Genomic DNA, 57,671 nt, shown 5'->3' with positions numbered 1-57,671 from the left:
GGTACGCTCGGAAAGCGGAAGCTTTCGCCGTGGACATTCGCCTCACTCGTGGCGGTGCTCTGGACCGGAATCGAGTTCTACCGATGCGAATGGTTCACGCTGCGATTCCCGTGGATCACGACCGGCACAGCGCTTCCGCCCGGTTACCTCACACCGATCCTCGGCGTCTACGGTGTTACTTTCGCCGCCACTCTGGGTGCCGGACTTGTGGTTTTCGAAAGGAGCACCCGTATCGCCGGAGTGGCCGTCCTGACTGCTCTCGCCGCCACCTGCTATCTCCCCCGTAAAGCGCCGACGACCACCGACCTACGCATCGCCGCCGTGCAGGGAGAAACGCTGCCCTTCCGAGCGTATCTCCAGCTCTCGGACGAAGTCGAAGGTGGCGCCGATGCCTTCGTCTGGCCGGAATACGCGCTTCCGTATGACCTCCGGAAACATCCCGCCCAACTGGAACAGGTCCGCGAGCTGCTCGTCAGGCACGGTGCAACATTCCTCGTCGTCGGCAGCCGAACCGATCACGACGACGGCAGTTGGTCGAACACCTCACTCATCGCCGGTCGAGACGGCATTCTCGGAACCCACGACAAGAACCGTCCCGTCCACTTCTTCGATGAGGGCGTTCCCGGGACAGAAACTCCCGCATGGGCCACACCCTTGGGGCGAATCGCCACACCGATCTGCTTCGACAACGACTACTCCCGGATCCCGCTCGAAGCCGTGCGCAACGGAGCCGAGCTGTTTCTGGTTCCCAGTATGGACGCCGAACACTGGACCGCCCGTCAGCATCTGCAGCATGCCGAACTGGTCCGGCACCGAGCTGCCGAGACCGGCCGATGGTATGTCGTGGCCTCGTCCTCGGGTCTTACTCAGGTTGTCGATCCGACCGGAGCTCGAATCGATTCACTGCCGTTATTCGACCCCGGCGTGATGATGACCGAGGTCGCCACCACCGAGCGACTCACAATCTTCAGCCGCGGTGGTCACCTGTTCGGCCCCGCCACCGCCATCGCGGCTGCGGTCATTCTGGTCGGCACCCTGTTTCTCGGCCGAGCCGACCGAAAGAAGAGCCCCGGCAGCGACTCGACCGAAGCTACCAAGGCATCGGAAACGCACGCATGAACTCATGCACCCGCTCGCGAATGGCGTGGAGCTGTTCGTCGTTCCCGACACTCTGAAGTGCCTCGTCGATGAAGTCGGCGACCTTCTCGACGTCGGCTTCCTTCACACCCCGGGTCGTCACGGCAGGCGTTCCGATCCGGATGCCGCTCGGCTTCATCGGAGTGCCGGTGTCGAAGGGAATCGAGTTCTTGTTCACCGTGATGCCCGCCTCATCCAATGCGTGGGACGCGTCGGCGCCATTGAGATTCTTCGGCCGCAGGTCGACCATCATCACATGGTTGTCGGAGCCCTCGGAAACGATGCGGTAACCATGCGACGTCAGACGCGCGGCCATCGCCTGCGAGTTCTTCACGACCTGCTCCTGATACGTTTTGAACTCCGGCTTCAGGGCCTCACCAAAGCACACTGCCTTGGCCGCGATCACGTGCATCAGCGGACCACCCTGGATGCCGGGGAACACCTGCGAGTCGATCTTCTTGGCGAACTCCTCCTTGCACAGGATGATGCCCCCGCGGGGACCGCGGAGCGACTTGTGGGTCGTCGATGTGACGAAGTCCGCATAGGGAACGGGATTCGGATGAACCCCTGCGGCAACCAAACCGGCGATGTGCGCCATATCCACGAACAGATAGGCACCCACTTCGCGGGCGATCTCCCCCATCCTCTCGAAGTCGATGACCCTTGAGTAGGCGCTGGCACCGCAGGTGATCAGTGCCGGCTTCGTCTCACGCGCGAGCTCGGCGAGGTGATCGTAGTCGATCCGCTCGTCGTCCTTGCTCACGCCGTAGTGGGTGACCTCGTAAAACTTGCCGGAGAAGTTCGCCTTGTGGCCGTGCGTCAGGTGACCGCCATGGGCCAGATCCATCGTCAGAATCCGGTCGCCCGGCTTGAGCACGGAGAAATACACCGCGGTATTCGCCTGGGACCCGGAGTGAGGTTGCACGTTCGCGTGCTCGGCACCGAAGAGTTCCTTGGCCCGCTCGATGGCCAGCGACTCGACCACGTCGACGTGCTCGCAGCCACCGTACCAACGGCGACCGGGATACCCTTCCGCATACTTGTTGGTCAGGACCGAGCCCTGCGCTTCCATCACGGCCGGTGAAGCAAAGTTTTCCGAGGCGATCAGCTCGATGTTGAAACGCTGGCGCTTCTCTTCGGCAACGATCGCCGCGTAGATTTCGGGATCGGTTTCGGAAATTCGGGAACCCGACGCTTTGCACACCCGTCGTTCATGGCGCCCACCTTCGAAATCCGTCGAGAGGAAGACATCGACCATCTCCAAGGCCGTCGCCTGCTCGACCGTCTTGCCTCCCAGGCACAGCACGTTGGCATCGTTGTGCTGGCGGGTGATGACCGTTTCTTCAACCGTCCGGACGTTCGAGGCGCGGACGTGGTCGTGACGGTTCGCCGCCATGCAGACGCCGACGCCCGAGGTGCAGCAAAGGATCCCGAAATCGTGGGTCGAATCCGCGACGTTGCGGGCGACAAGATTTGCGTAATCCGAGTAATCGACCGACTCCGTTCCATTCGTTCCGAAATCCGTGACCTCGTAGCCGGCGGCGTTCAGATGCGCCGCGATGGCGTCCTTGAGTTCCACTCCGCCGTGGTCGGCGCCGATCGCAATGCGCAGGGTCTTTTCGCTCATGAAGGAATAGGGGCTGGTCGCCGCAGGGAAATGGCCTCTGAGCCGGGGAAATGCAACCCCCGATCAGGTCGTGCCGGACGGATTCGGCCGATTCTCAGCCATTCCACGTCTGATCGATAAACTCGATCAGTTTTGGAATCGCGACATCCAGCGTGGCAGCCACATCCGCGTAGGCAGCCGGCCCCTGTCCGATCGGATCCGGGACGTCGCAGCCGATCCCTTTGCCGGGAATCTCGGCGAACTCGCAGGCGAGGAAGAACTTGTCCTCGTGGTCCGGGAACATCCCGAGCAACGCCTGCAGGTGGCTGTCGGTCATCGCGAACACATGGGTCGAACGCTCGATCATTCCCTCGCTCACAGGCTGACTCCGGAAGCCTTCGAGCGAGATCCCGCGGCTTCGGAGCACATCCTCGGTCTCGCGGCTGACCCGGCCGCCGGGGTAGGCAGCGACTCCGGCAGATGCGACCTCGAAATCTCCCCGCTCCTCGACAGCCTTGCGGAAAAGCCCCTCGGCCATCGGGCTCCGGCACGTGTTCCCGGTGCAGACGAAAAGGACGGATTTCTTGCCAGCCATGGCGTCCACCATGTTCACGCGGTCGCGAACGGTCAAGAGGTCCGAGTATCAGGGCGGGCTGAGAGTGACGCGAACCCGGCCGAACCGCTTGGATTCAGGTCCGGCGGTAGCGGCGTCCCAGACGGTGACTCTTTCCCACTCAGGGTCGACGACATCCACCGATGCCGTGCCTCCGGGACCGGACATGGCATCCGGATTACTGCCGAACTCGGCTTTGTAGACCAACTCCGGCGCGTTGCGTCGACGCAGGAACCGAATCCCGAGCCTACCCGCTGCAGCATCCCAAACACCCACCGGCATGCCGGACGGCGGAACCGCCAACGGCTCATCCGGGTGATGGTCAGCCAGCGTCGGATCGAGACCGAAAGCGAACTCGAGCAGCTTCGCGATCCCGTCCTGGTCCTCGTCAGCGAGTTGGGTCGCGGCGCTCCCATCAACGCCGTATCCGGCGCTCCAATCCGCGTAGTAAGTGGGACCGGAAATCACCAAGACCTCGGACGCATGGCTACCGAAACCGTCGGGATCCACAGCATTCCCCACCACCGAGATTTCAGCGACGGACGCCGTGGACTCAATCGTCGCAACGTAGTAGTAGCCACTCCCTCTCAACCCGATGACCGTTCCCCCCGATATCGACAGGTCCGCCGCATCGAAGTCCATCACGTCTTTGTCGAAAACCACCGTCACCTCGAAGGGTTGTCCGTCGAGGAACGCGGGGCCGGCGATGGAACACCTTGTCGGTCGCGCGCTGCCGCCATCCGCCAAAAACTCCGCACTCTCCAACCCGAGGATAAAACTTTCCAAGGCCGCCACCGCGGCATCGTCGGTCAGATTCTTCGCCAGCGGCGGCATCGCCTCACCGTTTCCCACGGCCGCAGAGCGCACATGGATTGCCGAAAGTGAGGGGTCGCCCGGAACCACGTAACGCCCGTCCGGCCCCAGCCAATAGAAACCCTCGATCTCCGCGTTGATAAGATTCTGTTCCGCGAGCGGCGTGCCCAAACGGGCGTCGAAGCCCTCGACCAGTCCCCCGGGTCGATGGCAATGCGCGCAGTTGGTATCCAGATAGGACCGAACGCGATGCTCAAGTGGAGCCGTCGGGTCTCCAAGTGGCCTTGCTTCGATGAAATCGGCGAGCTGATCCGACGTGAGTGTCACGTCGAATGCACCCAACCCGTTCAAGGTTTCCAACTGGTTCTCCGTCCGACCAGTCACCGGATAGAAGCAATGCCGGTTCAACGGCGCGGTTCGAAATCCCAGCGCTTGGCCGGATGCCTCGTTGTGGCAGAGAAGACAATCCGCACGTCCCGGATAGTCCCACGTGCGAGACTCGCTACCTCCTCCTGCCAACTCCACCGTGTAGGCCTCACTCACACCGGCGGACATCAGAACCGCATCCGTGCCTGCCTCGTTCCACTTGTAGGTCACGCCGTACTTTCCCCCGCCCTCGGTGCATACCAGAAAACGGGTCTCCAATCGCTTCATCACTGACGGGTCCGTCTCGTCCACCGGCACCTCGAAATGCTTTACGAACACGGTCCCCGCCGGAAACAGCCAAGGCCCATCCTCGGAGAATACAATCCTCTCACCGGCAGTATCCAGCGCACCGTCGTTCGGCAGGATCACCCAGCGCGACTTCACCGCGCCGTCGGACCACAAGGGACTGGCCACCTCGTAGGGAATCATCCCCGCCGACGGCTGGAGTGTCGTCAAATTGGAGAATACCCCGGTCTGCGACAGCAACCCGGGCGGCTCCGCCGTCACCCCGGCTGTCGCAAGTTTCAGGATCGTTCCCCCTCCCTGATTGGTCCCGGCGAGAATGGTCATGTAAACCTCGCCCGCGCTGTCAGTCGAAAAGCCGGAGATACCCACCTTGTTGCCGGTCGGAAGTCCGTTGAGCAACACTTCCTCACCGGCCAATTCGCCGCCCTCGTCGAGCTCGAGTGCTCGCACCCATCCAAAGGAATGCCCGGCAACCAGAACCTTGCCTCCAAGGTCCTCCGCCCACTTGGCTCCACGGTAACGCAGCCCGCCGATGATGCAATTTCCTGTCTCCCGTCCAAATGTGTAGAAGGGTTCCTGCTCGGTACCCAAAGGCGTGGACGGCACGGCTTTCGGACCGTTGAGCGTGCCCTCCTTGAAAGCCCATTGCGCGTTCGCCCCTTTGGAGATCCGGGTCAGCTCCTCCATGTCCTGCTGACCCACGTCCCCGATCCAGATGTCACCGGTCGGTTCATCGAAGTACATCGACTGAGGGCTGCGCAGTCCGATCGCATAAAACTCCTCGAGTATTCCGCCACCTGGATCTTGCCAAGGATTGTCATTCGGAATCCCGTAGCCTTGCGACGCGTTCGCCGGGTAATGCGAGAGGTAAAAGGAGAAGTCCGCGTTCCGCGGCTGGCGCCGGATCGGATGGGACTTCAGCGGGTCGTTGTCGACATCGATCCGCAGCACTCCGCCGAATAAACCCCGATCGATTCGCTGCGACGTGTTGTGGTAGTCCCAGCCCGAACCACCGTCACCATTGACGAGGTAGAGAAAGCCGTCGGTCCCGAAGAACATCCCTCCCCCGTTGTGCCAGCCGTGCGGATCATACTGATTGATCAGGTTGAACTCGCTCGTCGGCTCGACCGTTCCAGTCGAGAAGTTCCACTCGAAACGCGATACCCTCCAGTAGGTCGAGTTGTCTGAGTTCCGAAGGAGGTTCCGTTTGTTGTAGCACACGAACACCCAATTCTCAGCGGTCGCACCCGGGACACCGAAGTCCGGGTGGAAGACCATGCTGTAAAAGCCCATATCCCCTGCCCGCCGCGTCTCGTTCCGCCAGTCGAGCACCTCGACCACCTCCGCAGGCGTCACATCCGGATCATTCGGAAATCGCCACATCTGCCCGTTCTTGCACACCAACAATAGCTGCCCCGGCAGTCCCGGAATCTCGGACAGACGCATCGGATCAACGAAAGCAAGGTTGGGAAAGGCGTTAACCGCAGCCCATCCTGTCGCACTTCCCGGACTCGCTGACGGAAAGACACCGTTGACGAAGGGACCCACCGGCACGGGGTTGTCGAGGCCGCCTCCGCAGGCGGCTCCGCAACTTAGGATCAGTGCCGCAATGATGATTCGCACGATGCCGTGCTAGCCGAGAACCGGACGCCCCTCAAGAAAACGACGGTTACGGTGACAGCGTGACCCGCACTCGCCCAAAACGGCGCGCGGCTGTTCCTACGGTCTCGGTATCCGAAACCGTGACCCGTTCCCAGTCCGCATCGACGATGTCCACGCTCGGCGGCCCCGTGGCGACCTCGAAGCCCGAAAGTCCATTGCCGAACTCCGGCACGTAGGTGAGGCCCGATTGCCCCCGGCGCCTAAGGAAAACCATCTGCAGCCGGCCACCCGGGCCCGATTCGGTCAACTCCACTCGCGGAAATCCGGACGGAGGGATTAAACCGTCGTCGATCCGGTAGTCGGCCACAGCGGGATCAAGGCCGAAGGCGAACTCCAGCAACTTCACGACTCCGTCGCCATCCTCGTCGGCCAGGAGGGTGGCCTCCGACGGATCGACACCCGCCGCGATCGCCCACTGCTGGTAGGCGGAAAGAACCACAACGCTGTAGGGATTGGAGGCATGATTCCCCTGCCCCTCGGAATCCGTGACAACATTCTCGGGCAACAGAATGGTCACCGCACCCGGCACCGGAGCCACCTCCACCGACCACAGCGAACCTCCACCCGCCAGCGAGGTGACCGCGCCTCCGCTGATTTGGAAATCGGCGGGAGTCAGGCCGGTCACCGGCTCCGAAAACTCCAACAGGGCCGTGAAAGGGCCATCAAGCGGCCCGGCCGGACCGGCGAGCATGGAAAGCGGGCGCACGCTTTCGAGCCAGATCGTATCGATTCTCGTCCCATCGTCCCGGGCATACAACTCCATCACATGGGCACCCGCCGATAGCGTGAACACGCTCGGATTGCTCAGCGGCTGCCGCGTGCTGTTGGCGATATCGAGATGGAAGAGCCCGGTTCCCACGTTGCCATCCTGATTGGTGTGCCAAGGGTCCGGGGCGGCCTCACCATCGAACCCGAGGTAGAACGAATCGCTGCTGGCATCGTCCGAGCGGGTCATACCCCGCACACGATAGTCACCGGCACGGGGAACCACCGGATTGAATGTCACCTTGAGGCCGGGATCATAGGCAAACCCGGTTCGCAACCCCTGCGGCGTCCACAGGTAGGCGCCAGCACTGGCTGACGGGTCGGAAACCACCTCAAAACCCGCAACGATATCCGCCGACTCCGCCTCGAACCACAGCCGTTGGCTGAGGTAGAGGGTCGAGACCGAAGCTCCGGCACCCATCACGTTTCCAACCAAATCGATCACCGAGCCGGGAAGGATCTCGACCGTCACCCCACCCTCGCTGACGGGAGTGACGGTCAACCGGTAATCGAAGCCGACCGGCACGATCGAATCGAGTGTGCCGTTGGTCACCGCCAAGTCGGACATCTCCAAACCGGTCACCTCTTCCCCGAATCCAAGCAGGACTTCGAATGCTCCGGACACCTGACTTGGCACGCCGCTGAAGCTCGGCACGGGAGGCAGCGTGTCGACGAAGCCGACGGTTAGAATATTCGACGCGAAGCTGCCCTCTCCTTCCGGATCCACCGCGTCCCCGACAACTTGCACCGAAACCTCCGGCGAGGAAGGGAGGACAGTGGCCACGTAGTAGTAACCCGCCCCGCGGATATCCATGACCGATCCGCCCGTCACCGAAACATCGCCGGCGTCGAAGTCGTCGACATCCATATCGAAAACCACGGTAACTTCGAAAGTTCCGCCAACCGTCCCCGACGGCCCCGCGAGTGAAGATCTTGCGGGGCGCCTCCCCACGAGATCGTCGAAGCGCCGCGTCGCCCCGTCATTCGCCCATGTCCCCGAGTCCATCAGCGTCCATGTGGATCCGTCAGAGCTATGATGAACCTCGTAGTTCGCGATCCTACCATTTGCCGCAGCCTGACGCGGAACATACTCATAGCCTCCGACTTCCTGAAGCGAACCCAGATCGAGCGTCAAATGGTGCGGCATCGGGTCCTCGTCCGCCCCCCATTGGGTATGCCAGATCGTCGCCGGATCACCGTCCACCGCGAAGTCCGCGGGCGTGTATTCGTCCGCCAATTCTTCCGAGTCAAAGTCGTGAACCGACACCGGAACCGCCACACCCGACGCGTCGAGCACCCGCAACTCCGCGACCGAGGTCCATGGGTTCCCATTCACTTCGGACAGCGCCGTCAGCCGGACGTAGCGGGCGATTGGCGCCGGCACCGGTTCGAAATCGGGGGGATTCAACCCGCTGATGTATTCCGCCACCGTTGCAACCGCTTGGTCGTCCGCCACATTTTTTGCCAGAGGCGGCATCGCATCCCCGTCGCCAACGGCTGCGAGCCGCACATGCACGGCCGAGAGCGAAGGGTCCCCCGCGCGGATGTAGCGGCCGTCGGGCCCGAGATAGAAAAACCCCTCGATCAACCCGTCCACGAGGTTCTGCTGGTGAAGCGGTGTGGCAAGTCGGGCGTCGAATCCCGACACCTGACCGCCCGGCCGGTGGCAATGGGAGCAGTTGGCATCAAGATAGGACCTCACTCGGTGCTCAAGTGGAGCGCTTCCGTCATCCAACGGACGGGCCTCGATGAAATCCCGCAACTCCTGCTCACCGAGGGTCCGGTCGAACATTCCCAGCGCGTTCAAGGTCACCAACTGGTTGGCCGTCCGCCCCGTCGAATCGTAGTCGAAGTTCCGGTTCAATTGGTGGGTTCGGAAACCGAGTGCCTGCCCCGCCGCATCGTTGTGGCAGATCATGCAGTCCGCCCGCGAGGGGTAGTCCCAAGAGCGCGTCTCGGTTCCACCACCCTCCAATACCACGTCGTATGCCTCCGAAAGCCCTCCAGTCAAAAGCTCCGCATCGGTTCCAGCCGTGTTCCACTTGTAGGTCACACCGTACTTCCCGCCGCCCTCGGTGCAGACGAGCAAGCGGGTCTCGAGGCGTTTCATCACTCCGGGCGCCGTTTCCACCTCGAAGTGCTTCACAAAGACGGTTCCCGCCGGAAACACCCAGTTGTCCGAACCACTGAACGCGATGTCTTCCGCAGCCGTGTCATGGGATCCGTCATTGGGCAGGATGATCCAACGTCGTTTCGCCGCAGCGTCCGACCAAAGCGGACTCGCGACATCATAGGGAATCACGCCGGGTTCCACCTCGAGTGTCGACAGATCGGAGAACACCCCCGTTTGCGACAGCCACTGAGGAGGCTCGGTCGACAAGCCCTGCGCCTCCAGCTTCATGATCGTCCCTCCCGGCACATCGGTTCCCGCCAGATTCATCAGGTAAATTTCACCCGCGGCGTCCGTGCAGAAATTTCCTAGCCCCGCCTTCGCCCCGGTATCGAATCCCTCAATGATCAGATCGACGCTCGGCGAGCCGACATCCGGATCCATGGTCCAGACACGCCCGCGCACATGATCGCCGAAGATCACCTTGCCGCCGAGCTGCTCGTTCCATCGCGCCCCGCGATAGCGCATTCCACCGATGATGCAGGTTCCGGTGCCACGATCGTAGTCGTGATCCGGAGGCTGTGGCGTTCCGATGAGGCTGGCAGGCTGTGCCTTCGGGCCTGCTGAAAGACCTTCACGATACGCCCACTGGGCGTTCGAGCCTGACGTCACCCGGGTCATCTCCTCCTTGGTGCCTTGGCCGACATCGCCGATCCAGATGTCACCGGTCACGGAGTCGAAATGCATCGAGTGCGGGCTCCTCAAACCGATCGCGTAGAACTCTTCGAGAACCCCACCCGCAGGGTCGAGCCAGGGGTTGTCGTTGGGGATGCCGTAACCCTGGGTCGAACTCGCCGGCCAATTCGCACCGGTCGGCTTGGCCCACGCCGGATCTTCGGTCGGCTGGCGACGAATCGGGTGTGACTTGGCCGGATCGTTGTCGACGTCGATGCGGAACACCCCGCTGAAGAATCCTTGGTCGATCCGTTGGGAGTTGCCGTAGGCATCACCCGATCCCCCTCCGTCCCCGCACGAGATGTAGAGAAATCCGTCGTCGCCGAAAAACATCGCCCCGCCGTTGTGCCAGCTCTGGGGATCGTACTGGTTGATTAGTACTTCCTCGCTCGCCGGATTGAGGGTTCCCGATCCCGACAACCACGTGAACCGGGAGACACGCCAATAGGTCCGGTTGTTGTCGTCCACCCCCGGGACCGGGCGGTAGTTGTAGCATACGAAGACCGAGAACTCGCCAGCTTCACCGGCTTGACCGAAGTTCGGATGGCAGACCGCACTGTAAAATCCCTGGTCCCCCGACGTCTCGGTCGAGGCCCGCCAATCCAGCACCTCAACCACCTCACTCTGAATTACCGTCGGGTCGTTGGCGAAACGCCAGAGCTGGCCATTCTTTCCAACAAGCAGCCACTCGCCTGTTCCGGGAATCTCGGTCATGGAGAGCGGATCGACAAAAGTCAGATTGGTGAACGCGTTCACCACTTCCCAACCGGTCGCGGTCCCCGGTGCCGTGGTCGGCAGCAAGCCGTTGATGTAAGCCCCGATCGCCACCGGCGAATCCAACCCTCCTTGCTGGGCAAAAGAACATCCGATGCCAAAAATCGACACAATGCTCATTTTAATAGCCCGAAACATTCTTATCATCTACCCGCTCTCTTTGCGGGAAGCAAGGTGCAAACCTGACACCACCCGCTTCCGGCGCTCCTAATTTGCAGCCTTCCAGTCCTTCAACACTGCAAGGAAGCCGCGCAGGTAACGCTGGGCCTTGACCTCTCCGATCCCCGGCACCGAGAGCGCCTCATCGAGACTCCGCGGCTGGTAGCGAGCGAGCGCCTCCAGCGTGCGATTGTTGAAAACGACATATGGCGGCACCCCTTCGGCCTTCGCCACCTTGGTTCGGACATCACGAAGGGCGCTGTAGAGCGCGGGATCGAATCCACGGTCCTCCAGATCGGCGGAAGCCACCGCCCCGACGCCCCGTTCGGGCCACGACATCCGGTAGTTCCGGCCACCCTGCATCACCCGCTCGCCCCGGTCGCTCAGGGTCAGCAAGGGATACTCGCCGGCCTCGGTCCGAACCAGACCCGCGTCACCCATCGCCCGGAACAGCGCATTCAGATACCCGCTGCCCTGATCCTTGAGCAGTCCGTAAGTGCTGAGTTGGTCGAGCCCTGCAGCCACCACCTCCTGGGAACGGCTGCCCATGAGCATCATGACAATCTTGCCGCGGCCGAACTTCCCTTCCCAGCCGGACGATGTTTTCCGCGACATCCTCGCGACTCCGCTCAGCGCCTTGCGGACGATGAGGTGCTCTTCATCCGTGGGTTCCCGGTCGTCACCACCATCATCCCGGCAGACATCACACGTGCCGCAGGTTTCCGCATCCTCCTCGCCGAAGTACTCGAGAATCCACTGCTGTCGACAGCTGCGCGCGTAGCACATCTCGACCATGGCCTTCAGTTTCTCGCGGTCGCGCCGTTCCTTCTCTTCCAGCGCCTCTTCGTTGAGGTCGAGGGACTCGGGGAAAACGTCGGGCTTGCGCAGCCGGGTTCCCCGCATCCTCTTGCCGGGGACATCGAATCGCTCGATGTACCCGGACCGTGCCAACGACGCGAGAGCGCTGCTGACCGCCATCGAATTCTTCAGACCGGATCCATCGGTGATGTCCTCAATGCTTCGATGAAGCTCATGGTCCCCGTCGGCGGCGTCGAGAAGGAAGCGGTAGACATCCCTTATCGCCTGCGCCCCGGGATTCGCGCCTTCGATGAAAAACTCCTGAGTACGGGTGTCGGCGTAGTTGAAAAGCAGCTCGCAAACCGCGGCTTCACCATCCCGTCCGGCACGACCCGCTTCCTGATAATACGCCTCGATGCTGCCGGGCACCTCGTAGTGGATCACGAACCGGACATCCGCCCGGTCGATCCCCATCCCGAACGCGTTCGTAGCCACCGCCACATCGGCTTCGCGACGGAGGAAGACATTCTGCGCCTCTTCCCGTTCGGAGTCGCTCATTCCTCCGTGGTAGGCGATCACCCGCATGCCCCACGACGCCAGCGTCTCGCTCACCTCCTCAACCTTCTTACGGGTGGCACAGTAGATGATTCCCGTCTTGTGAACGCCGACCACCTCGCGCAGCCGCGCCAGCTTCTGTGCCTTCTTGTCGACTGCGGTAATCGCAAGCGAAAGGTTCGGCCGCGAGAATCCGCTGACCACTTCGAAGGGGTTCTCCAGCCCCAGAACCTCAAGAATGTCCGCGCGAACCGCGGGCGTCGCCGTCGCCGTCAACGCCACACATTGCGGCTTCCCGATCTTCCGCAGCGCCTTGCCGAGACGCAGGTAGTCGGGGCGGAAATCGTGGCCCCACTGGCTCAGGCAGTGAGCTTCATCGACCGCGAACAAGGAGACCTCCACCCCCTCGAGGGCCCGTAGAAACGACTCCGCCCGGAAACGTTCGGGCGCGACATAGACGAGCTTGTAGCGGCCGTCACGCATCCCGTTGAGCCGATCCTTCTGCTCCTCCCAAGCAACGGTGGAGTTGATCAGGGTTGCCGGAATCTCCTTGGCGACCAAGGCGTCCACTTGGTCCTTCATCAGCGCGATCAGCGGAGAAACGACCAAGGTGACTCCTTCGAAGCAGAGCGCCGGGAGCTGGTAGCAGAGCGACTTGCCACCGCCGGTCGGCATCACCACGAGCCCGTCGCGACCACTGGTGATTTGCTCGATCACCCGGTCCTGGCCGTCAAGGAAGCCGGAGTGCCCGAAGTGGCTTTCGAGAGCCTCGACCGGTTGCCGGATCAGTTTTTTCGTCAGCGCCGCAGACACGAATACTGTTCAAATGAATAAAAGCAACGCGCCCGCGTCAAGGCTCACCTCGACGCACTCGACTAACGGTCGCTCCCGCACCGGTCAGTTCTCCGGCAATGCCAGCCGGACGCGGTAGAAATGCGCGACCTGTGCCGGCGGCACCGGCGGCAGGGTGATCAGGTACAGTCCGCCACCCAACGGAGTGATCACCGCACCGGGGATCTCGACGAAGCTACCGGGACTCAAGTCGGGCGATCCCTCGACGATGAAGTCCATCTGCTCGAAGTATTCCTCCGGCCAAGCGAACTCGATCTCGAACACTCCACCCCCGGCAGCCTCGATGCTGAGAGCTGGTGGCGAGAGGTCGGCCGGCGAACTCGGCGGATCGTCGCCTCCCCTCGGGTCGGTTCCGGCAAGGTAGTGTTCCAGCAGCGTGAAGTTCGAGGCCGCGGGGACCGAGTAGGGATCATTGCCAGTCGACCCGAAGAAGAAGCGCTCCCATTCGTCGTCGAGCAGGTTCGCGTCCTGATCGCGTGCGCTTTCCTTCGGCAGAGAGTTGTAAACGAGCGCCGTGACTTCCATCGCCGGATAACCGGTCGGCGAAGTCACATCGACGAAGCCCTGCACGGTCAGGGTCGTGCCCTCGACCACTCCGATCCCCTGCTCGAAAAGGAACGGCTCACCCGTCGGGCGGAGTAGGGCGACGGGTGTCGCGCCCGGTTGCCGGATGGCGACACCAGGCGGCTCGACGCCTTGCGCAGCCACCTCGACCGCCCACGATTCGACAGGGCGGTAGGGCTGGCCGGAAAGCCCTCGGATCTCGGCGATCGCGGTCTCCGCATCGGTCAGGATCGGGTCGGTAACCACCCCGGAGTAGCTGGCAGGAAAACCAAGACCCTCGATCCAGTCGCGCAGCACCCGGAACGGACTCTCAAGCCCCGGCGAGCTGTCGGAATTCGCGATGTGGAAGGCATAGATCGCGTCCGCCGCCGAGCGGAGAGCGTCACGCGTCGTAGAGACGGTTTCGACTTCGGCCTCCACCAGATCGCGGAGCGCCGAGAAATCGTAACCGAGCGAGGCAAGGCCGGAAATCATCGGACGGTCGAGCGGAAGACGCCCCGCATCCTGACTCCGCCACGGGAAAATACCGAACTCAGGCAGCGTCGGGACCGGAGCTCCGAGAAGGCCTTCGGCGACAAGCCGGTCGTAGATCATCGCTTCGCAGAGAATCGCCATCGCTGAATGCTCCGGAAAAATCTCCGTCAGTTCGCTGACGGGTGACCACGTGCTGTAGGCCGCTTGAGCCGCAGCGATCCAACCCGCCGCATCGGCGGACGAATTCGCGCCGCTCGGCGTGAAGCCGATCACCGGTCCGGAGGGCGACGGAATGCCCACCAGACGGATCATCTCGCGACCGGTTCGCGGAGGATTCACGCCGGTGCCGACATCGAAGAAGATCGGACTCGCCAGTGCCGCCCATTCCGTCTGGGCCGGGCTGCTGTTCGACACGGGCTCCGCGGCACGGATGCTACCGAGGGTCGGATGGGTCAGCGACTCGACTTCGTCGCGAGCCAGCAAAGCACCTGCCATATCATGCGCCTCAATGGCTTCTCCGTTGGAAATCCGTGCGGTCGGTGTGTGGTTGCCCGCGGTTGCCAGCCAACGCACCCCTTCACCCTGCGGGATCGGATTCCGTGGCGAGGGAATGCTCGAGTCATCGGTCGGATCGGTTCCGGCCAGGATCTCCTCAAGATCGGACGCTCCGTCGCCGTCGCTGTCGGCACCACCGAACGGATCCAGACCTCGCTCGGCCTCCACGTAGTCCGGCACCCCGTCGGAGTCGGAATCCGTTCCGTTGAGCCCACCGACCGGAATCGTCCAGGTCCGCGAGGTGATCGGACCGCTGTCTCCCGTGATCTGGTCTTCCAGATAGAAATACCAAGTCGAGGAATACGGAACCGAAAGCCCCCCGCTCCAGTCCTGCCACGGACTGCCCGGATCGCTCTTGCGATACTTGAGCACGTAGCGTTCGGCATCGAACAAAGCGCTCACCTCGACCGTCGTGGGCGAGGATCCGCCCGGAGGATTGATGATTAGCGACGGGGTGGAGATCAGATCGTTGGAACGCAGGGCCGAGATACTGAGATACGGCTCGTGCTGGTTGCTGAGCAGATAGCCAGAGCCCCCCGGTGCCGTGAAGCCTCTCGCTCCGGGCGAACCCAGGCCAAGCGTGGTGGATCCGTAGGTTTCCCCAGTGATGCTTGGTGGGAACGGAGATGAGGTGGAACCGGTCGTCCAGTCCGGCTGGATCTCCAGGCCGAGCAGAGACGCGGTCTCGGTCAGGAATGGTTCGCTGTCGAAGTAGAAGATCGTGGCGAAGTCCGTCTGGTTGCTCAGCGGCTTGGGCAAACTGCCTGCATCGGCCACCCCCCATCGGGTTCCGGTCCAGACGTGGCTTTCGAACGCCGATGACGGACCGCCACCTGCCTTTCCGTCGAGTTGCACCAATCCCACGCCGTCGACCGGAACCAAGGCATTGATCTGCAAACCTGCGGCGGTCGGCTGGAATCCCGCCTCGACACTCAGCGTCTTGCCCGTGAACACGCGCACCCAGACCGCCTCCGAACCGTCACGGGAAACGGCCAGGAAGCCGTCGGGCGCACCCGGGACCTCGACTCGCTGGATCGAGCCGATGCCGCCCGACAAAATCAGCTTTGGTTCCCCGGTGAGGGTGAGCGCACTGCCGGCACCAATGCCTCCATTCAGGGTATAGAGAAGGACCGTTGTCCCACCCGTTTGCCATGCGACGACCATGGTCCGTCCGTCTTCTCCGATCACGCTGCTCGCGATCTGCCAGTCACCTGCAATCGTATCCTGAATGGCGAAACTTACCGCTCCACCGCCACGATAGCTGAGAAAGAGCTTGGTGCTCGTGCTGACGATCCGGCCGACCGCCATGCGGTCGCCACCGAGGGTCTCGAACAGCGGCTCCAGCTGATCGATCGGGGCGAAGCCGCTCGACTGGGCAAGCGGCACTCCACCTGCCGGAATGTCTTCAACCGCATCCAGCCAGGCACCCGCGCCACCGCCCGCCAGGTTCGATCCGATCAGCAGTTCCGGCCCGGAGGTATCGATCTCACAAATCGCGGCCGGGCCGACGTGAGGAGGCGTCATCGAGCCGAGCGTCAACGCGGGGTCGTCGATTTCCACCGTCACGATCCGGTTCGCCCACGGGTTGGTCAGCGCGAGCAACTCGCCGGAATTGCCATCGAGCGAACCCGCCACATCACTGACATCCGATAGGTAGGTTCGAACAACCGGCGACCATGTCAGACGCCCGCCCGGGTCACTCTGCGCGAATCGGAGTTGGCCGGTTGCCTCGTCGATGACGACCAGTCCCTGTGCCTCGGTCGGCAGGCACCATTCGCCGGAAATCAGCTTGGTCGCCGGCATCGACAGCGCGACGGAACCCAAACCGAAAGCGAAGGCCGTGATGATTTTGATTGGAGATTTCATCCGCTGTATCGGGTCAGGGGTTCACGACATTGGTGGGGATCACCCGCGAGATCTCACCGGTATCCTTGTCAAAGCACACGATCAGATACCGGTAACTGGCGTCCTTGATGTAAGGCATCGGATCGATCCAGAAAATCAGCCCGTCCTTGCCCTCGAGATAAGGGGGCAGATCTGTCCCGGTCCCGGCGGAAACCGTGATCGGCTGGCTGTTGGGTCCGTAGAGCCCTCCGACCGCGATCGGGACTCCACCACTACGGATCCGCGGGAATCGGAAGAACGGATCCTGCACTCGCGCCCTGTTCCCGGATCCGTCGGGCTTGGGCTCGATCTTATAGACCATCCGATCGATCAAAGGTGAAACCTGCACGAGGTTCGGCACCGCTTCGGGAAACTCGCTGTTGGGAACCTGGTAGCGATACACCGTGAACGGAGCGAGCGGCAGCAACTGGGATGTCCACTTGCCGCCCTGCGACCGATACTTGAACAGGTGCTCGATCGGAGTCGGAGATTCGGGGAAGAATCCGGTCTCTCCCTTCCCCTCGAATGCCTCACTCTGATTCAAGAATGCACCGAAGATGATTCCACCGGCACCTCCGAGATCCGGATCCGTGACCTCTGTTGCGAGATAGGGGCCCTCGCCCTTGCCATAGTCCGAGACCAGCACCCCGGTGTTCTGCAGACTCGGAAGCGGCCGGGCCGGCCACGGGATCACCGGCTGCGGAGCCGGGTCGGGAGTGATCCAGATTGCCTCGACCTGGTTGCTCAGATCTCCCGAGCTCCGCTCACCGAACGGGCCGTCGCCGACCGCGCGCACCGCGAAGACGAGCTTCTGTCCGGTCGGAATCTCCACCAGCGTCGAGAACTCCGGACCTGCGCTGAAGGCAGGCGACGCAACCCGGCGGCTCTGATGGATTGCCACCTGCTTGCCCTCGAACTCGCCATCGAGCACCAGTGACTCCTCCGGATCTCCCAGCGGTGCGGAAATGGCCGTCCCGGAAATACCCGGATCGTCACTGGTCTCGGAGGCGACAAAGATCTCAAACCGCTCCACACCCACCGAGTCACAGAACCACGTCAGCAATGCGAAGGTCTCGTCGGAGGGGCCATTCTGCAGTTCGACTTCGGAAAGCATCGGCTGGGGAAGGTCGTCGCGCTTGATCCTCACGCACTTGATCCGCACCAGCGCGCTCGGATTGCCGTGCTGGTCGAAAACCTGGAAGTAGTAGCAGACGAGCGTGCCGGGTGCCGCAGGCAATGCGTCGTCATTCCACGGAGCCGGACTCGGCAAGCCCAGTCCTTCCTGCTTCGCGACCAGAGTCAGAGGCCCGTCATTCACCCGTCGGTAAACCCGCCACTCGCGCGCATCGGTCGGCAGCGCGATGAAGCCGGTGATCGCCTCGATCGTTCCGTCGAGGTTCAGGGGTTCGTGGATCGCGACGTCTTCCGGCAGCCCCGGCGCGCGGCCGCAGGGCCGGGTCGTGCTCGCGAGGTATTCATACATGTAGAACTCTCCTTTCGGATCCTCGACCCGGGTCGGAAGGCACAGTTGCGGTGTCCAGGCCCCTGCCGTGGTGCAGGCACGAATGCAAAGCACGATCCCGGTTCCGTCCTCACGACGGAAAATCGATTCGCTGACGTCGTCGTCGCCGAAGAGAACCATCCTCGACTCCAGCAAGACCGCTCCGGGAGTCCCCGCGGCATCAGGTCCCTTCACCTCGATCTCCGCACACTGGATCGCCTTGGAAGAGCGCGCGATGCGCACCCCGAACATCGGGTCGTCATCGGTGACTCCGAAGTCCGAACGGTTCTCCTCACTGAACCCGGCGCTATCGAGCGAAGGGGCATGACGACAGATCTCGACGTAGCCGCCCGGTTTGTTCGGGCCCGCGCGGTCGCGAAGGACACCATACACCGGAGATGAGTGCGCGCTGAAATTCTTAGCCGCACAAGAGGAGGTGTCTTCGGCGCGAACCGTGTACCAGAACGTCTTCGAAGCGTCGGCCGGCATCGCCGGAGCCCCGCCGCCGTCGTCGTGGAAATCCACGAACTCCGCACCCGGCACGTGATCGACGGTATCGATCCGGTTCTGGGCCGGATCGCCACCCGCCAGCAAGGCCTCGCGCGGATGCTTCCATCGGTAGACATGGTAGCGGCTCGCAGCTTCGTCGGGATCGTTCTCGTCCAGCTGCCGGATCCTCACGCGGAGGTGTTGCTCGCCATCAAGATTCTTCCAGTCGGCAGGAGCGACCACCCCTTCGAAGACATTCTCGACGCTGATGATTCCCGGAGGCAGGGGCGGCAAGCGGTCGCACATCACCACCCGCGTACCCGGCGAGACCTCACCGGGCCGACCGCAGACATCCCTCGCCGCAACATAGTAGTAGAACGTATCGCCATCCTCGAACGGGATCCCCCCCTTCGAGAGCCAGTTGTCGTCGGCGAAGTAGAAGTCCTCCTGGTTCGAAACGTCGGCGGCCTCGACCAACGTGAGCGGAGGATCGATCATGATCGGCAGTTCGTTCACCCTCGCGATGTCACCGGGACCGCAACCGGGAGGCAAAGCCGCGACACCGGTCAACAGATCCGTCAACTCCTTGCGGGGCGGCGGCGTCGCGATCCAACCGAGCGCGTTGGCGCACTCCTCACTCACACGGAAAAGGTCGAAGCCGAAGGTCGATGCCATCGCTCTCCGCAGGGTCGGATCCTGCCCCCACCGAAGCCTCGCATTCAGGTTGTCCTTGGGGCTGTGGACATACTTCGTCTGCTTCAATTCGTGTAGGACCTGAACCGGAGGTCCCGGCGGCGGCGGGAAAACAGGAGCGCCCGAGTCTACCTCCACCCGTCCGATCACCCGGATCACCTGGTCGGCGGCACCCAGCTCACGCACCTCAAAGGTCTGCACCGTTGCGGCCGGCATCGGAATCACGAAGCCATGCCCCAAGGCCAGCATCACGCCCGGATGTGCTCTCCCGAGAAGCAGCAACTGGTTGAGAAGTTGCGGATCCTCGGTCGCGGCGGCGATCAGGTATGACAGCTTCCCGGCTGCGCCCAAGCTCTCGTCCGGGCCGTTGCCGCCCCCGCTGCCGGTGACCGTGTCCATGTAGATGCCGGCGATGCGGTCGAACACGACCCCTCCATTGAAATCGACCTTCTCGCCCAGATGCAGCAATGCCCGGATGGTCTCCGGGTTCGCCTGCAGCGTCTGGATCCCGACGCGTTGGTAGGGCAAGCCCGATGCGATTCCTCCTTCCTTCCGGAACACGCCGAAGCGCATGCCGAGCGTGGTGGAAATGTCTCCCGGCTGCCAGAGGACGTAGGCGTGGGGTTTGCCATCCTTGGTGTAGGACGTGCCACTGGTCACCACCAACCGGTCGGTGTTCTGAGCAAGCCCGCCCGTCGGCAGCAACGCCGCGGCAACCACACACGCCATGCAATTTCTGAAAAGCTTCATCTGAAATTCGCTCCGAAGTTTCTAAAGGTCCACGTCCCACGATCCGCTCTGATAGGTCACGGTCGCGGATTTCTTGAATTTGAGACAGAACGGACACCAGCCCGCCTTACCTGTGAGCGTCCCCTTGCCCCGCATTCGCAGCGAGCCTCCCTGCATCACGCCGACCAAGCGGACCTCGCCCTTGATCGAAACCACGCACAGCGCCTCGCCACTCACGCCCAACAACATTTTCCCGCCGAAGGTCGGGCCTTCGACAAAATAGAACGCACCTGCGCCCACACCCGCCGAGATGTTGAAGAAGCACGACGCCGGAATCCCGAGGACCACTTCCGAGATCGGGATCCAGACCTCGCCGTAAACATAGCCCCCTGTGAAGGGCGGATCCCCGATGATCTCCGCGACATCCGCATCGATCAGCAACAAGGGCTCGATGGAACAGGTTCGTCCGATGAAGAACGCACCGGCCGCCTCATACGAGTTGATCGACATCCGGACCGCCGCCCCGAGGTAGGCCTCCTTGTCCGCCGGCGAACTGCCGATGCTGAAGCCGAGCGTCGCATCCAACTGGCTCAGCGTGAAACTCTGGAACTCCAACGCTCCGGTCATCAGGAAGTAACCGCTGAAGCCCTTCGGAAACACATCCGGCGCGGTTTCCATCGAAAACTTCAGACCGATACTTGCCCTCAGGTCGGGACTGATCCAGTCGAGCGCAACGTCCTCCACGCCGATCCTTACCTCAAGCGCCTCAACGCCGGGCTCCAGACACGCGCTTGCGGCGAAGTCATCTCCGGAATCGTAGCTGAGGATCTCGACGTACGCATGAAACTCGAGGTCGTCCGGCACCTTCATCTGCCAATAGGCGTCGATTCGGAGCCGCTTCAGGGAGTCGCCTTCGATATGCGCGTAGCCGTCGACCCCTCCCGCGCCGGTAAACTCGTTGAGCTCTCCGATCAGGCCGTTGATGGCGTCGTCGATCGGACCCAGCGACTCCTTGATCAGGTCCTTGACGATGCGGTTGACCTCCTCGAACACCGAATCGACTCCCGACCTCAGCGCCAGATCGACGTCATAGAGAGCATGTCGGAGAGAGAACTGGATCTGGCGGATGAACTCGCTGGCAAGCAACTCGTCGCGCAGTTGATCTCTCAGGAAGCCCGCAAACTCCGATGCGTCGAACTCGAGGAAGAAGCTTTGGTGCTGACTGAAAGGCAGCCCCGGGTCGATGCCTGCCGAAATCGCTTGATCGGTGATCCAATCGCAGGCGGCGGTTTCCAGGCGACCCAGGATTCCGTCGATCTCGTTGGTGCTGGACAGCGCTTCTTCGATGATCTCGTTGAACTGGTCGAAGATCGCGGTGTTCTCCTGCAACTCGGAGCGAATCAGGAACAAGGACGAGCGAACCTGGTTGAGCGCGATGACGATCTGGTCGAGCGACGGCTCGATCCCTTCGATCAGGCCGTTCAACTCGGCATTCGTGTCGGCGAGAATGCTGTTGATGAGCGGCTGCAGGGCGGGCCCGAGATCCGGCCCCAACAGATCCGCCATCAGGTAGGCGGTGAGGTTCTGGAGAATCTCGAAGTCGTCACCGTTTTTCCACAGAACCCCCGGAACGGTGGAGAACGGACCGACAGGATCGAGTTGGGGAATCCCGTCTTTGATCTTCAGCTCACCGGTCACGGAATCGATCGCGAAGATCGCCTTGACCAGAGCGCGGTCCACGCGGTCGAGCAGGCTCTGAGCATCTCCCGCGGCGTTCCCGAGCGCCACGAGGCGCTCGCGGACGGTATCGGTCGCACCGCCTCCGACCGAGAAGGCCTCGCTCAGATAGGCCTTCAGCCCGTCGCCCGGCTGGTTCACCCAGTCATCGAAGGTCAGCGCCGGATTCGGAGCATTCAGTTCGAAGCTAACTTGAATGGGCACGAACAGCGGCGCGAGCACCTCCTGTTCGATCTGGTCGAGCGCGTCCTCAAGTGCCCTGTCGAGATTGTCGCCGACCATCGAACCGATTTCGTCGATCCCTTCGTCGAGAGCTCCGGTCACCGCACTAGTCGCCGCTTGCGTGAGGGCGTGGGCGGCACCGACCTGTTCGTCGACCACATCGAAGGCAATGCTCGCCAAATTGATTTGGGGCAGTCCCTCATACTGCGCCCCGAAGCTGATCTCCGCGTCGTCCGGACCCAGGAAATCGACCTGGTTATAAACGTCTCGGAGAATGACGAGATCCTCCAACTCGCTGTTCATCGAGCGGAAATATCGCCCGCTGTTGCTCCAGCGAAGCGGGTAGCTCAGCGGGATCAATCCGAACAACGACTGCTCGGCCTTCACCAGGTACTGCTCGTTCGTCCCTTCGTCAGGCGAGAGATACTCGGCTTTGGTCAGTCCGGCCGGGAAGCCCCGGTGCACATTGTCGAATCCGTCCGTGTTGAAGAAGTTGGCCGGCCCCGGATCTTCCCAACCGCCGCAGAGATAGATCGCGGCATTCGGGTTCGGATTCGCACTGGTGACGATGTGCGCTTTCAGATCCTCGAAAAACGGCACATCCACCGTCGCCGCGAACGCCACCTGGCCGATACCGTCGGGCGAAAGATAGGGGTTGGTGAAATACAGCTTCGTTACCGGATTGATCCTGTAGCTTTTGCCGTTGGGCCCATCGATTGTCATCGTTGCCGGAATCCCCAGTCGGGAATCATAGTCGGGATGCCCGGTGGCGGCCGTTCCGAGATTGCCGTCCTCAAGAATCTCCAGTTGTCCGGCAAGCACGCCAGGCACGTGGGCAACCTGGGTGGTCCCACCGACAATAAGCGTCCTCGGCGGGTAGCACTCCGGAGCGGGTGGCGAAGGCTCCGGAACGAACTCGTAGACCTTCGGCTGGAACTCCGAATTCCAGTCGCGCATCGACTTCGGCCCCAAATCGCCGGGGTCGATCGAAAGCGCCCCGTCGATGTCCCCGGTGCAACTCAGCAGCAACCCCTTGAACCGCTGCGAAAAATCCAACGGCGGCGGAATCACTAGTTCTCCGTCGAACCACGAGTCCTCGTTCTCACTGGAAAGAAAGGTCAACTGGAACTGGCTGACTCCGAATCCGTAGCCGTAGAGCAACATGAACGGGTCGAAGGTCGCGTCTATCGCGACATGACGTCCGCTGATCCCGCTCTTACGGGCATAGTACTTGGACGCCTGATCCAGCAACTTGTATCCGTAATCGGAAGCATTGCCGGCGATCTTGCTCGCACCTCCGAACATCGGCGCCTCCACCACATAGGTGATCCCCGCGTAGGCACCGTAACCGGCCCGATACGCCTCGGTCTCCGGATACACGATGCTTTCGGCGATCCACTCGTAGTCGTAGCCTTCCAGCAGGAGAACGCCCGCGGAAAGCAGATCACCGGTCGTCGAGTAGGCCGGAAGGTCAAGCAGCGGGTTCTCCTCGGCAAGCAACCGATACCCGGGCATGTAGAAACGGCCGTTCGCAAATGCGTCAGTACGGTGGGTATAGTCGGTGAGCCCGCCCATGCCGTTACCCTTCCAACCCCAGCTCAACTCGGTTGCCCCGGCATCTCCGGCCATGGTCAAGCCACCAGACCAGGAACCTTGGATTTCACCGATCACGGGCGTCAGGGTGAGCGTCGTTTCCGCCGCCGCGCCGTCCGAACACTTGTCGTTCGGACAAGCCAGCCCGTAGTTCATCTGGATCGGATCCGGATTCATCAACCGGTTGTAGTCGACGATCCCGTAGTTGATCTGGAAGAAGTCCGAATCCGACCATCGGATCTCCGCCCCGTAAGGAAAGTGGCTCTTGAACGCTCCCGGATCGGTTTCGAAAGAGGCCGAGCATCGGGCCGAGCCGTCACTGAATGAGGCATTCACCAATACGGGCGTCCCGCTGTCCAAACTGATGAAGCGGAGATACCCGTCGTTCGACAGACGCTCCCGCATCGCCACCGGGTCCTCCATTTCGGCAGCCGGAATCGTGGCAAGCCGATTGTAGGCGTTGGCAGAGACATGCTCGCTGCCCGATGCGACGAACGAAATCTCGCCGTTCAGTGCGACGGAGAACTCCGAAACGTCATAGATTAGCGGATGACTTTCATCGAACATCCGGGCGTTCGCCGATAGCACCGCGTTCAGCGGAGAAGCCAGTTCTATGTCGTCGTTGAGACTGATTCCCGCGGAAAACAACCACTGGTTTTCGGCGAAGTAGGCATCGGCGGAGGCATCTTTGACCACCCCGAGCCCTTGGGGAAAATGGACGGTCGCGGATGCTGCCTGCGGCCCGGCCGACGAAAGGGTCGGCGTCCCGAACTCGACGTCAAGGAATCCGAGCGTATCAAGAACGGGGCCGGCACCGTCAACCCGGACAATTTCCTCCCCGCCCCCGTAGACAGTCGCGACACCGGCATCGTCGAGATCCACCTTCAGCACGATGCCTGACCCGAATCCGAGATCCGGCCGGTTCGGAATGACTCCGCCCAGCGGGTCCAACTGGATCAGCGATCGCACCGTGGTGGGCTGCAGTGACGAGACGGGCGGATCATTGGCCACGCTAAACATTTCGGTGTCGAGACTTCCGAAACGGAGTGTGCCGTTGAAATGGAGCAGGCGCTCGGCGGCCAGGCTGTCCGTATCATCATCGACGAAGGTGATCTTCGGGATCTCCAGGTGCCTGACGGTCACCCGCAATTCGTAGGTCTGGGCACGCGACGCCAGTTGCACGGTCGGCACGAGATTGGCGGTGATGTCATGCTCGGGAATCAGGTCGGGAATCGGCCTGACGCCGTTGTCGCCATGGTTTGCCTGCGCGATTCGGGCCGACACCTGTCCGTTGTTCTGGAGCGGGATCTCCGCGCCGCCTGCCTCGAACAGGTCGAAATCCGCGACCACGGTCGTCGAGGACGCCGTAGAAGGGTCGTCGTAGTCGTCGTAGCGCCCCAGCAAGACCTTCACCTCGGCGGTGAAGGTGTCTTTCGACGGATCGGTGCCGATCAGATAGGTCCGGGTCCATGCGGTCGACTTGATCGCAACCCGCGTGTTCAACTCGGGATCGCCACTTGTGAGATTGGTAAAATGAAAGGCCGGGAGCAGTGATGAGTTGCGCGCGTCCTGTGGAAAGGCACCCCAACCACTGCCGGCATCCACCTCGAGTTCGCACTCGACCCGGTAGCGCTCTTGCGGGAGGAGCGTGGCGATCGGGTCCGCGAGGATCGCGAAGTCACGGGTCTGATCGATCGTCAGCGGACCCATGTTGAGCGTGATGACCGGCGACAGCAATTCGGTGACTTTCTTGCCGGTCAACGGATCCTTGAGGCTGATGATCGTGCCACTGGCATCCACCAACCGATACCTCACCCGGTAGTCGTAGGAGTCGTTGGTAACTCCGGAGTGGCTGAATAGCACCCGGGCCACTGCCGGGAGCTGATGGCGGAAATAGTCGGCTCCGGGATTCGCCTCGTCCGAGTCGATAACAGTGAACGCCGGGTCCGGGGCCGTGTATTTGACTCCCGGAACGATGCCCACGAACTGCCCGGTAATGGTCGCCGACAGCGCGCTGGCGAGTCCGAGATAAACGAAGACGAATGCAGCGCGGTGGAGTGAGATCAGACCCTTCATGATTCCGGACGTTCGATCCTAATTGGGGGTTCTCTCCCATTTCGAAGGCAAGCAGAAAGCAAGATCTGCGCGAAACGTTCCGGTAACATCTAACGAGCCATGCGACACGAAGCCCTCAGCACGAGAAGCCAGGGAAGCGGCAACACTGTTAGACGAACAGAATGCGATCAGGCAAGTCAGCCAACCAGATCACCGATCGACCCGAAATCCGGGGTAAAGAGGCGTTTGTACATCCGGGCCGCGTAGCCGTCGGTCATTCCTGCCAGAAAGTCGCAGACCAGCCGGGCCCGATCCCACTCGCTCCCTGCATTTTGCAATTCGTCGGCCGCATCTTCGGGTAGGAGTTGGAATTTCTGGCCGTCGATCGGCTCTCCGCGAACGTAGCGCTTCTCAAGCACCTCCCAGAGACCCCGAAGTAAGTGGCTGCCTTTGTGCTCGAGTTGCTTCAGTTGGGGAGAAAGGAAAACGACCTCGAACGCAAGTGCCTTGAACAGCTTGGACTCGGCCCGCACCGCCTCGTCGACTTCGAGCTTGAACCGGTAGCGGTTGGTGGAGCCGCTAAGGAAGTTGGAATCGCCGGCGAGTGATGCCGCCCGGATGTAACGACCGATGCGTTTGCCGACAAACGGATCCACCCCACGGCGGCGGATCGCTGACATCAGCTCGCCCAAAGGACTGCCATCGGCACACGAGTGCCCCCGCTTTTCCGCCCATCGCTCGATTCGCTCGATCGTCAAAAATCCGGCCCGGACGCTGTCGGAAAGGTCATTCAGCGAGTAGGCGGTATCGTCGGCCCAGTCCATGATCTGGCACTCGATCGACTTGAAGGAATCCCGCTCGTCCCCCGGGGGCAACTCGGCCGGGAAATCGTGACCGCCGAGGGCCCAGTCGAGCTCGCCCTGCTGGAAATCATAGAGGAAGTGATTCTCCGGAACCTCCTTCTCGACATACTTCCGCTCGCTCCACAGTGACTTGTATTTGAGCACCGCGTCGGCAAAGGCACGAGTGGGATCCATCCCAGTCCGCTTGGCCGAGAAGATCCGCCTCGTCAGCAATCGCAGGGTCTGCGCATTGCCCTCGAAGCCTCCCCACCCCGCCATCAGGTGGTTGAGCGTCCGCTCCCCGGCGTGTCCGAAAGGTGGGTGACCCAAGTCATGGGAAAGGCAGGCCGCTTCGACCAGATCCGGATCGATGAAAAAACCGTCGTCGAGCGGATCCCCTTGGGCACGCAGCCAGTGGCAGATCGAACGTCCGATCTGCGCGACCTCCAGCGAGTGGGTCAGCCGCGTGCGATAGAAATCATACTCCCCGCTCCAGAAAACCTGGGTCTTGCTCTGGAGACGCCGGAAAGAAGGCGTGTGAAGCACCCGGTCGCGATCGATCTGGAACGGCGTCCGGAAGTCGCCCTCGTCGGCCCGGCCCGAGGGCCGCTCGGTATCGAAGGCTCCGTAAAAACGGTTCGGCATGGACCGTCCTTAGCCCGCCGGTGTCCCGGCGGGCAAAGGAAATCCAGCTCAGAAATCAATCATTGGGTCGGTTGGGCACCCTCGTCAGCGATGCCGGTGACCTTGCGGGTGATCGTGCCGAGATTCTCGAGTTTGCCGCGACGTGCTTGGAAGCCTTCAGCCTCTTCTCCCATCAGTTGGGTGAGTTCGGCGGTCATTCCGAGATCCTCGTCGGCACCCACACTGTTGGGGTCGACGCCAAGGGCCTCGGTCGCGGCGTTGATATGATCGCCATGCACTGCCACGTTCTCAAGCGCCTCGTCGAAGGTGCCCTTCGTATTCGCGATTGTATTGAAGTCGTTCTTGCTCTCCTTGAGGTGGAACACGACTTTCTCGAACTTCGCGCGGAGGCTCGGAGTCACGGCAACCACTGTGACGGGGGTGACGACCAGCAGCAACAGAGCCACATTGGCAACGACCGAGGCACGCTTCTTGCGACGGTTCAGATTCGTCTCACGCTCCTCAAGCATCGACGAGAGTTCCTTGTCGGTCTCCGTATGGGCTGGCTGAGCGATCTTCGGAACTTCTTGAGCCGGCTTTTCAGGCGTCGGATCGGCAGCCGCGGCTTCCACCGCCTGCTGCATTGCGGCCACCTTCAGACGGGAAGTTTCCTTACTGAGCGGAAGCTCGGACCGGGTCGCGAGGGTTTTCTCGGTGACCGTGATTTCCGGCTTGCGCATGGCTTCATCGCACAGGGCTTTGATGCGATCGGACTGGGTGACGAATGGTTGTGAGGAAGACATGACACTTTAGATATCCTTATTATGAGGTTTGATGAACTCCGTCATCGCGTATCCCCGCAATCACGGGGGTTTCGGGGCCGGCACGACCTCCAAATATGCGGGATTTTTGCAGTCGCCGCCCGGCATGGGATCCGCTGACATAGCGCCGGATGCCCGAAATTCTCGCCGCCGCCTCGTCCGGCATGTCGCCCCTGCTCTACCTGACGCTCATTCTTGCAGTCGGGGTCGCCGCCCAATGGCTGGCATGGAGGTTCAAGCTGCCGTCCATTCTTCTGCTGCTCGCCTTCGGTTTCGCCCTCGGCCAGTGGACCGGGGTCAAAATCGACGATTTCCTCGCTCCCGGCGATGCCCACTCCAATCCATTGCTTTCAGCGGTCGGACTTTTCGTGGCCATCATTCTTTTCGAAGGCGGCCTGACCCTGAAGTTCCGCGAATTGCGGGAATCAGGATTACCGGTGCTTCGTCTGTGCACCGTGGCTGTGGTGATTTCCTTCGCCCTGACCGCGGTCTTCATGTGGAAGGCTCTCGGCTACGACTTCCGGCTCGCGGCGCTGAGCGGCGCCATTCTCACGGTGACCGGACCGACGGTCATCGCGCCGCTGCTGCGGCACGTCAATCCGACCCGCAAGATGGCGTCGATCTTCAAGTGGGAAGGCATCGTGGTCGACCCGATCGGTGCGGTCCTCGCGGTGCTGGTTTTCAAGGGCGCCCTCGCATCGGATGCCGACACAGCGTGGCTGCAAACGGGCATCGCGATCGGCAAGATGCTCCTGGTCGGGGTGGTCGGCGGCTTCGTCCTCGGCAAGGTTGTCGAGATCCTGCTGCGCAAGCACCTGATCCCCGACTACCTCCAGCCGGTCTTCCTGCTGGCGGTCGTAGCGGTCGCGTTCACCGGATCGAACATGTTCGAGAAGGAAGCCGGCCTCGTCACCGTCACCGTTCTCGGCATCGCCCTGGCCAACCAGCGGAGCGTGTCGGTGAAGCACATTCTGGAGTTCAAGGAGAACCTGCGGACCCTGATCATCTCGTCGCTGTTCATCGTGCTGTCCGGCCGGATCTCGGTCGATGACCTGACCGGGACCTTGGGCAAGGGACTCGCGCTGCTCGGCTTCCTGATCCTGATCGGTCGGCCGCTCTCGGTCTTCGGGTCATTGTTCAGATCGGTGCAGACGACGATGAAAGAACGCGTCTTCCTCGCCTTTCTCGCGCCCCGCGGAATCGTGGCTGCCGCCGTCGCATCGATCTTCGCCCTCGAGTTCGAAGTCGCGGCAAACAGCGGAGAGCACTTCGGCGACCAAGCCGCGACCATCGCCAGCCAGTCCGCCGAGATCTCGGCGTTGATCTTCCTGGTCATCATCGGAACCGTGGCGGTCTATGGCCTCGGCGCGGCCCCGCTGGCCCGTGCACTCGGCCTCGCATCGACCAACCCGACCGGAGTGCTCTTTGCCGGCGCGGATGCATGGGCCCGGCTCGCGGCCAAGGCCCTGAAGGACGACGGCCACCAGGTGATGTTGCTCGACACCAATTTCGCCAATGTTTCCGCGGCCAAGATGCTCGGACTCGAGGCCCACCGGGCGAACATCCTGTCCGAATTCGCCGAAGAGGACCTCGACTTCAACGGACTGGGCTCACTGATTGCGGGAACTCCGAACGACGAGGTCAACTCGATCGCCACCCAGCGCTTCATCCACCAGTTCGGACGGGCCGGGGTCTGGCAGATTGCTCCGCTCGACCGGGACCAGAGCCACAAGACCGCCGCGGCTTCCGACGTGCGCTCCCAGATCTGTTTCACCGGAGGACCGGACCATCGGACGTTGCAGCAGCTCGCCGCCCGCGGGGCGGTGGTGAAAAAGTCCCATATCACCGACGTTTTCACGCTCGAGGACTTCCGGCTGACCTACGGCGAGCGGCCGTATCACGTGCTCTTCATGGCCGACGAAAGCCGCGGGCTCCGGCCCGCACCGATTGAGATCGAACGGGTGACCCCGGGAACCACCCTCTACGTACTCCTGACGGAGGCCGAAAAAACCGCTGAAACAGCTTAAATTCCCCGACAGTATCCGCTGGTGCCATGCTCCGCTCGATCAAAAGAACCTTCTTCTGGCTCTCCGGGGCCGGGACCGAAACGCTTGAGCTCTGCCCCAACTGGGAACAACGGAAATACGTGGCCTTCGGAGCCACCGTGCTGGTGCCCTGCGCCTTCGCATTCATCGCCTGCGCCTACGCCCTCTCGACCCTGACTGACAAGGCCTCGGTGATCTACCCGGTGGCATTGGTTTGGGCCTTCATCATCCTCACCATCGACCGGGCGCTTCTCGCCGGATACCGCCCGTTCCTCTCCTGGACGCGCAAGCTCTCGCAATTCGCCCTGCGGCTCTGCGTGGCCATCCTGATGGGCCTGACCATCGCCCACCCGCTCGTCCTGCTGCTCTTCCGCGACACCATCACCTCGGTCATCGAGGAAGACCGTGCACAGGAAATCGAGGAAGTCCGGAGCGTCTTCGCCACCAACAAAGAGACGGTCCGTGGTGAGATCAACCGACTCGACGCCAGCGTGGCCGACCAGCGGGAAAAGTGGACCGAAACCTTCCAGGCTCGGTTCATCATCCAAGATCGGGAGGATGCGAGCGACGCCCTTCCCGGCCTGACGGCCGAACAGCAGCAGGAACTCGACGCATCCATCGCCGAGGCGACCCAGCCGTTCACCGAGCGTCTAGATGTCGTTCAACAGCAGGCCGACGAGCTGTCGCCGACCTACGCCAAACTGCAGACCGAACTCGGCTACTGGCAGACCGAATACGAGCGCGAGCTCAATGGACAACGTTCGGGGCTCGTCGGCGAAGGCCCGCGTGCACGCTCGATCAAGGCCGACCAGCTCGAGCCACGTCGGACCGAAGCCCAGCGCATCGGCGCCTTGCTTGAGCACCTCAGTGCCGAGAAGGCAACGCTACAGACCCAGATCCGTGAGGCGGAGAAGAACGCCATCGCCACTTTCGAAACCCGGCTGGCCGAAATCGACGCCGCCAACCGAGCAGAGGAGGAACGCGTCGCTGCGCTCAAGCGTCAGGTCGAAGAGGACCAGGCGACCGCTTTCGTCACCCAGCAGAACGCGCTACGCGACACCATCAAACAGCAGATCGATTCGCTGCTCGCCGAACAGGAACTCGCCAAGCAGGAACTCGCCGCGGTCGCGGCCGAGGAACGAACCCGCATCGAGGCGCTTCAGAACGAGCCTCGGCGCGACGTGCTCACCCAGACGCTGGCGCTGCATGAACTGTTCGAGCAGGGTGCCGAGGGCGGCAAGTTCGCCTTCTACACCTACTGCATCCTCACCGCCCTCTTCATGCTGGTGGACACGATCCCGCTGATCGTGAAGTTCTTCACCAAGCCCGGCCCCTACGACCGCTTGCTCGACCGCGATGAGATCTCCTTCGATGCGGAACACCAGGCCTTCAAGGAAAGCCACGCCCGCTACATGGAGAAGCTGGCGGACGGAAACCTGATCGCCGTCACCCGCAACAAGCGCCTTGAGCACGCGCTCGTCGATGGCGTCGAGCACTCGCGGGCCGCCCGTGAGTTTCTCGATTCCCTGATCGCCATGGAGCGCTCCTTCGCCGAGCAGATGAAGCTGGAGCAGGAAGCCAATACCAACTCTGGCCCGGAGAAGATCGAGGTTCTCGACGCGATGAAGAAGCGCTTCTACGAAGACCTCCACCGCCGGATGGAGGTGTTCTTCACCACCCAGCACGCGTAACCCTGCTGCGTGAACCTCTACGCCTCCCTAGAAGCGGAACTGCACGATGCCTTTTGGGAGGCCGAGGAGAGCCCGGAGTTCGGATGGCTGGACGCCCTTCTGCGGGAACACCCGGGGCGTTCCCTTGAAGTCGGATCCGGCTCAGGCCGCTTACTTCTGCCACTGCTGAAGAACGGGCACGAGATCGAAGGGCTCGAGCCGTCGCCTGACATGAATTCCCTGTGCAGGGCGAAGGCGGCAATCCTCGGACTGAACCCGACCCTGCATGAGTGCGCGATGGGCGATTTCACGACCGGCCACACCTTCCGCTCAATCCTGATTCCAGCCTTCACGCTCCAGCTCTCACAGGACCCGGAGGCAGACCTGCGGCGCCTTCACCGACAGCTCGAGCCAAACGGGATTCTCTACCTCACGGTTTTCATTCCCTTTGCCGAACTCGACGGCGAACTGCCGGAAAACGAGTGGTATGAGGATCACACGCTGCAGTTGGCCGACGGATCGGTCGCGACCGTCGAGACCCGTCATCGCCTTGATCGCGGTAACCAGATCCTCCATCGCGAACACCGCTACCGGGTCGTATCCGAATCGGAAACCCGTGAGCACCGGTCCGAGCAAACGCTTCGCTGGTTCGACGCCCGGCGGCTTCGCGAGCAACTCAGGCTCGCAGGATTCGAGGCGGACCGCGCGGTCGGAGACTTCGACGAATCCTGCCCCGTGACCGAGGACAGCCAGATCCTCACCGTCGTCGCGCGGCGCATATGAGTTCTCAGCTCTCCTCGGAAGAGTCTTCCTGAACCGACTCCTCGGCGACCGGCTCCAGCTTGCGGAAATGGACCTGACCGACCCGGCGGCCGTCGGTGCTCGTGACTTTCGCCTCCCACCCGAGAATCTCCATCGACTCACCGACTTCGGGAAAGCGTCCGAGCTGCTGGGTGATATAACCGCCGACAGTCGTCACCTCGCCGCTCTCCAACTCTAGTTCCTCCTCGATGTCCGAGAGATCGTTCAGGGTGATCGTTCCATCGACCACAAACTCCTCGTCGTTCACCCGCACGAACTCGGGCCGCTCGTTGTCGAACTCGTCCTGGATATCGCCGACAATCTCCTCAATCACGTTGTCGAGGAACACGATCCCGACCGGTGTGCCGAACTCATCGACCACCAGCGCCAGGTGAGCACGCTCCTTGAGGAAAAACTTCAGCAGCGAGTCGAGTGGCATGGTGTCGGGCACCATCTTCAACTCGCGGCGGATACGCATCAGGTCCGGGTCCGACTCCCCGACCAGCTTCAGCACGTCCTTGATGTGGATCAGGCCGATGTGATTGTCGAGGTGCCCGCCCTTCACCAGCGGGAAGCGGGTGTGCTTGGTCCGCCGAGCCATTTCGAGCGACTTGTCGAAGGGATCATCAGCGTCGAGCACGACCACATCCTGGCGTGGCGTCATCACATCGCGCACCCAGAGTTCGTTCAGCTCAAGCGCGTTGATCGCGATCTCGCGTTCGGTCTCGGTCACCTCCATTGCCTCGCCGCTCTGGGTGACGAGCAGCGCCAACTCCTCCGCCGAGTGGATGTGCTCACCCTCGGAGATCGGATCGATCCGGAAAATCGCCTTCAGCAGCAAGTTCGCGGTTCCGTTCAGGAGGCGGATGGCACCATGGAAAGCCTTGTAGAAGAGGTGGAGCGGCTTTGCCAGAATCAGCGTCGTCGCCACTGCCTTGCGGATGGCGATCGACTTCGGCAGCAGCTCTCCGACGACCACGTGGAGGAATGTGAACGAACCGATCGCGATCCCGAACGAGATCCACTTCACCGGCTCCATGTGCATGCCCCACACCGAGACATGCTCCTGCATTCCCAGCTTGAACAGGGTCGGCGCGACCAGCGCTTCGACGAACGGCTCGCCGAGGAAGCCGAGCGCCAGCGAGGCGATCGTGATGCCCAGCTGGTTGGCCGACAGATAGCCGTCGAGTTTCTCGACGATCCGCTGTGCGGTAGCGGTCGTGCCGGGCTTTTCCTTCTCGACCGTCTCAAGCTGGCTCGGCCGGACCTTAACGATCGCGAACTCCGACGCGACGAAGAAGGCGTTGAGCAGCAGGAAGAAAACGATGCCTGCGAGATAGAGCAGGATCGCGACCGGCTCGGGATAGTCTTTCGGCAACTCCCCCGCGGACGCGAGCAACGCCAGACTGGAAAACCACTCGATCACGGCGTCAGAGCTTTTCGTAAACCCCCTTGTCCCTCTTTTCGAGGATGGTGAAGCCCGCCGACTTGGCGTCGCTCACCGACAGCGGCTTGGCCACTTTGGGAGTGTTGACCTTGGAAATCACCTTGCGCACCGGGTTGCGGCACGCGAGGCACTTTTCAAGCGGAGCCCGATCGATCGGCCGGCGCAATTCGAAACCCTGACGGCAAATCCGACAAGATCGCTCAGGATCGTCGGGCTGCTCGGAAAGATATTCGTAGATCGGCATGGCGGGACGGGAGAACGAGGGGTTTCCGTCTCCCGTCGAAGGTAAGCAGCGAACGGGCCGCTTACCAGCTCGACTTCGTCACCCCGGGAATCATCCCGTGCGAAGCGAGCTCACGGAAGCTGATCCGCGAAAGACGGAACCGCCGGATGAAGGCGCGGCGGCGGCCGGAATACTCGCAGCGATTGACCACCCGGGTCGGGCTGGCATCGCGCGGAAGCATGGTCAGACCCACGTAATCCTTCTCCTTCTTCAACTTGTGACGAAGGTCGGCATATTTTGCGACAGTGCGCTTCTTGCGCTCGTTGCGTGCGATCCAGCTTGCTTTGGCCATAATTCGGGGCGCGGGAGTTACCGTATTCCGGCACCAATGCAAGCCAAATTCGGTAATTTCTCGATTTCTTCCAATCGCCCGCAACCGCCCTAACCCGCGGGATTCCGCCTTGAGAACCGTCGGGGTCCGGGGTTTTATCCCCGCCCATGCTCCGGCGATTCCGCGTCCTCATCTTTGCCTCCCTGGCCGCTGCCCTGACCTCCTGCGGTGGAGAACCCGAAAATCGCTATCCGACCAGCAGCGGCGGGACCGCTCCGGCGCCGCACACGGGCGGCATCCCGGGCATCGCCCCGCCGACGATCTACGGCCAGAGCGCGATCGTCATCGATGCCAACAGCGGCAAGGTGCTCTACGCCAAAAATGCCGACTCGGTTCGCCCCGTCGCCTCAACCCAGAAAATCATCACGGCACTGACCGTCCTCGACGCCGGCAGCCTCTCGAAGACCGTGACGATCGCCCAGAGCGACACCCAATGCGAGCCGACCAAGCTCTACGTCCGTCCCGGTGAGACCTACACCCGCGGCGAGCTGACCAAGGCACTGATGGTGAAAAGCGGCAACGACATCGCCCGGGCCCTCGCTCGCGACGTCGGCGGTTCGCAGGAAGGATTCGCAGCCTTGATGAACCGCAAGGCAGCATCTCTCGGCATGCGGAACTCGCGCTTCGTCAATCCGAACGGTCTGCCTGCCGAAGGCCAGTACTCGACCGCCCGCGACATCGCCATCGCGGCCCGCACCGCCTACCGCAGTGGCACGATCCGGTCTTGGACCAACACCGAACGCTACACGTTCCAGTACTCCAGCGGCCGCACCAAGGTGCTGGAGAACACCAACAAGCTCCTGAAACGGGTCCCCTACTGCGACGGGATGAAGACCGGCACGACGAACGCCGCGGGGCGCTGCCTCGTCTCCACCGGCACCTACAACGGCCGCTCGGCCATTTCGGTGGTGCTGAAAAGCAACTCGACCCACATCTGGAACGATTCCGAAAGACTCCTGCGTTGGGCGCTGGAATCGCCGAGACGCTGACGCACGCCACGGGACCGCCCGCTTCCCGATGGATCCCCGCGACCAACTGACCGAGCTGGAAAAGTCGGGCCTGCTGCGCTCTCTCCGCACTCTGGAGTCGTCGACGGGCCCGAAGATCACTCGGGATGGCTCGGAGCTGTGGAACTTCGCCTCCAACGACTACCTCGGACTGGCCTGTCATCCCACAATCCGCGAAGCCTTCCATGAGGGGCTCGATCTCTGGGGTCACGGCGCTGCCGCCTCGCGCCTGATCACCGGCAGCCAGCCGCCCCATCGGATTTTTGAAGAGCAACTGGCCGTAGCCAAGGGCACCGACGCTGCCCTGCTCTTCTCCTCGGGCTTCGCACTGGCAGTGGGAGTCGTTCCCGCCTTGGTCGGCAAGGGTGACTTTGTCCTCATGGACAAACTCAGCCATGCCTGCCTGATCGACGGGGCCCGGCTGTCGGGAGCTACGATCCGTGTGTTCCCCCACAACGATACCCGCCGGCTGGCCGAACTTCTGAAATCGATCCGCGAAAAGGAATCCGATGCGAGGATCCTGATCCTCACGGAATCCGTTTTCTCAATGGATGGCGACCTTTGCCCCCTGCAGGAGATCATCGATCTCAAGGATCACCACAACGCCCTCCTACTACTCGATGAGGCTCACGGATTCGGCGTCCTCGGACCCTCAGGGATGGGTCTGGCGGAGGAACTCGGCGTCCAGAACCGCGTCGATTTCCATATGGGCACCCTGAGTAAGGCGGCGGGACTGGCAGGTGCCTACCTCGCCTGTGGAAGCGCTTGGCAGGAATGGCTGGTGAACCGGGCCCGATCCTTTGTCTTTTCGACCGCTCCGCCCCCCGCACTGGCCCATGCGGCCACAAGGGTGCTGGAGCTGATCCGGTCGGCCGAAGGCGATGCGCTACGCCGCCGACTCCGGGAGAACATCGCGATTTTCCGGCCAGACGGCCCGGACACCCCCATCTTTCCGCGCATCCTCGGGGAAAACGACATGGCACTCCGCGCATCCGCAGCTCTCGAGTCCGGAGGCTTTCTTGTTCCGGCCATCCGCTACCCCACTGTGCCCCGCGGAACCGCCCGGCTCCGGGTCTCGCTCTCCGCGACCCATCAGGGCGGCGTCGTGGCCGATCTAAAGACACGGCTCGACCGGCTCGTCTGAAAGCAATCCGGGCTTGCAACGCGTATGGCCTGCCCTCAGAAATCTGTCAGACAACTTTTATGAAAACACTGTTCGCAGCGCTCCTCATCGCCCTCCCGACGCTCCAGGCGGAAGAGGATGGATTCGTCAATCTCTTCAACGGCAAGGACCTCACCGGCTGGAAGAAAGTCAACGGCAACGGCGAGTACAAGATCGATGGCGATTCCATCGTCGGCTTCGGCAAGAACATCAAGGGCAACACCTTCCTGATCACCGAGAAGACCTACGGCGACTTCGACTTCCGCTTCGACATGAAGTTCGACGACCTCAGCGGCAACTCGGGAGTGATGTTCCGTGCGAAGCAGAAGGAAGGCGAGAACGGTCGCGTCTTCGGCTACCAGTGCGAGCACGACAACGGCAAGGCACGCGCTTGGACGGCGGGTTTGTATGACGAAGCCCGCCGCGGCTGGCTGTTCCCCGACAAGAAGGACAAGGAGGCCTGCGCGAAGTTCACCGAGCAGGGCAAGAAGATCATCAAGTGGGACGACTGGAACGAGATCCGCATCGTCTGCGAAGGCAAGCGGATCCAGATCTGGCTGAACGGAGAACCGCGGGTCGACTACACCGACGAAGGCAAGGACTTCACTCCGAAGGGATTCTTCGGTCTGCAGGTCCACGGCGGCAAGTCGTGCAACGTCCGCTGGCGCAACCTCCGCATCAAGGAGCTCTGATTCCGCGACGCGATGCGCTTCGCGATCTGCAACGAGACCTACGGCGACGTCACTCTGGCCGAATCCGCGAGACTGGCAGCCGGGCACGGCTACACCGGCCTCGAGATCGCTCCGTTCACCCTCGGTTCCGAACTGCCGTCTTCCGCCGAAGCGAAGGTGCTCGGTGACCGGGTGCGGGACGCCGGAGTGGAGGTTGTGGGACTTCACTGGCTGCTCGCCAAGACGGAAGGATTCCACCTGACGACTCCCGACGCTCCGACCCGGGCGGCGACGGCCGACTACGCCAAGCGGCTCGCCGACCTTTGTCACGCGCTCGGCGGCAACATCATGGTGTGGGGCAGTCCGCAGCAGCGTTCGCTCGAAGCGGACTGGGAATACGAGGCCGCGTTCGAACGGGCGACGGAAGTGCTCCGCGCCGCATCCGAGCACTGCGGCCCGCTCGGAGTCACCATCGCGATGGAGCCGCTGGGCGAAGTGGAAACCAATTTCCTGACCTCCACCGCGGAAACCATCCGCCTCTGCAAGGCCGTCGATCATCCGGCCTGCAAACTCCATCTGGACGTCAAGGCGATGAGCTACGAGGACTCCAGTATCGCCGACGTGATCCGGGCATCGAAAGACTGGACCGTCCACTTCCACGCCAACGACCCCAATCTCTACGGGCCCGGCATGGGCGATGTGCCTTACGAACCTATCGTCGACGCATTGGGCGAAACCGGCTACGACGGCTGGATCTCCGTCGAGGTCTTCAAATACGATCCGTCCCCCGAACAAGTCGCCACCACCAGTCGCGAAAACCTCCGCCGCTTCTTCGGCAACTGACCCTTCCATTTACAAACCCATGTCCGACCAAGAATCCCGACTCCTCGACGAGGCTCAAACCAAAGGCCCGCTTGGCAAATTTCTGATCTACGCGCGGCTCTCGGGCCCGGGCTGGCTCCAAGGCGCGATCACCCTCGGCGGAGGTTCGCTCGCCGGAGCGCTCTACCTCGGCGTCATCGCTGGCTTCGGCCTGATGTGGCTACAGCCGCTCGCGATGATCTGCGGCATCATCATGCTGTCGGCCATCGCCTACGTGACGCTTACCACCGGCCAGCGTCCGTTCCATGCGATCAACCGGCACCTGAACCCGCTGCTCGGCTGGTCGTGGCTCGTCGCCACCATCCTCGCCAACATGGTCTGGATCATGCCCCAGTTCTCGCTGGCGACCGCCGCCATCCAGCAGAACCTGTTTTCGGACCAGATCCCCGTGACGGGCATCATCGTCGTCCTCTTCCTCATCGGCATGGGCGTCAATGTTCTCTACCAATCCGGCGGAGCGGGCGCCAAGGCCTTCGACCTTATCATCAAGGTGATGGTCGGCGTGATCGTCCTCTCGTTCTTCGCGGTGGTCATCGCACTTACCACCGCGGAGTCCGGCGGACTCGACTGGGGCGCGGTCGGAGCCGGATTCATCCCGGACTTCTCACTCCTGACCAAACCGGCCGCGGGCTTCGCCGACCTGATCGCGCAGTCCTCCTCCCCTGACTGGTGGGCCCAGAAGATCGCGGACGACCAGCGCGACATCATCATCGCCGCCTTCGGCACCGCGGTGGGCATCAACATGACCTTCCTCCTGCCCTACACCCTGCTGAAAAAGCGCTGGGGCAAGAAACATCGCGGCCTCTCGATCACCGACCTGTCGATCGGCCTGTTCATCCCTTTCTTCCTCGCCACCTCATGTGTGGTGATCGCGTCCGCTGCCTCATTCCATACGAAGGTCGACGATGTCACCCCAGGCGCTGGAGCTCCGGTCGTCGCGCAACTGCAGGCGGCCTATCCGGAGGTCACTCCGAACAACTCCGACAAGACCCTCGCTGACATGCTGGTGAAGCGCGACGCCAACGCGCTGGCCATCACCCTCGAGCCCTTCGCTGGTCCGACCATCGCCCAGAAGATCTTCGGCATCGGCGTGCTCGGGATGGCCCTCTCGACGATCGTCATCCTGATGCTGATGAACGGGACGGCATTCCTGGAGGCATTCTCCCCGGGGAAACTGAGTGCCGACGGTCTCGCGGAACCGCCACCCACGAACAAAGCCGTTTTCTTCCTCGGCTGTGCCCTTTCCGGCCTCTCGGGCTGCATGTATCCTCAATTCTGGAGCGGCGCCTCGAAGGCGGCCCTCGCGGTTCCGACTTCCGTCATCGGCGGCTCACTGATCCCGATCGCCTACTTCACCTTCCTCCTGATGATGAACTCCCGCCACATCCTCGGCAGCGAGCGACCGACCGGAGGCAAGCGTGTGGTTTGGAACCTTCTCATGATCATCGCCACCGGCGTCGCGACCTGCGGTTCGGTGTGGGTGCTGCTCGGCAAGACCGATGATACCTCCCCTCTGTTTGGCTCCGTCCAAGTAAACCACGTCGCCACAGGCGGTCTCGTGTTCCTTGCGGTCCTCTTCGTCGTCGGAACCTTGAGCTTCATCATCAAGGAAAAGCGAGCCCACTGATCCTTTCCTCCTCCCCACCAGCCCATCCAGTCTTATGAAATTCGGAATCATCGGCGCCGGCATGATCGGCCACTTCCACGCCAAAGCCATCACCGCCATGACCGGCGGCGAACTCCACTCGGTCTTCGACCTCCGCCAGGAGGCAGCGGACAAGCTTGCCGACGAATACGGCGCCAAGGCGTTCTCGAACATCGATGAGTTCCTCGCCGATCCGGAACTCGAGATCGTAACCGTCGGGACCCCGAGCGGCGCGCACCTCGAACCGTCCCTCGCCGCCCTCAATGCAGGCAAGCACGTGATCTGCGAGAAGCCCTTGGAGATCACCACCGAGCGGATCGACCAACTGATGGCCGCCGCCGAAGCGAACGGCAAGACGCTCGCCGCGGTTCTGAACCGTCGCTTCCACCCGGGAATGGACGCGTTCAAGAAAGCCGCCGACGAAGGCCGCTTCGGCATCCTCACCAACGCTTCGTGCTACGTGAAGTGGTACCGCGACCAGGCCTACTACGACTCCGCCGGATGGCGTGGCACGTGGGCACTGGACGGCGGCGGCGCACTGATGAACCAGTCGATCCATACCGTCGACGCCCTGCTCTATCTCGCCGGTCCGGTAAAGTCGGTCCAGGCCAACACCGCCTGCCTCGCCCACGAACGGATCGAGGTCGAAGACATCGTCGTCGCCATCGTCGAGTTCGAGAGCGGCGCCCGCGGCGTGATCGAATGCTCGACCTGCACGTGGTCAAAGGACGGCCACCCTGCGCGCGTCCAACTCTCCGGCACCGAAGGCTCGGTCTTCCTCGCCGACGAGGCCTTCGAGATCTGGGACTTCATGAACGAGGAGCCCGAGGATGCGGAGATCAAGTCGACCCTGATGAAGGGCCAGGAAGCCGGACTTGGCGCCAACGACCCGAGCGCGATCAACTTCTACCAGCACCAGCGAAACTTTGAGGAGGTCGTCAACGCGATCGCCGAAGGCCGCGAGCCGACCACTTCGGCCGCCGAGGCCCGCAAGCCGGTCGCACTGATCCAGGCTGTTTACGAGTCCGCCCAGAACGACGGCAAGAAGGTCTTCCTCTAACGTCCCCTGCCCCATGCCTCCCTCTTCCAAGCTCACCGGTTTCGCCGACGAGGCTTCGCGCGACCTCGACAAGCAGATCCAAGCCACCAAGGACATCGGCTGGTCGGCGATCTCGGCCCGGATGGTCGGCGACAAGAACATCCACGAACTCCCCGAAGACGAATTCAACGACGTCGCTGACCGACTCGATGCCGCCGGAGTTTCCATTCCCGAGTTCGGTTCGCTCATCGCCAACTGGGGAAAGACGATCCACTCGGACTTCGACATCACGCTGGCCGAAATCGACCGTGCCATCCCGCGCATGAAGCGCCTCGGAACCGAGCTGATCCGCGTGATGTCCTACGCCCAAGAACCCTGGGGCGAGGACCAACACGAGGAGGAGCGCTTCCGCCGCCTGCGGGAGATCGTCAAACGCTTCTCCGACGAAGGCCTGACCGCCATCCACGAGAACTGCATGAACTGGGGCGGCTTCTCCGCCGAGCACACGCTGCGACTCATCGAAGAGGTCCCGGGGCTCAAGCTCGTCTTCGATACCGGCAACCCGGTGTTCCAGAAGGACCGCTCGAAGCCGCAGGCCGATGGCGGCTTCCCTTGGCAGGACCCGTTCGAGTTCTGGGAAAAGGTCCGCGACCACGTCGTCCACATCCACATCAAGGACTGCATCAATCCCGTATCCGACGACGTCGAACCGGAGTATACGATGCCCGGCGACGGACAGGCCAAGCTCCGCGAGATCCTCGGCGACGCGAAGGCGCGCGGGTATGACGGCTGGATTGCGATCGAGCCGCATGTCGCCACCGTCTTCCACGCTGCCGATCCGACCGCAGTCGACTGGCAGCAGTGCTACGACTCGTATGTCGATTACGGCAAACGCTTCGAAGCACTTCTTGCGGAGCTCTGATCCGGGGAACTTGCCGAGGGATAAATCGGCGCCATCTTGGCATCGAACGATGCCAAGCCCCACCCTCGAACAGCGACTTGCCGTACGCGAGAAGCCTCCGGGCTTCCCGGTGATGCGGCAGCGTTGGTCGAAACTTCTCTTCCTCCATTGGAAGGTCGACCCTGACATGCTTCGGGCGAAGCTGCCGCCCGGACTGCACCTCGACCTGCACAAGGGTGAAGCATGGCTGGGGATCGTCCCCTTCTTCATGGACCGGGCGCGTCCGTCGCTTCTGCCACCCGTCCCGGGCATCTCGTGGTTCATGGAGCTGAATGTCCGGACCTACGTTCACGACGACGCCGGCGTGCCGGGTGTCTGGTTCTTCAGCCTCGACTGCAACCAACCGCTCGCCGTCGAGTTCGCCCGTTCCCGTTTCCATCTGCCCTACGAACACGCGGAGATGTCGAGCGGGCAAGCTGACCGACACCTCGACTACTCCTGCCGACGCGACGGCCGCAATGAAACCTCCCGCTTCGTCTATGAACCGGCCCGGGAAGGAGCCGCTGCAGAACCCGGCTCGCTCGAGTTCTTCCTCGCCGAGCGTTACCTCCTCTACTCCGCCGATCCGCGGAACCGGATCCATACCGGCCGGGTCCATCACGCGCCCTACCTTCTCGAGCCCGCGGATTGCACCGAGTGGTCAACCCTGCCCGCCGATTGGGATGAGCTCCCCCTTCCCGACCGCCCTGCCGATTCGGCCTTGGTCGCGAAGACCGTCGATGTCTCGGTTTACCCTCTGAAGCGCGCTACCTCGCCTCCGGCTTGAGCGTCCCGACGTAGGGCAGGTTCCGGTAGCGCCCTTGGTAATCGAGTCCGTAGCCGATGACGAATTCATCACCGATCGCAAAGCCGACGTAGTCCGCCTCGACCTCCGCCGACCGCACCTTGTCCTTGGCCAGCAGCACGCCGGTCTTGACCGACTCCGCGCCCATCTCGGTCAGGCGGTCGACGACAGCGCGCAGCGTGCGGCCCGTATCGAGGATATCGTCGAGCACCAGCACGCGTCGCCCGTTCACGTCCGGCAACTTGCGATCAAGGAAGTCGACCTTGCCGCTGCTTTCGGTTCCGCCATGGTAGCTCGCCACATTCAGGCACTCGATTTCCAGCATTCGCGGCAGACGGCGAAGCAGGTCGGCCGAAAAAACCAGCGCACCTTTCAGAAGCACGATCACGACGAGAACTTCCCCGGGGAAATCCCGACGGATCTCGACCGCCATCGCATCAAGACGCCTCTCGATCACGTCTTCGGCAATCAGCACCCGCTCGACGTCGTCTTCCATCAACGGTCGCGCTCGATGCGGTAGATCATCTCGCCGGGAAAATAGAGATTCAGCCGGTCCCGCGCGTGGAGTTCGAGATACTCGGGATCATCCCGCAAAGCCCGGTAGGTCGCCTGCGCATCCTCCTTGAGGGCCAGCACCTGGCGCTCCTTCTCATGAATGCGCGCCAACTCCTGTTCCTTGTCCTCAAGCTGGCGCCTCTGCGGCAATGCCGAGGCCACCGCCAAGGCCCCGACCGACAAGCCGAACAGGCACAGGACAAAGCCGTTTACCCACCGGATCGCCCGCGTCTGCGCACGCAGACGGGTAATCCTGGATCGGGGAGTCTTTCGGGAGGTAGCCACAGCCTTGGGCGGTCCTTAACAAATCCGAAGGGAATCCGGAACAAAAATTGCGGCGGACCCATGGATCGGAAACTCATCCGCTCAATCCTTCGGGTCGACGGTTGACCGCCCGCGACCGGTGGGATTACGACATCCCCCGTCAGTTCGACGATATCCATCACCATGAAGGACCCCATCACCATCTCCGTCACCGGAGCCGCCGGCCAGATCGGCTATGCCCTGCTTTTCCGCATCGCTTCCGGCGCTGTCTTCGGCCCCGACCAACCCGTCAACCTGCGCCTGATCGAGATCGAGCCGGCATTGCCCGCACTCGACGGCGTCGTGATGGAGCTCGACGACTGTGCGTTCCCGCTGTTGCGCGAGGTCGTGCCGACCGCCGACCTCGCCGTGGGCTTCTCCGGCGCGAATTGGGCACTTCTCGTCGGCTCGGTTCCCCGCAAGGCGGGCATGGAGCGTGGTGACTTGCTGGGAATCAACGGCAAGATTTTCACCGGCCAAGGGCAGGCGATCGCCGCCAACGCCGCGTCCGATGTCCGCACCCTCGTGGTCGGCAACCCCTGCAACACCAACGCACTCATCGCGATGGCCAACGCCGATGGCGTACCGAACGACCGCTTCTTCGCGATGACCCGCCTCGACGAGAATCGCGCCAAGTCGCAGCTCGCGACGAAGGCCGGAGTGCATCACTCGCAAGTCTCGAACCTCTGCATCTGGGGCAACCACTCGGCCACCCAGTACCCGGATTTCACCAACGCCAAGATCGACGGCAAGCCCGTCACCGAGGTGATCACCGATCGCGCCTGGCTCGAAGGCGAATTCATTCCGACCGTCCAGCAGCGCGGCGCGGCGATCATCAAGGCACGTGGCGCATCCTCCGCTGCCTCAGCCGCCAATGCCGCCATCGATACGGTCGTCAGCCTCTGCAACCCGACCGCCGAGGGCGACTGGCACAGCGTCGGTGTCTGCTCCGATGGTTCCTACGGCATCGCCGAGGGCATCATCGCCTCGATGCCGATCCGCACCAAGGCCGACGGTTCCTGGGAGGTTGTGCAAGGCGTGCCGGTGGATGACTTCAGCCGTGGCAAGATCGACGCCAGCGTGGCCGAACTCCTCGAGGAGCGCGAAGCGGTCAAGGATCTCATTCCGGGCTGACGCGCCGCCTGACTCCGATTCCAAAGGCGCCAGTGCCCGCCCGGGCACCGGCGCTTTCCCTTTTCACCGGTCCGATTCCCTTCTTCAATCCCGCCATGCCCGAGCCGCTCGTCATCGCCGATCGAACCTTCGATTCCCGACTGTTCGTCGGAACCGGCAAGTTCGCATCGAACGAGGTCATGCGCGACGCCCTCGAGGCCACGGGCACCGAGATCGTGACGGTCGCGCTCCGGCGTGCCGACCTGACCGGCAAGAACGACCCCTACGCCAACATCCTCGAGTTCATCGATCCGGAAAAATACCTGATCCTGCCGAACACCAGCGGTGCCATGAATGCCGAGGAAGCGGTCCGCCTTGCCCGACTCGCCGCGGCGGCCGGTCTGCCGAAGTGGGTGAAACTCGAGATCCACCCGGATCCGACCTATCTCCTTCCGGACCCGATCGAGACGCTGAAAGCGGCCGAAGTGCTCGTTGGTGAAGGATTTACCGTGCTTCCCTACATCAATGCCGATCCGGTGCTCGCAAAACGCCTACAGGAAGTCGGCACCGCCACCGTGATGCCTCTCGGCGCGCCGATCGGCAGCAATCAGGGGATCGCCACGCGCGACCAGATCCGGATCATCGTCGAACAGGCGACCGTTCCGGTGGTCGTCGATGCCGGAATCGGCACGCCAAGCCATGCTGCCGAAGCCATGGAACTCGGCGCCGACGCGGTGCTGGTGAATACGGCGATCGCGATTGCCGAGGACCCGGAGCGCATGGGCCGTGCCTTCCGCCTGGCGGTCGAAGCCGGCCGCGAAGCATGGGAAATCGGCCTTCCGGAGTCGCACTCGACCGCCTCCGCCACCAGCCCGCTGACCGGATTCCTCCAAGGCGCGGGTGCTTGACCGTTCACTCGCCCGTCCCGCAGCATCGCCGTCACCGGATGAAAGTCAGCCCCTACAAGCGGTTCGAAAAGGCCTTCAAGGAAGCCTACCTCAAGCCCCTCACCCTGATCCGCTACGGCAGCCTGAAACCGAACAAGGCCCGCCTCCACGGGTGCGAGAACTGGATCCACATCGATCCGGAAGATCCCTGCGCAATCAAGAAGGTCGTTCAGGAGCCCCTGCGCGGAAAGGTCTCCGACAACCTGATCTTCTGGCGCGACTTCAACCGCCATCTCAAGCCGGGCCTGATCGTGGACGTCGGCCTGAATTACGGCGAGTGCATGTTCGGCACCGATTACGGGAAGGACGTCCGCTTGTTCGGCTTCGAGGCAAACCCGCGACTGATCCCGCATTTGGAAAAGAGCCGCGCCGATCACCCGGCGGGCAAACAGATGACGATCACCAACTGCCTCGTCTCCGACCAACCGGCATCCGACATCCCCTTCTTCGTGAATCCGGACTGGAGCGGCAGTTCTTCGGCGGTCCGCGAGTTGAACGACCGGCCCGCATCGCTCGAGTTCAAGCTCGAGGCGAAGACGGTCGACTCGGTCGTCTCCTCGGAGGTTTCGTCGGGCGCTACCGTGCTCTTCAAGATGGACATCGAGGGTTACGAGAGCCGTGCGCTCAAAGGCTTCACCCGTGTCATTTCGGAAGCGGCGGGTGCGATCGGCTTCATCGAGTTCGACGCCCAGTACATCCGCTGGGCCGGTGAGGAGCCCGACGACTACCTCGACTGGCTGCAGCAATCGTTCGAGACCTACCGGCTGGTTTCGATCAAGGCCAAGACGCTGAAGAAGGTCGGGCGATTTGCGGATCTCCCGAAGCTGCACGGCAACGCCGAACGCGTCCACGTCGACCTCGTGCTGGTGGCGAAGCAAACCCCGGAAGGCTGGCTGGCACCCGAATGGACCGTGCTGTCATGACCGACTACCCGCCGCTCTCCACCGAACTCAGGGCGGAGATCGACGGTCTCTCCGACGATCTTGACGCCCACCTGACCGGCAAGCCCCGACGCTCGGTCGACACCTTTGAACCGCGACGCCGCGCACTGCTCGCGAAGCATCTCGGCCACGAGGCGCCGGAAACGATCACGCCCGTCACCTGCATCGGCGACAGCAACACGATGTTCTTCGCCGGCTCCGAGCGCCTCCGGTTCGTCCGCTACCGGCGCAGCGCGTTCTGGAAACCGCACTGGATCAATCGGGGCCTCGACCTGCTGCCGTGCTTCCGGGTGTTCCATGTCGGGCCCGCCACCGCGTGGAAGGCCGGAGACGCTGGATCATCGACCCGCTCCCGCGAAAAGTTGGAGATCCTTCTTCGCAAGGACGTGCCGAAGGGGTCGAAGGTGATTCTTTCCTTCGGCGAGATCGATTGCCGCATCCACATGGCACGGGCCGCCAAGGCCGGCAAGCCGATCGAGGAGATCACCGAGGCAACCGCCGCCAAGTTCATCCGTCTTCCCGAATGGGTCTCCTCGCTGGGCTTCGAACCGCTGGTCTGGGGGCCGCCGCAGATCATCCCGAACAACGAGAGCGTGAAGGAAACCACCTTCCCCTTCGTCGGCCCGTGGGAGCTTCGGAGGGACATCACCTACGCCTACACCGAACGGCTGCGCCATCACTGCGCGGACAAAGGCATCGCGTTCACCGCGGTGGCCGGACTCTATCACCGGCCCGAGGAGCGACCGGACAAATCCTATTTCCACGACGGCACCCACCTTTCCCAGCGACTGATGCCACTGGCTCTGGCCGAACTGGAGAAGGTAGGCTTCCTGCCCCCGGAACTGCGCCCGGCGTGAGCCGCACGGCATGCTCTTCAATTCCTACACCTTTCTGCTGCTGTTCCTGCCGATCACCCTGGTCGGCTTCCTGCTGCTACGGAAGGCATCGTATCGGGCGGCGGTCGTGTGGCTGGTGCTGGCCAGCCTGACCTACTACGCTTACTGGATTCCCGTTCCGGGAGAGGACTGGTCACCGAAGTGGTTGCTGCTGATCCTCGGATCGTGCGTGTTCAACTTCCTTGTCGGCCGGGGCCTCTCGCGGCGAACCGCGACGGACTCGAACGGACGCAAAGCGCTGCTCGCCATCGGTGTCGGCGCGAACCTCGCGGTGCTCGGCGTATTCAAGTATGCCGGCCTTTTCGCCAAGACCGCGGCGTTTCTCGCCGACACGGGCATCCCCGTCCCGCAACTGATCCTGCCGCTCGGCATCTCGTTCTTCACCTTCCAGCAGATCGCCTACCTGATCGACGCCGCGCGGGGTGAGACGTCGGAGTACCACTTCACCGACTACCTGCTCTTCGTCTCCTTCTTCCCGCAGCTGATCGCCGGACCGATCGTCCACCACCGGGAAATGATGCCGCAGTTCCAGCGCGGGTCAGGAGTCGGCTGGGCGCGACATTTTCCGGTCGGCTTCGGCATCTTCGCGATCGGGCTGTTCAAGAAGGTCGTGGTGGCGGACCCCTGCGCCCAGATCGCCAATCCGTTGTTCGAACTCGCGGCATCGGACGGCCGGGCCCTGACGATGGCCGAAGCCTGGACGGCGGGCATCTCGTACTCGCTCCAGATCTACTTCGACTTCTCCGGCTACTCGGACATGGCCATCGGCGCGGCACGCCTGTTCGGCATCCGGCTACCGCTCAATTTCCACTCTCCCTACAAGGCGCGGACCATCATCGAGTTCTGGCGCTGCTGGCACATGACACTGTCCCGCTTCCTGCGCGACTACCTCTACATCCCGCTCGGCGGAAACCGCAAAGGCCCGGCCCGGCGCTATCTCAACCTGTTCGCCACCATGCTGCTCGGCGGCCTGTGGCATGGCGCTGGTTGGACCTATGTGCTTTGGGGCGGACTCCACGGCGCCTACTTGTGCGTGAACCATTTCTGGAACCACCTGCGGCGCACTCGCGGATGGCGATCCCTCCCGGCCCCGGCGGCGACCGCCATTACCTTCATCGCGGTGGTTGTCGCGTGGATCCCGTTCCGCGCCGGAAACTTCGAACTCGATCCCGCCGGGACCACCCGCGACGCCCTGCAGGCCAGCGGATCGATCCTCTCTTCGATGTTCGGCCTCAACGGGTTCGAGGGCTGGCCCGACAAGGCGAGCCGGGTGGTGGCCAGCCGTGATCCCCTGCTGATCCTGATTCCCTTGCTCGCCTGCTGGCTTCTCCCCAACACGCAGCAGATTTTCCGGCGATACCGTCCGACGACCGACCCGCTGCCCCGCGCCACGCGCCGCTGGTGGCAGTGGCGGCCTACTCCGATGTTCGCCATCGCGACCGTCGCGCTTCTGATTGCGGTCGGCATGAACTTCGACAAGGTCAGCGAATTCATCTACTTCCAGTTCTAGTCCGTGAGATCCCTGCGCCGCTACCATGCCTTCCTGATCGTGCTGCTCGTCGGCACGGTGGTGCTGGGATACGGGCTCAACACAGTAGTGAATCCCTGGCGGGTCACCCCCACATCTTGGTCGTCGCAAAAGCTCGAACCCTACCGGGAAATCGACAACACGTGGAACCGGACCGCCAAGGCCGGCCTCGTGCGGTCCGGAACGTGGGACGCCGCGATGTTCGGCTCGTCGCGGGTGGATATCGCGCTGGACCCGAAGCATCCTCTCTTCGACGGGATGCGCTGCGCCAACCTCGGACTCAATGCCGCGCAGTTGTTCGAGAACAAGGCGATCTTCGACTACTTCATGGACCGGGAGGACGCCAAGCTGGTGGTCTTCGCGATCGATGCCGGCGACCTGACGACGCCGCCTCCGAAGAGAAACCCGACCGACTTCGCCCTGTCACCGCTGGATCGCGATGCGGACCCGATCGAGCGGGAGCTGAGGTATCACCTTGGCATCTCCACCTGCGCCTCGTCGTTCGAGACGCTCGGCCGGGCGGTCGGAAATGAACCGGCCGATCACACGCCGGAAGGCTTCCGTCACGACTCCGAGTTTCCCAAGGACCTGCGACAGACGATTGCAGGACTCTACCTCGCAACCACGGTCCGGATGGTCGAGGGACGGAAGCGCTACGGGAAACTGGATCCGACGAAGCTCGAGGTCATCCGGTCGATCGTCGAGCGCTGCCGACAGGACGGAACCCGGCTCGTCTTCCTGATCACCCCGAATCATGCCTTGTTCCAAACTTGCTATCGCGAACTTGGGGATCCCGATCCGTGGTTCGAAAAGGACCGTGCGGCACTCGCCCAGTTTGCCAGCCCGGGTGTCGAGATCTGGGACTTCCTCGACGGGCACGCTCTGAACGCCGAGCCTCTGCCACCCGCAGATCAACCGGGCGCTCACTTCGACCATTGGATCGATCTCTTCCACGCCACTCCGGAAGTCGGGAACCTCATACTCGACCGGATTGCAGGGAAGGCCGGCAATTACGGACGACGCCTCGAACCCGATTCGGTGGAAGCGCGGGTCCGGGAGGTTCAGCAGGGAGTCGACCGCTACCTCGAAGCCAATCCCGACGACCTCAATTTCCTTCGTAAATCCCTGAAGCGCTATCAGCCATGAGTCGGAAAGCGGTCGCGATCATCAAAGGGGGGCTCGGCAACCAGCTCTTCGGCTACGCCGCAGCGAGAGCCTTCGCGCTCCGGAGCGGACGGGAGTTGTTTATCGATGATGCGTCCGGCTTTGTCCGCGACGGCTATGGCCGATCTTTCCGCCTGAAGCACTTTCCGATCGAGGCCCGTCCCGCTCCGGCCGCGTTGCGTCTGGGCGATCCGAAAGGATTTCGCCACAAATCGAAGCGCTCGCTGAACAAGGTGCTGCCGTTGAAATGGAAGGCTTACCTGCCGGAAAAGGAAGGATCGCTCCAACTGCTCGATTTCGACCCGGTCCGCGACACCGTTTACCTCAACGGATACTGGCAAAACGAAGCCTACTTCCGCGATGCCACCGGGAAGATCCGGGAGGAGCTCCAGCCACCCGCACTCGAAAAACAGGGCGACCTTGAACTCGAGCAGCGGATGCGAGACCGCAACGCGGTCTTCGTCCACGTCCGGAGGAACCGCTACTCACCCCGACTCGGAGCCGATTACTACAAGCGCAGTATCGAACTCGCTTCCGAAGCCTTGGACTCTCCGTGCTTCGAAGTCTTCGGCGATGACATCGCGTGGGCCCGGAAGCAACTGGACTTCGGTGGCAGAACCGTCCGCTTCCACGAGGAAGCCAATGACGAACTGGTCGACTTCCGGCTGATGACCGCCTGCAAACACGCGATCGTCGCCAACAGCTCGTTCAGCTGGTGGGCTGCGTGGCTGGGACCGTCGCTCAACGGTCACGTCTGGACACCCAAGGATCCCGGCTGGCCGGTAAAGCCGGCCAGCGGTTGGACTACCGTCGGCAACACGCTCGAACGCGACTGAGCGGCTTGGATTCAGATGTTGGTAGTTCCCCCTTCAGGGGGGGCAACGGAGCTTGCTTACAAGGCGAAGGCGATTCAACACCCTAGCGGCTTGGTAGCTTGGTAATGTGGAAATCTGGATTCGGCACCCTTGCGAGCCCCCCTGAAGGGGGAACTACAAACCCCAGAAAACCGCCGCCACAAAAGCCCCGGCTTTTTCCTCCAAAACCGGCTTCAGGCCGCCCGATTCCGGAGCAGTCCGATCATGACCCCCTGGATCACCAGTTCCCGCGCCGGAATCAAATCCGGGTAATCCGGGTTCTCGGCATGCAAATACGGCCTGCGGTCCTTGATCACGTAGCGCTTGAGGGTGGTCTCACCATCGATCAGTGCGGCGACGACGTCCCCCTTCCGCGGCTCCCTGAACTCTAGGATCACCGTGTCACCATCACAGATGTGGGCGTCGATCATCGAGTCTCCTCGGACGCGAAGCGCGAAGGTCCGGGCATTTGGCCGGATGCCAAGTGATGCGATGTCGATCGACACGCATCCTTCCCGCTCGGGCGGCGCGTCCTGAGCCATCCCCGCGGCAATGTCGCCGTAGATCGGAATATCGACGATCGCCTCGCGGTCGAGGTCTTCCGGGAATACGACCGCCCGGGCCTTGTTTGGCAGTCGTTGGATCGCGCCTTTGCGCTCAAGAGCTCGTAGATGACTCATCGCCGCCGTCTGGCTGGCGAAGCCGAAGTGGTGCTGGATTTCGCGGGTGGAGGGCATCACCCCGAGCTCCCGCTGGTAACCCTTCAGGTATTCGAGAATCTCCTCCTGCCGCTTGGTAAGGTTTTCAGCCATGACTTGATGAACAGTGTTCACAGGAACAAACCATGTTCATCCGGCTTGGGCAAGAGGAATGTTGGACCTCAGTTTCCGGCCACGTTCCGTTTCCACATCGGCGACGGAGGAAGATCCTTGGGACGAAGCACCGCGATCCCCGCATGTTTCGAAGAGCCATTCAGGTAGTCGGTGATCGGACGGTCGATGATCGTCATCCTCCCCTTGTCGCGATCCGAGGTGGCATGGGTGAAATACGCCCGGCCCTTGAGCTTCACAATCAGCCCGACGTGCGAGGTGTAACCATACTTCCAGTTCGTCGTGATCGCGCAGACGTCCCCGTCCTGCAGGAGGTGCTCGATGCTGCGAACCTTCCTCGTCGGAACATGGTAGACGGGAAGCTTCGAGACCCTTGCTTCGATACGCCCCATCTCCGGAAGCAGACCGGGATTGTTGCGAAGGTAGCGGTAGCTCTTCCACTGCACCGTCATCTCACGAATCTCACGACGAAGCCGAACCGCACCGGGCAGGCTGGGCGTGACATTGGTGGCGTAGCCACGCCGCTGGTTGTCGTAGAACACCTCCTCAAGGTGGTGCATCCGGCTGAGGTAATTCCCGGTGCAGCGGCCGCCCCGGTAACGCTCCAGTTCGATCATATGGAGCATGTCCTGCGACTGGTAGGGTCCCGGCTTGTAGCGAAGCATTCGGGCGAAAGCCAACGCGTTCTCGTAGTACGTCCAGCAATCCATTCCCACAAAGTTGACGACAGGGCTCTCGATGCGGTCATCGACCTCCAGCGTGTAATTCACGTAGGGAGTCCCGACCATCGCACGCGCCACCCGGACCGTCCGCTGCCCCAGTGGAAGACCCCGCCAATTCTCCCGCTCGGCCTTGGCAACCAGTGCGCGAAACTTCGACTCACCCTTGAACACGGTGCCCATCGGCAGGCGCGGCTGGCTCGGCGGGGTCACCGAGTGCATGCCTGCGGTCGACACCGGCACCAGTTCACGACCTCCCGCATTTACGATACCCGGATCGGTCGAACATCCGGCCAAGCCGAACACCACGACGCCCCATGCGATTCTTATTCCCCCACTCATAGCGCGGACCTTAGTTCACCCCCGGTCGGATGGAAAGGGACCAATCGCTCAGGCTTGGCATTTCCGAATCCGGATCGGCCCCTTCGCCGTCGACGGGTCGACCACCCTGCCCTTTTGGACGATCTCGACCTCCCCCGCCACCATCAGACGCCGCGCGGCACGGCGGACCTGCTCCATCCGGCTCCGCCAATCGTCCGGAAATCTAAAGCGGGCCACCTCGCTGGGACAGATGGTCGCGTTGCCGGAGCGCCGGTCGAGCAAATCCAGGATTTGCCGTTCGAGTTCACGATCCACCGGCCCGGGTTTGTTCCGTCGGCACGCTTCGGAGCAATAGCGGACCTCGTCCCAACAATCGGCCCATCGCGATCGCCACTCGATCCTCCGTCCGCAGTTCCGGCACAACTTCTCCGTCACGCCGGACCATCGCGGCAGCGGGCCGACCCGCAAGTGGCGAACCGCAAGCCGGGATTTCCAGATTGAGCCTTCGCGGCTCCCGGTTCCAGAGTCCGGGCATGAGCGACTCATTCCCCCGCAGCCCCTACGACGAAACCGACGGCGTCGTGTATTTCCCCCGCATGTGCGACAAGATCCGCCAACATGCCGAGGGCCGGCTCGCCCCGGACTACCACGCCAATCTCGGCCGGGGCATGGACCTCTGGACCTGCCAATTCTTCGGAATCGACTACGAGGATCTGGCCAAGCGGGTCCGCGAGGGAGCCACAGACGCCGAGGCCCTCGCGTGGGCGCGAGAGGCTGGAATCGACCGCCCGGAGCACGATTTCGCTTGGTGGAGTGCCTATATGAGGACCCGCGGGTTCCGCGACGACCTCGCGGAGCGCCTGAAGGCCCGGAAAGCGGAGTCCGGCTTCGAGAACCGTGAAGACATCGTGACCTTCATGGACTACATCGATGCCGACGAGGGGCGCTGAAGAAATCCTTGTTTTTCAAGGATTTAGTCACTAAAAGGTGTTCGTCCGCTCTGGCAAAGCGCTCCCCCAACCTTCACCCCACCCACCTGATGTTCCCCAAAATCGCCTTCCTTTCCGGCGTGCTCGCAGCGCTGTATGCGCCGGCCGCCCTCGGGCAGACCTTCACGCTCGACGACACCGCACCCTACGATCCGTTCAGTTACCGGATCCTTCAGGATTATGTCGTGAAGGACGGCCTCGGCGATCCAGCCACCGTCAATTTCAACAACGGCACCGGCTCCGGCCCGAATCCATATTCCGTCAATCCGGTCAGCCTCAAGCGAACGATGGTGACCACGGGCAACGGGACCGAGGTTCCGGTTTTCGACCTTTGCACCGAGATGTTCGTCGGCCCGACGGGCACCTCCACCTACGACGTCAGCGCCGGTTTCGGATCGCTCTCGGCCTCGCAGGAAGGCGACCTCCGGATCCTGTTCTCCAACACCCTCGCCGACTTCCTGATCACCACCGCTTCGGACTATGATGACGCCGCCGTCATCGGTGCCGCCATTCAACTCGCTGCTTGGGAGATCATCGAAGACGACGCTTTCGGAGCGGGGTTCTACTCGCTGGACGACGGAGGGATCTTCCCCGGAGCCCTGTCGGTGATCGACTACGGGACCGGCTATGACGGCACCGCCGACGCGGCGATTCTGCTCGCCGAGTCCTATCTCGCCGAGATCAACGCCGGAACCTGGAGTGACAACGGCGGCTACAATTACTTCTACGCGGAGGCCCAAGGCGGAGAGCAGGACCGGATGTGGATCACGGTCGGCATCACCACCATTCCCGAACCCTCGACCGCATTGCTCACCTTGTTCGGACTCGGTCTCGTGATGCGTCGCCGACGCTGAGGTCATTCCCGCTTATTTCACCCGCCCTCCCCTCCGGGACGGCGGGTTTTTTGTGGGTTCGCCTCCGTCTTTATCAAGATCCCGGCATATTCTCCGATCCGCTGGACGTGGTCGACGCTTCCTCTAGGGTGCCCCCATGTCCGAGCGGCCGTTCCACTACCAGGATCCCTTCCCTCTCTCCTCTGATCCGACAGAGTATGAGCAGATCAGCTCCGATTTCGTCTCCACTGCCGATTTCGACGGCAAGACGGTCCTGAAAGTCGAACCCGAGGGACTCGCATTCCTTGCGAACCAGGCATTCAAGGCGATCAACTTCACCCTGCGCCCGGGCCACCTGAAGCAGGTCGCGGCGATCCTCGACGACCCCGACGCGACCGACAACGACCGGATGGTCGCAGCGATGCTGCTGAAGAATGCGGAAATCGCGGCTCACGGGATCCTCCCCAATTGCCAGGACACCGGCACCGCCACCATCATCGGCAAGAAGGGCCAACACGTCTGGACAGGCTGCAACGACGCCGAGTGGCTCTCGAGGGGCGTTCACAAGACCTACACCGAAGAAAATCTCCGCTACTCGCAGACCGCACCTCTGACGATGTTCGAGGAGACGAACACGCGGACCAACCTGCCGGCCCAGATCGACCTCTACGCCGACGAGGGCGAGGCCTACAAATTCCTTTTCGTCTCCAAGGGTGGCGGATCGGCGAACAAGACCTTTCTCTACCAGGAGACCAAGGCGCTTTTGAATCCGAAGCGGCTGCGCGAGTTCGCCATCGAGAAGATGCGGTCATTGGGAACCGCCGCCTGCCCGCCCTACCACCTCGCTTTCGTGATTGGCGGGACCTCGGCCGAGACCTGCCTGAAGACCGTCAAGATGGCTTCCACACGCTACTACGACGAGTTGCCGACCTCGGGCAACGAACACGGACGCGCCTTCCGTGACCTCGAGCTTGAGAAGGAGCTGCTGGCCGCGGCCCGCGAGATCGGAATCGGCGCCCAGTTCGGCGGGAAGTACTTCGCCCTCGACGTGCGGGTGGTCCGCCTGCCCCGCCACGGCGCGTCCTGCCCGGTGGGTATCGGGGTTTCCTGCTCCGCCGACCGGCAAGCCAAGGCGAAGATCACCAAGGACGGGATCTTCCTCGAGAAGCTGGAGAAGAATCCCGGTCAGTACATCCCCGAATCGTATCGCGACTGGAAGTTCCACGGAGTCGAGATCGACCTCGATCAAGGGATGGAGAAGACGCTAGAAACCCTGACCAAGTATCCGGTCACCACCGCAGTTTCGCTGAGCGGGACCATCATTGTCGCGCGCGACATCGCCCATGCGAAGCTGAAGGAGAAACTTGAGGCGGAAGGCGACCTGCCCGAGTATTTCAAGCAGCATCCCGTCTACTACGCCGGACCGGCAAAGACTCCGGAGGGTTACGCTTCCGGCTCCTTCGGGCCTACGACAGCAGGTCGCATGGATGGCTACGTGGATCTCTTCCAAGGCCATGGCGGATCGATGGTCATGCTGGCCAAAGGCAACCGTTCGCAGCAGGTCACCGACGCCTGCAAAAAACACGGCGGTTTCTATCTCGGATCGGCCGGTGGTCCCGCGGCGCTGCTCGCGACGAACCACATCAAGTCACTGGAAGTTCTGGAGTATCCCGAACTCGGGATGGAGGCGGTGTGGAAGATCCGGGTGGAGAACTTCCCGGCATTCATCCTCGTTGACGACAAAGGCAACGACTTCTTCCAGCAGATCAACCAGTGCCCGGTCTGCTGACCGGCACGGGACCGATCAGGGCGCGGTCGCAGGCTCGGGTTCCTTTTTGGGCTGCTTCTCCGCGGCGGTCTTCTCCACCGCCGGCGACACCAACCCTGCGGAAAGGATCAGCTTGCTCGCCTCCTCGAGCGACATGTTGCTGTTGTGCACCCGCTCGTCTTCGACGATCACCACGAAACCGGTGAGCGGATTCGGGGCTGTCGGCAGAAAGACCGCCGTCACGTCCTTGCCCATTTGTTCGTCGTGGAAATTCCCCGTCACGAACCCGAGGAGGCGGCAACCGGGTGACGGGTATTCGACGTAGGCGACTCCCTTGAATTTTCGCTCCGAACCCAAGCTCTTGAGCGCGTCGACAAGTTGCTTGATCGACGAGTAGACGAATCCGAGCAGGGGCAGCTTCTGGATCTTGCTTTCAATCCAGTGCAGCAGATGCCGGCCGAGGGCATTGGTCACCGCGAAGCCGACCGCAAAAAGAATGAGTACCGGCAGCAGGGCGAGCACCAAGTTCGACCCCGGGAACTCGAATGACCATGCCCCGGGAGCCTCGGGATGGACCCCGCGGAGCCAGTTCAGGAACCGGAAAACCCCGGCGATGATGCTGTTCCCCAGATCCCCGAGGATCTTGTAGACGAGGACGAGAAGCCAGACGGTCGCAAGCACGGGCACGACCGATGCGACACCTGCCAAGAGGGTGCTGAATGCCTTGCGGATACCGGGGTGCCCGGCATTCGGATCTTGGGAGCGGAACGACTCGTCCATCGACATGACAATGAAAAGCGAGGTCCGCGGACTTGGCAAGGCATGGCAGAGCGAGGCGGACGGTCCAGCGTGCCCGCCAAACCCGCTGGAAATTCGCACTTTCCCCGGAACACCGGGTTGTCCGACAACATCCCTCTGGCAGAGGAACCCATGAAATCCACCAAGGTCAAACTTCAGGAGGTCGACCGGACCGTGCATGAGCACCACTCCAGCCTGCGCTATTTCATCCGCTCGCTGGGCGTCAGCAGCGCGTGGGTGGATGACATCGCCCAGGAGGCATTCCTTATCGCCTACCGGAAATGGGATGAGCTCGATGATCCGGCCAACGCCGGCCCCTGGCTTCGGAGGATCGCTCGCAATCTCGTCAT

42 protein-coding genes (2 of these 42 only partly in view) are annotated in these 57,671 nt (G+C 62.4%); 23 read left to right on the top strand and 19 right to left on the bottom strand.

The features are described from left to right. A protein-coding gene (locus tag HAHE_RS17090; RefSeq protein WP_338686127.1) for an apolipoprotein N-acyltransferase crosses the window boundary here: on the top strand, positions 1-1,119 show its 3' portion. The gene continues 282 nt to the left of window position 1, outside the view; 1,119 of the gene's 1,401 nt are visible here — the last part of the coding sequence; its start codon lies beyond the left edge, outside the window; its stop codon occupies positions 1,117-1,119. Here HAHE_RS17090 and rpiB read toward each other — a convergent pair. The 10 genes from rpiB to HAHE_RS17040 form a co-directional block, all read right to left on the bottom strand. Next, positions 1,091-2,764 (bottom strand): ribose 5-phosphate isomerase B, encoded by a 1,674-nt coding sequence (gene rpiB, locus HAHE_RS17085; protein ID WP_338686125.1) that lies wholly within the window; start codon positions 2,762-2,764, stop codon positions 1,091-1,093. The two genes, HAHE_RS17090 and rpiB, sit on opposite strands and share 29 nt — an antisense overlap. Positions 2,765-2,858: 94 nt before the next feature. Further along, positions 2,859-3,338, bottom strand: a complete 480-nt coding sequence (locus HAHE_RS17080; protein ID WP_338686124.1) for a low molecular weight protein arginine phosphatase — start codon at positions 3,336-3,338, stop codon at positions 2,859-2,861. Positions 3,339-3,386: 48 nt separating this feature from the next. Next, positions 3,387-6,464, bottom strand: coding sequence for a PQQ-dependent sugar dehydrogenase (locus HAHE_RS17075; protein ID WP_338686122.1), 3,078 nt, complete (start codon positions 6,462-6,464; stop codon positions 3,387-3,389). Positions 6,465-6,510: 46 nt separating this feature from the next. After that, positions 6,511-10,941 carry an Ig-like domain-containing protein gene (locus tag HAHE_RS17070; RefSeq protein WP_338686121.1) on the bottom strand — a complete coding sequence of 1,477 codons (4,431 nt, stop codon included), beginning with the start codon at positions 10,939-10,941 and terminating at the stop codon, positions 6,511-6,513. Between the two features lie 153 nt (positions 10,942-11,094). Next, positions 11,095-13,212 carry an ATP-dependent DNA helicase RecQ gene (locus tag HAHE_RS17065; protein ID WP_338686120.1) on the bottom strand — a complete coding sequence of 706 codons (2,118 nt, stop codon included), beginning with the start codon at positions 13,210-13,212 and terminating at the stop codon, positions 11,095-11,097. 84 nt (positions 13,213-13,296) lie between these two features. Beyond that, a complete protein-coding gene (locus HAHE_RS17060) occupies positions 13,297-16,710 on the bottom strand; it encodes a thrombospondin type 3 repeat-containing protein (protein WP_338686119.1) in 3,414 nt (1,137 codons plus the stop codon). A gap of 13 nt (positions 16,711-16,723) precedes the next feature. Continuing rightward, positions 16,724-20,161, bottom strand: a complete 3,438-nt coding sequence (locus HAHE_RS17055; RefSeq protein ID WP_338686118.1) for a hypothetical protein — start codon at positions 20,159-20,161, stop codon at positions 16,724-16,726. A 21-nt stretch (positions 20,162-20,182) separates the two neighbouring features. After that, positions 20,183-25,768: a hypothetical protein gene (locus tag HAHE_RS17050; protein WP_338686117.1), complete on the bottom strand. Its 5,586-nt coding sequence runs from the start codon at positions 25,766-25,768 to the stop codon at positions 20,183-20,185. A 176-nt stretch (positions 25,769-25,944) separates the two neighbouring features. After that, the gene (dgt, locus tag HAHE_RS17045; RefSeq protein ID WP_338686115.1) at positions 25,945-27,234 is read right to left on the bottom strand and encodes a dGTP triphosphohydrolase; all 1,290 of its coding nucleotides are present in this window, start codon (positions 27,232-27,234) and stop codon (positions 25,945-25,947) included. Between the two features lie 59 nt (positions 27,235-27,293). Next, on the bottom strand, positions 27,294-28,016 hold the full coding sequence (locus tag HAHE_RS17040) for a hypothetical protein (protein WP_338686114.1): 723 nt from the start codon (positions 28,014-28,016) through the stop codon (positions 27,294-27,296). Positions 28,017-28,165: 149 nt separating this feature from the next. Between HAHE_RS17040 and HAHE_RS17035 the strand changes: the two genes are divergently transcribed. Genes HAHE_RS17035 through HAHE_RS17025 form a run of 3 tightly spaced genes read left to right on the top strand, consistent with a single transcriptional unit; the run spans position 28,166 to position 32,532 of the window. Then, positions 28,166-30,061: a cation:proton antiporter gene (locus tag HAHE_RS17035; RefSeq protein ID WP_338686113.1), complete on the top strand. Its 1,896-nt coding sequence runs from the start codon at positions 28,166-28,168 to the stop codon at positions 30,059-30,061. Positions 30,062-30,087: 26 nt separating this feature from the next. Further along, a complete protein-coding gene (locus HAHE_RS17030; protein ID WP_338686112.1) occupies positions 30,088-31,770 on the top strand; it encodes a DUF4407 domain-containing protein in 1,683 nt (560 codons plus the stop codon). Between the two features lie 9 nt (positions 31,771-31,779). After that, complete coding sequence (locus tag HAHE_RS17025; protein ID WP_338686111.1) at positions 31,780-32,532, top strand: class I SAM-dependent methyltransferase; 753 nt, start codon at positions 31,780-31,782, stop codon at positions 32,530-32,532. Positions 32,533-32,536: 4 nt separating this feature from the next. On the opposite strand, the gene HAHE_RS17020 is transcribed toward HAHE_RS17025, so the two are convergent. From HAHE_RS17020 to rpsN, 3 genes are all read right to left on the bottom strand, one after another. Next, the gene (locus HAHE_RS17020) at positions 32,537-33,976 is read right to left on the bottom strand and encodes a hemolysin family protein (RefSeq protein ID WP_338686109.1); all 1,440 of its coding nucleotides are present in this window, start codon (positions 33,974-33,976) and stop codon (positions 32,537-32,539) included. A 4-nt stretch (positions 33,977-33,980) separates the two neighbouring features. Beyond that, entirely contained in the window at positions 33,981-34,241 is a 261-nt protein-coding gene (locus HAHE_RS17015; RefSeq protein WP_338686107.1) for a zinc ribbon domain-containing protein, read from the bottom strand. Between the two features lie 61 nt (positions 34,242-34,302). After that, entirely contained in the window at positions 34,303-34,572 is a 270-nt protein-coding gene (rpsN, locus tag HAHE_RS17010; protein ID WP_338686105.1) for a 30S ribosomal protein S14, read from the bottom strand. 146 nt (positions 34,573-34,718) lie between these two features. Between rpsN and HAHE_RS17005 the strand changes: the two genes are divergently transcribed. The 8 genes from HAHE_RS17005 to HAHE_RS16970 are packed head-to-tail and all read left to right on the top strand — an operon-like array spanning position 34,719 to position 42,744. Next, entirely contained in the window at positions 34,719-35,600 is an 882-nt protein-coding gene (locus HAHE_RS17005; RefSeq protein ID WP_338686103.1) for a D-alanyl-D-alanine carboxypeptidase family protein, read from the top strand. A 28-nt stretch (positions 35,601-35,628) separates the two neighbouring features. Beyond that, on the top strand, positions 35,629-36,762 hold the full coding sequence (locus tag HAHE_RS17000; protein WP_338686101.1) for an 8-amino-7-oxononanoate synthase: 1,134 nt from the start codon (positions 35,629-35,631) through the stop codon (positions 36,760-36,762). A gap of 59 nt (positions 36,763-36,821) precedes the next feature. Continuing rightward, positions 36,822-37,472, top strand: coding sequence for a DUF1080 domain-containing protein (locus HAHE_RS16995; protein WP_338686099.1), 651 nt, complete (start codon positions 36,822-36,824; stop codon positions 37,470-37,472). Between the two features lie 12 nt (positions 37,473-37,484). Continuing rightward, positions 37,485-38,294: a sugar phosphate isomerase/epimerase family protein gene (locus HAHE_RS16990; RefSeq protein WP_338686097.1), complete on the top strand. Its 810-nt coding sequence runs from the start codon at positions 37,485-37,487 to the stop codon at positions 38,292-38,294. Positions 38,295-38,313: 19 nt separating this feature from the next. Next, a complete protein-coding gene (locus HAHE_RS16985; protein ID WP_338686095.1) occupies positions 38,314-39,960 on the top strand; it encodes a divalent metal cation transporter in 1,647 nt (548 codons plus the stop codon). A gap of 34 nt (positions 39,961-39,994) precedes the next feature. Beyond that, on the top strand, positions 39,995-41,038 hold the full coding sequence (locus tag HAHE_RS16980) for a Gfo/Idh/MocA family oxidoreductase (RefSeq protein ID WP_338686093.1): 1,044 nt from the start codon (positions 39,995-39,997) through the stop codon (positions 41,036-41,038). A 13-nt stretch (positions 41,039-41,051) separates the two neighbouring features. After that, positions 41,052-41,939, top strand: coding sequence for a sugar phosphate isomerase/epimerase family protein (locus tag HAHE_RS16975; protein WP_338686091.1), 888 nt, complete (start codon positions 41,052-41,054; stop codon positions 41,937-41,939). Positions 41,940-41,988: 49 nt separating this feature from the next. Then, positions 41,989-42,744: a DUF2071 domain-containing protein gene (locus HAHE_RS16970; protein ID WP_338686089.1), complete on the top strand. Its 756-nt coding sequence runs from the start codon at positions 41,989-41,991 to the stop codon at positions 42,742-42,744. On the opposite strand, the gene hpt is transcribed toward HAHE_RS16970, so the two are convergent. Continuing rightward, positions 42,725-43,258, bottom strand: coding sequence for a hypoxanthine phosphoribosyltransferase (hpt, locus tag HAHE_RS16965; RefSeq protein ID WP_338686088.1), 534 nt, complete (start codon positions 43,256-43,258; stop codon positions 42,725-42,727). The genes HAHE_RS16970 and hpt overlap by 20 nt on opposite strands. After that, positions 43,258-43,602: a septum formation initiator family protein gene (locus HAHE_RS16960; protein WP_338686086.1), complete on the bottom strand. Its 345-nt coding sequence runs from the start codon at positions 43,600-43,602 to the stop codon at positions 43,258-43,260. The genes hpt and HAHE_RS16960 overlap by 1 nt, the downstream gene beginning before the upstream one ends. 162 nt (positions 43,603-43,764) lie before the next feature. On the opposite strand from HAHE_RS16960, the gene HAHE_RS16955 reads away from it, so the two are divergent. The 7 genes from HAHE_RS16955 (at position 43,765) to HAHE_RS16925 (ending at position 51,045) form a co-directional block, all read left to right on the top strand. After that, a complete protein-coding gene (locus HAHE_RS16955) occupies positions 43,765-44,754 on the top strand; it encodes a malate dehydrogenase (RefSeq protein ID WP_338686084.1) in 990 nt (329 codons plus the stop codon). Positions 44,755-44,849: 95 nt separating this feature from the next. After that, entirely contained in the window at positions 44,850-45,641 is a 792-nt protein-coding gene (locus tag HAHE_RS16950) for a thiazole synthase (protein WP_338686083.1), read from the top strand. A gap of 38 nt (positions 45,642-45,679) precedes the next feature. Continuing rightward, complete coding sequence (locus tag HAHE_RS16945; protein WP_338686081.1) at positions 45,680-46,603, top strand: FkbM family methyltransferase; 924 nt, start codon at positions 45,680-45,682, stop codon at positions 46,601-46,603. Next, entirely contained in the window at positions 46,585-47,478 is an 894-nt protein-coding gene (locus HAHE_RS16940) for a hypothetical protein (RefSeq protein ID WP_338686079.1), read from the top strand. Before HAHE_RS16945 ends, HAHE_RS16940 begins: the two co-directional genes overlap by 19 nt. 10 nt (positions 47,479-47,488) lie before the next feature. Further along, the gene (locus tag HAHE_RS16935; protein ID WP_338686078.1) at positions 47,489-49,027 is read left to right on the top strand and encodes an MBOAT family protein; all 1,539 of its coding nucleotides are present in this window, start codon (positions 47,489-47,491) and stop codon (positions 49,025-49,027) included. A 3-nt stretch (positions 49,028-49,030) separates the two neighbouring features. Continuing rightward, positions 49,031-50,191 carry a hypothetical protein gene (locus tag HAHE_RS16930; RefSeq protein WP_338686077.1) on the top strand — a complete coding sequence of 387 codons (1,161 nt, stop codon included), beginning with the start codon at positions 49,031-49,033 and terminating at the stop codon, positions 50,189-50,191. Beyond that, positions 50,188-51,045, top strand: coding sequence for an alpha-1,2-fucosyltransferase (locus HAHE_RS16925; protein WP_338686076.1), 858 nt, complete (start codon positions 50,188-50,190; stop codon positions 51,043-51,045). The genes HAHE_RS16930 and HAHE_RS16925 overlap by 4 nt, the downstream gene beginning before the upstream one ends. 212 nt (positions 51,046-51,257) lie before the next feature. On the opposite strand, the gene lexA is transcribed toward HAHE_RS16925, so the two are convergent. The 3 genes from lexA to HAHE_RS16910 form a co-directional block, all read right to left on the bottom strand. Then, positions 51,258-51,875, bottom strand: coding sequence for a transcriptional repressor LexA (gene lexA / locus HAHE_RS16920; protein WP_338686075.1), 618 nt, complete (start codon positions 51,873-51,875; stop codon positions 51,258-51,260). Positions 51,876-51,943: 68 nt separating this feature from the next. Beyond that, the gene (locus tag HAHE_RS16915; RefSeq protein ID WP_338686074.1) at positions 51,944-52,954 is read right to left on the bottom strand and encodes an N-acetylmuramoyl-L-alanine amidase-like domain-containing protein; all 1,011 of its coding nucleotides are present in this window, start codon (positions 52,952-52,954) and stop codon (positions 51,944-51,946) included. 48 nt (positions 52,955-53,002) lie between these two features. Then, positions 53,003-53,368: a DUF3253 domain-containing protein gene (locus tag HAHE_RS16910; protein WP_343218189.1), complete on the bottom strand. Its 366-nt coding sequence runs from the start codon at positions 53,366-53,368 to the stop codon at positions 53,003-53,005. A gap of 98 nt (positions 53,369-53,466) precedes the next feature. Here HAHE_RS16910 and HAHE_RS16905 point away from each other — a divergent pair, with 98 nt between their 5' ends. From HAHE_RS16905 to HAHE_RS16895, 3 genes are all read left to right on the top strand, one after another. Next, the gene (locus HAHE_RS16905; RefSeq protein ID WP_338686070.1) at positions 53,467-53,883 is read left to right on the top strand and encodes a DUF5069 domain-containing protein; all 417 of its coding nucleotides are present in this window, start codon (positions 53,467-53,469) and stop codon (positions 53,881-53,883) included. An 89-nt stretch (positions 53,884-53,972) separates the two neighbouring features. Beyond that, positions 53,973-54,776, top strand: a complete 804-nt coding sequence (locus HAHE_RS16900) for a PEP-CTERM sorting domain-containing protein (RefSeq protein WP_338686068.1) — start codon at positions 53,973-53,975, stop codon at positions 54,774-54,776. 136 nt (positions 54,777-54,912) lie between these two features. Beyond that, the gene (locus tag HAHE_RS16895) at positions 54,913-56,544 is read left to right on the top strand and encodes a fumarate hydratase (protein WP_338686067.1); all 1,632 of its coding nucleotides are present in this window, start codon (positions 54,913-54,915) and stop codon (positions 56,542-56,544) included. Positions 56,545-56,559: 15 nt separating this feature from the next. Here HAHE_RS16895 and HAHE_RS16890 read toward each other — a convergent pair whose 3' ends face one another. Next, positions 56,560-57,309, bottom strand: a complete 750-nt coding sequence (locus HAHE_RS16890; RefSeq protein WP_338686066.1) for a DUF502 domain-containing protein — start codon at positions 57,307-57,309, stop codon at positions 56,560-56,562. Positions 57,310-57,453: 144 nt separating this feature from the next. On the opposite strand from HAHE_RS16890, the gene HAHE_RS16885 reads away from it, so the two are divergent. Next, positions 57,454-57,671 carry the beginning of a sigma-70 family RNA polymerase sigma factor gene (locus HAHE_RS16885; RefSeq protein WP_338686065.1) on the top strand. Its footprint extends 325 nt past the window's final position, so only the first 218 of its 543 coding nucleotides appear in the window; the start codon lies at positions 57,454-57,456; its stop codon lies off the right edge, out of view.

The sequence above is a fragment of the Haloferula helveola genome, assembly GCF_037076345.1.
Lineage (GTDB): Bacteria > Verrucomicrobiota > Verrucomicrobiia > Verrucomicrobiales > Akkermansiaceae > Haloferula > Haloferula helveola.
Note: the sequence above shows the minus strand (reverse complement) of the source record. Positions and strands in the feature narration are given on the sequence as shown.

What these genes read in the sequence shown, in the direction of transcription:
- rpiB (WP_338686125.1), bottom strand. Translation starts at nt 2,764, where the DNA reads ATGAGCGAAAAGACCCTGCGCATTGCGATCGGCGCCGACCACGGCGGA.
- HAHE_RS17080 (WP_338686124.1), bottom strand. Translation starts at nt 3,338, where the DNA reads ATGGCTGGCAAGAAATCCGTCCTTTTCGTCTGCACCGGGAACACGTGC.
- HAHE_RS17060 (WP_338686119.1), bottom strand. Translation starts at nt 16,710, where the DNA reads ATGAAATCTCCAATCAAAATCATCACGGCCTTCGCTTTCGGTTTGGGT.
- HAHE_RS17055 (WP_338686118.1), bottom strand. Translation starts at nt 20,161, where the DNA reads ATGAAGCTTTTCAGAAATTGCATGGCGTGTGTGGTTGCCGCGGCGTTG.
- HAHE_RS17050 (WP_338686117.1), bottom strand. Translation starts at nt 25,768, where the DNA reads ATGAAGGGTCTGATCTCACTCCACCGCGCTGCATTCGTCTTCGTTTAT.
- dgt (WP_338686115.1), bottom strand. Translation starts at nt 27,234, where the DNA reads ATGCCGAACCGTTTTTACGGAGCCTTCGATACCGAGCGGCCCTCGGGC.
- HAHE_RS17040 (WP_338686114.1), bottom strand. Translation starts at nt 28,016, where the DNA reads ATGTCTTCCTCACAACCATTCGTCACCCAGTCCGATCGCATCAAAGCC.
- HAHE_RS17035 (WP_338686113.1), top strand. Translation starts at nt 28,166, where the DNA reads ATGCCCGAAATTCTCGCCGCCGCCTCGTCCGGCATGTCGCCCCTGCTC.
- HAHE_RS17030 (WP_338686112.1), top strand. Translation starts at nt 30,088, where the DNA reads ATGCTCCGCTCGATCAAAAGAACCTTCTTCTGGCTCTCCGGGGCCGGG.
- HAHE_RS17015 (WP_338686107.1), bottom strand. Translation starts at nt 34,241, where the DNA reads ATGCCGATCTACGAATATCTTTCCGAGCAGCCCGACGATCCTGAGCGA.
- rpsN (WP_338686105.1), bottom strand. Translation starts at nt 34,572, where the DNA reads ATGGCCAAAGCAAGCTGGATCGCACGCAACGAGCGCAAGAAGCGCACT.
- HAHE_RS17005 (WP_338686103.1), top strand. Translation starts at nt 34,719, where the DNA reads ATGCTCCGGCGATTCCGCGTCCTCATCTTTGCCTCCCTGGCCGCTGCC.
- HAHE_RS17000 (WP_338686101.1), top strand. Translation starts at nt 35,629, where the DNA reads ATGGATCCCCGCGACCAACTGACCGAGCTGGAAAAGTCGGGCCTGCTG.
- HAHE_RS16995 (WP_338686099.1), top strand. Translation starts at nt 36,822, where the DNA reads ATGAAAACACTGTTCGCAGCGCTCCTCATCGCCCTCCCGACGCTCCAG.
- HAHE_RS16990 (WP_338686097.1), top strand. Translation starts at nt 37,485, where the DNA reads ATGCGCTTCGCGATCTGCAACGAGACCTACGGCGACGTCACTCTGGCC.
- HAHE_RS16985 (WP_338686095.1), top strand. Translation starts at nt 38,314, where the DNA reads ATGTCCGACCAAGAATCCCGACTCCTCGACGAGGCTCAAACCAAAGGC.
- HAHE_RS16980 (WP_338686093.1), top strand. Translation starts at nt 39,995, where the DNA reads ATGAAATTCGGAATCATCGGCGCCGGCATGATCGGCCACTTCCACGCC.
- HAHE_RS16975 (WP_338686091.1), top strand. Translation starts at nt 41,052, where the DNA reads ATGCCTCCCTCTTCCAAGCTCACCGGTTTCGCCGACGAGGCTTCGCGC.
- HAHE_RS16970 (WP_338686089.1), top strand. Translation starts at nt 41,989, where the DNA reads ATGCCAAGCCCCACCCTCGAACAGCGACTTGCCGTACGCGAGAAGCCT.
- hpt (WP_338686088.1), bottom strand. Translation starts at nt 43,258, where the DNA reads ATGGAAGACGACGTCGAGCGGGTGCTGATTGCCGAAGACGTGATCGAG.
- HAHE_RS16955 (WP_338686084.1), top strand. Translation starts at nt 43,765, where the DNA reads ATGAAGGACCCCATCACCATCTCCGTCACCGGAGCCGCCGGCCAGATC.
- HAHE_RS16950 (WP_338686083.1), top strand. Translation starts at nt 44,850, where the DNA reads ATGCCCGAGCCGCTCGTCATCGCCGATCGAACCTTCGATTCCCGACTG.
- HAHE_RS16945 (WP_338686081.1), top strand. Translation starts at nt 45,680, where the DNA reads ATGAAAGTCAGCCCCTACAAGCGGTTCGAAAAGGCCTTCAAGGAAGCC.
- HAHE_RS16940 (WP_338686079.1), top strand. Translation starts at nt 46,585, where the DNA reads ATGGACCGTGCTGTCATGACCGACTACCCGCCGCTCTCCACCGAACTC.
- HAHE_RS16935 (WP_338686078.1), top strand. Translation starts at nt 47,489, where the DNA reads ATGCTCTTCAATTCCTACACCTTTCTGCTGCTGTTCCTGCCGATCACC.
- HAHE_RS16925 (WP_338686076.1), top strand. Translation starts at nt 50,188, where the DNA reads ATGAGTCGGAAAGCGGTCGCGATCATCAAAGGGGGGCTCGGCAACCAG.
- lexA (WP_338686075.1), bottom strand. Translation starts at nt 51,875, where the DNA reads ATGGCTGAAAACCTTACCAAGCGGCAGGAGGAGATTCTCGAATACCTG.
- HAHE_RS16915 (WP_338686074.1), bottom strand. Translation starts at nt 52,954, where the DNA reads ATGAGTGGGGGAATAAGAATCGCATGGGGCGTCGTGGTGTTCGGCTTG.
- HAHE_RS16905 (WP_338686070.1), top strand. Translation starts at nt 53,467, where the DNA reads ATGAGCGACTCATTCCCCCGCAGCCCCTACGACGAAACCGACGGCGTC.
- HAHE_RS16900 (WP_338686068.1), top strand. Translation starts at nt 53,973, where the DNA reads ATGTTCCCCAAAATCGCCTTCCTTTCCGGCGTGCTCGCAGCGCTGTAT.
- HAHE_RS16895 (WP_338686067.1), top strand. Translation starts at nt 54,913, where the DNA reads ATGTCCGAGCGGCCGTTCCACTACCAGGATCCCTTCCCTCTCTCCTCT.
- HAHE_RS16890 (WP_338686066.1), bottom strand. Translation starts at nt 57,309, where the DNA reads ATGTCGATGGACGAGTCGTTCCGCTCCCAAGATCCGAATGCCGGGCAC.